We start from the raw sequence: 57,671 nt of genomic DNA, 5'->3' as shown, positions 1-57,671 counted from the left end.
TTTCTTGGTTCACTAGGACACTTGAATCCTGCTGTGACAATTCCCTTTGCAGTATTTGGATTATTCCCATGGAGTAATGTTATCCCTTACCTATTAGGCCAATTTTTAGGTGCATTTGTTGGTGCAGTATTAGTAATTATTCAATTTTATCCACAATTTAAAGCGACTCCAAATGAAGAAGAAGGAAATAATGTTGGTATTTTTGCCACTCGTCCAGCAATAAATAGCCCAATTTTTAGCTTTCTCTCAGAAGTGATTGCGACCTTTGCATTTATTTTCGTGCTCTTAAATCTTGGTAACTTTACTCAAGGATTAAAGCCATTTATTGTAGGAATGGTTATTGCAGTTGTTGGTACATGTCTTGGAACAACAACTGGCTTTGCCTTGAATCCAGCCCGTGATTGGTCACCACGGTTAGCGTATACCATTTTGCCAATTCCTAATAAGGGAGCTTCAGAATGGTGGTACGCATGGGTTCCAATGTGTGGCCCAATTGTTGGAGGCCTTCTTGCGTGTGCTTTACAAACGGCGCTAGTTTAGTAAATCCAGAAAAAGGGAGGCTAATTAATATAGCCTCTTTATTTAGTTTAAATAAAATATGAAATACCTTGTAGGAGAAAATTGATGAGAAAAGAATTTTTTAAAAGTAGTAATGAACAATTAACAAAGTTTGCCGAGATTGTTAATGGAGATAAACCCTTACGTGAAGTTACGAGTGATGAAAAGCTAAAGGTCGGCGTGGATTTAGGGACTTCTTCAATTGTCTTAACAGTGCTAGATTCTAAAGATAAGATTGTATACGGAGCATATGAATATGATCATGCAGTTCAGGATGGTATTGTAGTTAATTTCATAGAATCAGTTAATATTTTAAGACGCTTAAAAGAAAAGGCTGAAAAAGTATTAGGACGTGAACTTAAAACGGCATGTGGTGCTATCCCACCGAAGACAGGAGAGAGGAGTGCCAAAGTGGTTGCCAATGTTATCGAAGAGACAGGTCTGCTTTGTACAGGTGTTGAAGATGAACCGACAGCCGCTGCAAAATTCTTAAGATTGTCTAATGGTACAGTCGTAGATATTGGAGGAGGAACAACTGGGATCAGCATTTTTAAAGACAATAAACTTATTCACGTTATTGATGAGGCAACGGGCGGATTTCATATGACGCTTGTTCTTGGAGGAAGATATAAAATAAAAAATGATGAAGCAGAAAAATTAAAGCGTAATAAGGAGAAAGAATCCGAAGTATATGCTGTTGTTAAACCTGTGGTTGAAAAGATGGCAGCAATTGTTCAGAATATGGGAGCCGAAATTATTGATCCAGTTATAGTTGTAGGAGGTGCAACTAATTTTACTGAATTCACAAAAACTTTTAGTAAAGATTTAAAACGTAAAGTTTATAAACCACTTTATCCTCAATTTGTAACGCCATTAGGAATTGCAATGTTTGATAATTAAAATAAATAAGAGGCTGGGCATACCTCAACCTCTTTACAGTTTTAAGTGTAAACTGCCAAATCGCAGTAGATGTTTATATCCTCGCAGGAGTAGGCCTAAAAACTCGCAAACGAGTTTAGGCCTACTCTTTTAATTTTAAATAATTTTTTCAGTATAAATCCATTGAATTACTGAACGATCAAATACATTAATTTCACTAGCTGGAATAATAGGTTGAGAACAATCTACTGTGTAAACCCAGCCTGCTTTATTACTAATATCATTCAGATCATTTATTGAATAAATATATGGATATCCATTTAAATCACGGGCCTTAAAGGAAATATCATTTTTACTGAAAAAATCTTTTGAAATTTCGTAAACGGATTTATTTGAGCGCCATTGTAAATCTCTTGGAATAGTATAGATTTTCTTTATTGCAGAATTATATTTTCGATACTTTGATGGTGTCATTCCTACTTTTTGCTTGAAAATTTTAGTAAAGTAACTTGTCTGTGAGAAACCAACTTGATGAGCCAATTTATTAATCGGTGTATTTGAAAAAATTAATTTTTCTTGAGCAAGTGCAATCTTTTGTAGATTTATATAGTTAATGAAATTGTCATTAAAGTAATTTTTAAAGATTCGACTTAAGTATGATGGTGAAAGATAAATCCTCTGAGAAACATTTTCTAAAGTAAGTGATTTTTCTAAATTAGAATTAATATATTTAAGCGCCATGGTTATATTTTTCTCAATATCACTTAGAGCACCATCATTTCTGTTGTTGAGAATAGGAGAATTAGCGACGTTAGCTATTGAACCGTCTTCAGAAATATTCAGTATCCCATTAAGAACTTTGATTAGTGAACTTAGCTTAGGAGCCTCAAATGGAGCAAGAACAGTTATACGGTCATTAGAACTGTCAATAAACTTTTTGCAAGAAATTTCAATATATTTGCTACATAAATCAATAACGTCTGATTCTATGTGTGATTCATCAAGAACGAAAAAACCACTTAAAGATGAGCTTATAACTAATGGGAAAACAAAGTAATTTTTAAAATCAAGTTTTCGTAAATGTTCAAGTGAAATATTTGGATCAAAAAGAAGGGTATTACAATCAACAATTGCTCCGGTAATGCTTGTGAAAATTATATTATTATTAGTTATTTCTTGAAATGTTTTTGTTACTTTTTGAATGTCATTTAAGAATTTTGAAGAATATTCGTACATTTTAATTTCGCCTGCTTTTTACCATTTTTGAAGGATTGTTGCTATTTACCTCTATATATTAGCATACATTTACACATAAAAACGCTTTCCTGTAAATTTTGTGATACATAATAATAAATTATTGTTCTTTTTAAGTATCATACATTTTTTAAGATAATATATCATAAATCCCATGTTATAAAATTAACATGTACCGAATTGTAAGCGATTTCTTATTATCGCTATTTGTTTTTATACTTAGGAGGCATTCTTATGGGACAAGAAGCACTTGGTTTAATTGAAACCGAAGGACTCGTAGCTTCAATTGAAGCTGCTGACGCAATGGTAAAAGCTGCTAATGTTAAATTAATTGGTCAAGAAAAGATCGGTCATGGATTAGTAACAGTAATGGTTCGTGGAGATGTTGGAGCTGTTAAGGCTTCTGTTGACGCCGGAGTACAAGCTGCCGAAAACATTGGAGAAGTTGTTTCAAGTTACGTAATTCCTCGTCCTCAGTCTGAAGTTGATAAGCTCTTACCACATCATGGAGAATAATTTATAAAAAATTAAAGCCCTTATACAGACGGCTAGGTACAGGAATCTGTATTAAGAGCTTTATTGTTAAGAGCTTTTATAGTCAGGAGGAAAAATAATGAATGATTTTCTGAATTCTACTAGTACTGTTCCAGAGTTTGTTGGTGCTAGTGAAATTGGAGATACAATTGGAATGGTAATTCCGAGAGTCGATCAACAACTATTAGATAAATTACATGTTACAAAACAGTACAAGACTTTAGGTATTTTAAGTGATCGTACTGGTGCTGGTCCACAAATTATGGCAATGGATGAAGGAATTAAGGCTACTAACATGGAATGTATTGATGTTGAATGGCCACGTGATACTAAAGGTGGAGGAGGCCATGGATGTTTAATTATCATTGGTGGTGATGATCCGGCAGATGCACGCCAAGCTATTCGGGTTGCACTTGATAATCTTCATCGTACATTTGGTGATGTTTATAACGCCAAAGCAGGTCACCTTGAGTTGCAATTTACGGCTCGTGCTGCAGGGGCTGCACATCTTGGATTAGGTGCAGTTGAAGGAAAAGCATTTGGGTTGATTTGTGGTTGTCCTTCTGGAATCGGTGTTGTAATGGGAGATAAGGCTTTAAAGACTGCTGGTGTTGAACCGCTTAACTTTACTTCACCAAGCCATGGTACAAGCTTCTCTAACGAAGGTTGCCTAACTATTACCGGTGACTCAGGGGCAGTTCGTCAAGCTGTTATGGCTGGACGTGAAGTAGGATTAAAATTATTGTCACAGTTTGGTGAAGAACCAGTTAATGATTTCCCATCATACATTAAGTAGATCTAAAAGGAGGACTACTTTATTATGAAACGTCAAAAACGATTTGAAGAACTAGAAAAACGCCCAATTCATCAAGATACATTTGTTAAAGAATGGCCAGAAGAAGGTTTCGTTGCAATGATGGGGCCTAATGACCCTAAGCCTAGTGTAAAAGTTGAAAATGGCAAGATCGTAGAGATGGATGGTAAAAAGCTTGAAGATTTTGACTTGATTGACTTATACATTGCTAAGTATGGAATCAATATTGACAACGTTGAAAAAGTTATGAATATGGATTCTACTAAGATTGCACGGATGCTCGTTGATCCCAATGTATCTCGTGATGAAATTATTGAAATTACATCAGCTTTGACTCCTGCTAAAGCTGAAGAGATCATCAGTAAGCTTGATTTTGGTGAAATGATTATGGCTATCAAGAAGATGCGTCCACGTCGTAAACCTGATAACCAATGTCACGTTACTAACACTGTTGATAACCCAGTTCAAATTGCTGCAGATGCTGCAGATGCTGCTCTTCGGGGATTTCCAGAACAAGAAACCACAACAGCAGTGGCACGTTATGCACCGTTCAATGCTATTTCAATTTTAATTGGTGCACAAACAGGTCGTCCTGGTGTATTGACACAATGTTCTGTTGAAGAAGCTACTGAATTGCAATTAGGTATGCGTGGTTTTACTGCATATGCTGAAACTATTTCAGTTTACGGTACTGACCGTGTATTTACCGATGGTGACGATACTCCATGGTCTAAAGGATTCTTAGCATCATGTTATGCATCACGTGGCTTGAAGATGCGTTTTACTTCAGGTGCCGGTTCAGAAGTTCTGATGGGTTACCCAGAAGGTAAGTCAATGCTTTACCTTGAAGCTCGTTGTATTTTACTTACTAAGGCTTCAGGTGTCCAAGGACTTCAAAATGGTGCAGTAAGTTGTATTGAAATTCCTGGTGCTGTTCCTAATGGTATTCGTGAAGTTCTCGGTGAAAACTTATTATGTATGATGTGCGATATCGAATGTGCTTCTGGTTGTGACCAAGCATATTCACACTCCGATATGCGTCGGACTGAACGGTTTATTGGTCAATTTATTGCCGGTACTGACTACATCAATTCTGGTTACTCCTCAACTCCTAACTACGATAATACCTTCGCTGGTTCAAACACTGATGCTATGGACTACGATGATATGTATGTTATGGAACGTGACTTAGGTCAATATTATGGTATTCATCCTGTTAAAGAAGAAACCATTATTAAAGCTCGTAACAAAGCTGCTAAAGCCCTTCAAGCTGTATTTGAAGACCTGGGATTACCAAAGATTACTGATGAAGAAGTTGAAGCAGCAACTTATGCTAACACTCATGATGACATGCCAAAGCGTGACATGGTTGCAGATATGAAGGCTGCTCAGGATATGATGGATCGTGGAATTACTGCTATTGACATTATTAAGGCATTGTACAACCACGGATTTAAGGATGTCGCTGAAGCAATTTTGAACCTTCAAAAGCAAAAGGTTGTTGGAGATTACCTTCAAACTTCCTCTATCTTTGATAAAGATTGGAATATCACTTCTGCTGTAAATGACGGGAATGATTATCAAGGTCCAGGTACTGGATATCGTCTATATGAAGACAAGGAAGAATGGGATCGGATTAAAGACTTACCATTCGCTCTTGATCCAGAACACTTGGAACTTTAGAGAGGAGGTAGTCTGTTATGGCTGATATTGATGAAAATTTATTACGAAAAATCGTTAAAGAAGTCTTGAATGAGACTAATCAAATTGACACAAAGATTGATTTTAATAAAGACGATAATACTGCAACCGCTACTGAGGAAGTACAACAACCAAATAGTAAAGCTGTTCCAGAAAAGAAACTTGATTGGTTCCAACCAGTTGGTGAAGCTAAACCAGGATATTCAAAAGATGAAGTTGTAATTGCTGTTGGTCCGGCCTTTGCAACTGTTCTTGATAAAACGGAAACTGGTATTCCTCACAAAGAAGTCCTTCGTCAAGTTATTGCTGGGATTGAAGAAGAGGGACTTAAGGCAAGAGTAATTAAGGTATACCGGACTTCAGATGTTGCTTTTTGTGCAGTTCAAGGTGATCATCTTTCAGGATCAGGAATCGCTATCGGTATTCAATCCAAGGGTACTACGGTTATTCACCAAAAGGATCAAGACCCTCTTGGAAACCTTGAACTATTCCCACAGGCTCCAGTGCTTACTCCTGAAACTTATCGTGCAATTGGTAAGAACGCAGCTATGTATGCTAAAGGTGAATCACCAGAACCTGTTCCAGCTAAGAACGATCAACTTGCTCGTATTCACTATCAAGCTATTTCAGCAATTATGCATATTCGTGAAACTCACCAAGTTGTTGTTGGTAAGCCTGAAGAAGAAATTAAAGTTACGTTTGATTAAGGAGGCATAATGATGAGTGAAGTTGATGATTTAGTAGCAAAGATCATGGCTCAAATGGGAAATAGTTCATCTTCTGATAGCTCTACAAGTACTTCTACCACAAGTACTAATAAAGAAATGACAGCCGATGATTATCCACTTTATCAAAAGCATCGTAATTTAGTAAAAACACCAAAAGGACATAATCTTGATGATATTAATTTACAAAAAGTGGTAAATAATCAAGTTGATCCTAAAGAACTACGGATTACACCAGAAGCTTTGAAGCTCCAAGGTGAAATTGCTGCAAGTGCTGGACGGCCAGCTATTCAAAAGAACCTTCAACGGGCCGCAGAATTGACACGCGTACCAGACGAACGAGTTCTTGAAATGTATGATGCATTACGTCCGTTCCGTTCAACTAAGCAAGAACTTTTGGAGATTGCTAAAGAATTACGGGATAAATATAATGCTAACGTTTGTGCCGCATGGTTTGAAGAAGCTGCTGATTATTACGAAAGTCGAAAGAAGCTAAAGGGCGATAATTAAGCTTTTTAGTCAGAGTAGGGAGTTTTATATATGTCAACTGAAAAAGTAATTGGTGTTGATATTGGGAATTCTTCCACTGAAGTTGCATTGGCAGATGTAAGCGACAGTGGGCAAGTTCACTTTATTAACTCCGGTATTGCTCCTACTACTGGGATTAAAGGTACTAAACAAAATCTAGTCGGAATTAGGGATTCGATTACTCAAGTTCTGAATAAGTCTAATCTAACAATCGATGATATTGATTTAATCCGAATCAATGAAGCTACGCCAGTTATTGGTGATGTTGCAATGGAAACTATTACAGAAACAGTTGTAACAGAATCAACAATGATTGGACATAATCCTGATACACCAGGTGGTATAGGAACAGGGGCCGGGATAACAGTTCGTTTACTTGACCTCTTAAAGAAAACTGATAAGAGCAAAAACTATATTGTTGTAGTTCCTAAAGATATTGATTTTGAAGATGTTGCTAAGCTTATCAATGCGTATGTTGCCTCTGGTTATAAAATTACAGCAGCAATTCTAAGGAACGATGATGGTGTTTTAGTTGATAATCGGTTAAATCATAAAATTCCGATTGTTGATGAAGTTGCCATGATTGATAAAGTGCCGCTAAACATGCTGGCGGCTGTAGAAGTGGCTGGTCCCGGGCAAGTAATTTCACAACTTTCAAACCCATATGGAATCGCTACATTATTTGGACTAACTCCAGAAGAAACTAAGAATATTGTTCCGGTTTCACGGGCCCTTATTGGGAATCGATCAGCTGTTGTTATTAAAACTCCAGCTGGGGATGTTAAAGCACGTGTAATTCCGGCAGGTAAGATCATAATTAATGGCGATACTGGAAAAGAAGAAGTTGGAGTTTCTGAAGGTGCTAACGCCATTATGAAAAAAGTTTCTAGTTTCCGCCATATTAACAATATAACTGGTGAATCTGGAACCAATGTTGGAGGAATGTTGGAAAATGTTCGTCAAACAATGGCAGACCTTACGGGAAAGAAAAATAACGAGATTGCGATTCAAGATTTACTTGCTGTTGATACTCAAGTACCGGTTGAGGTCCAAGGTGGTCTAGCTGGTGAATTTTCAAATGAGTCAGCAGTTGGAATTGCGGCGATGGTTAAATCAGATCATCTTCAAATGGAAGTTATTGCCAAGCTTATTGAAAAAGAATTTAATACTAAGGTTGAAATTGGTGGTGCTGAAGTTGAATCTGCTATTCGCGGAGCACTTACGACGCCGGGAACGGATAAACCTATTGCAATTCTTGATCTAGGAGCAGGTTCAACAGATGCTTCCATAATTAATAAAGAAGATGAGACTGTTGCAATCCATTTAGCCGGTGCTGGTGATATGGTAACAATGATTATTAATTCTGAACTGGGGTTGAATGATGTTCACCTAGCAGAAGATATTAAACGTTATCCATTAGCCAAAGTAGAAAATCTTTTCCAGATCCGGCATGAAGATGGTTCTGTTCAATTCTTTGAAGATCCATTACCGTCTTCATTATTTGCTAAAGTTGTAGTAATTAAACCAGATGGGTATGAGCCAGTAACAGGAAATCCAAGTATTGAAAAAATTAAGCTGGTTCGTCAGAGTGCAAAGAAACGAGTCTTCGTTACTAATGCATTACGAGCACTTAAGTATGTTAGTCCAACAGGAAATATTCGTGATATTCCGTTTGTTGTAATTGTCGGTGGGTCAGCCTTAGATTTTGAAATTCCACAACTTGTTACCGATGAATTAGCATACTTCAATTTAGTTGCTGGTCGTGGAAACGTTCGTGGAATTGAAGGACCACGAAATGCCGTTGCAACTGGATTGATTTTAAGATATAGCGAAGAAAGAAGGAAGCGTTATGAACAACGATGATTCACAACGTCCCTCGATTGTCGTTGGACTAGAAAATGGAACAACTATTCCAGATAGTGCTAAGCCACTTTTCTATGGAATTGAAGAAGAACAGATTCCAGTCTCGGTTCGCAAAATTAATGTAGATGGTACTGTTGAAAGAGCGTATCAATCAGCTCTTGCGTCACGACTATCTGTCGGAATTGCTTTTGAAGGAGATCATTTTATTGTTCACTATAAGAACTTAAAAGAAGAGCATCCTTTATTCGATATGACAGTTGATGATAGAAAGCAATTACGGATTTTAGGAGCAAATGCAGCGAGATTAGTAAAAGGAATTCCTTTTAAGGAAATAGCAAACAGGTGATTTAACTATGAAGTCTTTGGGCTATGTAGAATGTAATGGATTATCTGGCGCTATTGTTGCTGCTGACCGGATGCTAAAGACTGCAGATGTTGAACTTAGTAGTATTCAAAATACAAAAGGTAATGGATGGGTCACCTTACAAGTTTCTGGTGAACTTTCAGCAATAACAGTTGCAGTTCAAGCTGTAAAAGACTATTTACCTGATGTATATGTAACATCAACGGTAATTGGTCGTCCATCAACAGGGTTGAACTCCTTGGGTAAAACAGATTTATTGCAATCAAATCCAGAAAAGAAGCAAAATAATGAGCTTACTGAGAAGAAAACGGTTGCTGAACTATCCTCATCTAAAAAAGAGGAAGTAGAAAAGAATGAAAATCCTGATAAATCTAGTGTTCAAGCTGAGCAATCATTAGATGAGAAAGATGAAGTTGAAGATCCAGGATCATCTAATGATAAACAAGATATCAACTCTGATGAAAATGAAGTCACATGCAATATGTGCGGAGATCCGAAGTGTCCACGGAAATTAGGAGAGCCGCATAAGAAGTGTATCCATTACAACGAATTAAAGAAAAAGTAGGAGGAAATAACTATGAATAACGCTTTAGGAATGATTGAAACACGAGGATTAGTTGCATCTATTGAAGCTGCTGATCAAATGGTAAAGGCTGCAAATGTAACATTAACTGGTCAAGAAAAGATTGGTAGTGGATTGGTAACTGTTATGATTCGTGGTGATGTTGGTGCTGTAAAGGCTGCTGTTGATGCTGGTGTACAAGCTGCTGAAGGTGTCGGCGAAGTTGTATCGTCTTACGTAATTCCTCGTCCACATGAAGAAGTTGAAAAGATTTTACCAGGTGGATCAGACTCAGACGCTGAATAGAAAATTTTAATAAAAAGGAAGATTACGTATGGATGAAGAACAATTAAGAACACTTATTCGGACAATTGTTAGAGAAACACTTAATCCTAACCTAGTTCCAATTGGCGTTTCAAACCACCATGTACATTTGACGGAAGAAGATTTTCAAAAGTTATTCCCTGGTCAGAAAATTGAAATGCTAAAGAAACTTCGTCAACATGCGGATTTCGCTGCAAAGCAAACAGTTGACCTGATCGGACCTAAGGGCACCATTGAACATGTCCGGCTAATGGGACCTTTCCGTTCACACTCACAAGTGGAAATTGCCCGTTCAGAAAACTTTACACTAGGAATCGATGCACCGATTAGAATGTCGGGTGATCTTGATGGTACTCCTTCAATTAAGGTTCGCTCACCATATGCAGAAATTGAAATCCAAGGTGTAATTGTTGCAAAACGACACATCCACATGAGCTTAGAGGACGCTAAGCGTTTTGGCGTAAAGCTCGGTGATTCAATGCAGGTTGAAGTAGATGGCGATGGTGGACGTAAAACTATTTTTGATGATGTAGTTGCCCGTCCTCGTAAAGACTTTGTTCTGGAAATGCACATTGATACTGATGAAGCCAATGCTGCTAATGTCGGACTAGGCAATAATTCTTTCGGAAAAGTTATTATCAAGAAGAAAAACTAACTTTTTAAGAAACTACCAAGGGGGTGAATAGATGGATAACCTAGTACAGCAGGTTATGCAACGGTTAGAAGAACGGAAGCATACAAGTGTAGAAGTTACTTTTAATCATCAAGTTGCCCCGCCTAGTGAACAGATTTTTTTGAAAAACGGGAAAGTTATCCTAAAAAATGTTTCGATTGAGTTAATAACGGACTTATATTCAATGGAAAAGACTAATGCTTGGATTAAATGGGTATTAGAAGGAATTAGCTATGATGTTAAGTTTTACTTTTTAGTTAATGAACAGATGGTTAATTTTATTCCACGGATGATGATTTTGGACTGGCCGATCTTGTTTGTTGTGAATAACGAATCGCCAGTGATTGCCAGTTATAATCGGGTTATTACCAGAGAAGAGATCGCTGCTAAACCAGATAAATCGATTCTTGTTAGATATCAAAAGCAACGTATTACAGATGAGGCAGTTGATATCTGTAACTATAAAAAAATTAAAATAAAGATTAGGACTGAAGAAAATTGTATATGGCGAGAGTAGTAGGTAGTGTTGTCGCAACCCAAAAGGATCCATCCTTGGTTGGAAAAAAGCTGATGATAGTTCAACAGATTAATTCAGACCAACAACCAGTTCGATTTGAACAAGTTGCCGCTGATACAGTAAATGCTGGAATTGGCGATAATGTATTAATAGTTCGTGGTGCTGGTGCAAGGCGTGCTGATAAAGAGCGTGATGAAGACCAAGTAAGAGACGTTAATGACTGTACGATTGTTGGAATAATTGACCGTTTTGATAAGTAGTGTGCATTGGAGGCATCGAAATGGCTATTTACACAAAAGGTGGTGACAAGGGAGAAACAAGTTTATTCGATGGAACAAGGGTACCTAAGGATTCATTACGAGTTGAAACTTATGGAACCTTTGATGAATTAAACGCTAATATTAGTTTGGCAGATAAGTTTTGTGAAAGTAAACGTAATAAGAAACTTTTACAAGAGATCGAATATAAAATGTTTTTCCTTCAAGGTGAGATAGCGACAGAGAAACGGCAGTATTTTACTGATAAAAGTAAGATTATTACCGATGAAGATACTCGAAAACTTGAAGAGGTTATTGATAAATATACATCGGAACTGCCACCTGTTCATAGTTTTATTTTACCTGGTTCAAGTACTGCGGGTGCACAACTTCATGTTTGTCGAACAATCTGTCGTCGAGCAGAGCGACTATTTGTACGACTATCAAAAGATATAAAATTTCGTCCAGAGCTCGAAAGATATATTAACCGTTTATCGGACTTCTTATATATTGTAGCGCGTGATGAAGACTATGAAGATTTATTAAATAGTGTAACTGATGACGTATTAAAAATTTATAAACGTTATCAAAAAGAAAAGGATGTGCGTTAAGAATGAATGAGGAACAAATTAGTAAGATTGTTGAAAGCGTGATCAATAATAATGCTTCTAAAAATCTATTTGATCGGCACAAAATGGAAAAGGTAATCGATGCGGCTGTAGCTCGTGCCAATGAATTGGGTGTTGGTGTAACAATTGCTATTATGAAGGCTGATCAGGTATTACAGATGAGCTATCATATGCCAAATGCTAACTTAGTAAGCTGTACTTTAGCTCCTAAGAAGGCATGGTCAGCATTGGCAATGAAGGAGCCTACTAAGGATATTAGCAAGGATATTCAACCAGGTGCTGGATTGTACCAGATGGAAACAATGCTTGATGGTAAGTTAGCATCTTTTGCAGGTGGTATTCCATTGAAGATTAACGATGAAATTATCGGTTCAATCGGTGTTAGTGGTGGATTGGTTGAAGAAGATCAATCAATTTGTGAAGCTGCTGTTGCAGAATTTTTGAAGGAGAGTAAGTAGATATGCAGATTAATGATATTGAAAGTGCTGTACGCAAAATCCTTGCTGAAGAACTAGATAATGCCAGCTCTTCGAGTGCAAATGCTGCAGTTACTACTGATGATGGTCATCGCGGGATTTTCACTAATGTCAATGACGCAATTGCTGCTGCCAAGGCTGCTCAAGAAGTATATCGTGATAAGCCAATTGCTGTTCGTCAACAAGTAATTGATGCCATTAAGGAAGGGTTCCGTCCATATATTGAAAAGATGGCTAAGGATATTAAAGAAGAAACAGGAATGGGAACTGTAGAGGCCAAAATTGCTAAGTTAAATAATGCCTTATACAACACTCCTGGGCCTGAGATCCTTGAGCCGGTTGTAGAAAACGGTGACGGTGGAATGGTTATGTATGAACGACTACCATATGGTGTTATTGGTGCGGTTGGTCCAAGTACAAATCCTTCAGAGACTGTAATCGCTAATGCAATTATGATGCTTGCTGGTGGTAATACTCTTTACTTTGGTGCTCACCCTGGGGCAAAGAATATTACTCGTTGGACAATTGAAAAGATGAATGACTTTATTGCCGATGCAACAGGTCTTCATAATTTGGTTGTAAGCATTGAAACACCAACAATTGAATCAGTTCAGCAAATGATGAAGCATCCTGACATTGCAATGTTAGCAGTAACTGGTGGTCCAGCGGTTGTTCATCAAGCAATGACCAGTGGTAAGAAAGCGGTTGGTGCTGGCCCTGGTAATCCTCCTGCAATGGTTGATGCTACTGCTGATATTGATTTAGCTGCTCATAATATCATTAAGTCTGCTTCATTTGATAATGATATTTTATGTACTGCTGAAAAGGAAGTAGTTGCAGAAAGCAACATTAAAGATGAATTAATCCGTAAGATGCAAGATGAAGGTGCCTTTGTAGTTAATCGTGAACAAGCCGATAAATTAGCTGATATGTGTATCCAAGAAAATGGTACTCCTGATCGTAAATTTGTTGGTAAGGACGCAACTTACATCTTAGACCAAGCTAATATTCCTTACACCGGTCATCCTGTTGAAATTATTTGTGAACTTCCTAAGGAACACCCATTGGTAATGACCGAAATGCTAATGCCAATCTTACCAGTTGTTTCTTGCCCAACATTTGATGATGTTTTGAAGACTGCTGTTGAAGTTGAAAAGGGTAACCATCACACAGCTACTATTCACTCTAACAACCTTAAGCACATTAACAATGCTGCGCACAGAATGCAGTGTTCAATTTTCGTTGTCAATGGTCCATCCTATGTTGGTACTGGTGTTGCTGATAATGGTGCTCACTCAGGTGCTTCAGCATTAACAATTGCTACACCAACTGGTGAAGGAACATGTACTGCACGAACATTTACTCGTCGAGTTCGTTTGAATTCACCACAAGGATTTTCAGTACGTAACTGGTATTAATGGGAGGCATAATTCCAATGGAAAAATATAGTATGCCAACCCGGATTTATTCGGGAACAGATAGTTTGAAAGAACTAGAGACACTTAATAATGAACGGATTTTACTAGTTTGTGATTCTTTCTTACCTGGTAGTGATACCTTAAAAGAAATCGAGAGTCACATTAATAATAGTAATAAGTGTGAAATTTTTTCTGATGTTGTCCCTGATCCACCACTAGATAAGATTATGGAAGGGGTTCAACAGTTCCTTAAGCTTAAGCCAACAATTGTGATTGGTATTGGTGGTGGGTCAGCCATGGATACTGGTAAAGGAATTCGTTTCTTTGGTGAGAAGTTGGGTAAGTGCAAGATCAACGAATACATTGCTATCCCAACAACAAGTGGTACTGGTTCTGAAGTTACAAATACTGCGGTTATTTCTGATACAAAAGAACATCGTAAAATTCCTATTTTGGAAGATTATTTAACACCTGATTGTGCTTTGCTAGATCCTAAACTAGTTATGACTGCTCCTAAGAGTGTAACTGCATATTCGGGAATGGATGTTTTAACCCATGCACTTGAATCCTTGGTTGCTAAGGATTCAAACTTATTCACAGTTGCATTATCAGAAGAAGCAATTGATGCAATTACTAAACATTTAGTTGAATGTTATCGTCACGGCGATAATGTAGATGCTCGTAAGATTGTTCACGAAGCATCAAATATTGCCGGAACAGCATTTAATATTGCTGGATTAGGAATTTGCCACTCGATTGCACACCAATTAGGAGCTAATTTCCATGTTCCACATGGTTTAGCTAATACAATGCTATTACCATATGTTGTTGCATATAATGCTGAACACAGTGAAGAAGCATTGCATAAGTTTGCAATTGCTGCTAAGAAAGCCGGGATTGCTGCTCCTGGAGTAGGTGATCGTCTTGCGGTAAAGCGACTAATTGCCAAAATTCGGGAAATGGCACGTCAAATGAATTGTCCAATGACTCTTCAAGCGTTTGGCGTTGATCCTGCTAAAGCTGAAGAATTAGCTGATACTATTGTTGCAAATGCAAAGAAAGATGCAACGTTCCCTGGTAATCCAGTAGTTCCTTCAGATGATGATTTAAAGATGGTTTACGAAGCAATAATTCGTTAATTTAGTTTATTTGGAGTGATTTGATGTCAAAAAAAATACTTGCAATTAATTCTGGTAGTTCATCAATTAAGTTTAAGCTTTACTTGATGCCGGAAGAGAAACTATTAATTAGTGGTTCTGCTGAAAATCTTGGTTCTTCGACAAGTCAGCTTTCATATAAAACTGACACAACGAGTGAAACTAGACAAATTCCGCTGAAAAATCACTCAGAGGCAATTGATCAGATTATTGATATTTTAATGTCCAGTGGCGTCGTTAAGGATAAATCTGAAATTTACGGTGTAGGACACCGAATTTCACATGGTGGGAGCTACTATACTCATGCAGTAGCAGTCACTCCAGAAGTAGAAAAACGAATTGATGAATTAAAAGTACTATCTCCATTGCATAATCCTAATGGTCTAGCAGGAATTAAAGCATTTGAAAAATTCCTTCCTAATGCAAAAGAAGTTGTGACTTTTGATAACTCATTTCATCATACTATTCCGAAAAAAGCTTATATGTATGCTTTGCCATATAAATTTTATGAGAAATACCAAATCAGGCGTTATGGTTTTCACGCCCCTTCTCATCAATATGTTTCTGAAAAAGCCCGAGAACTTTTTGGAAAAGAAAAAACTCGCCGGATGATTACATGTCATCTAGGAAATGGTTCAAGCATCTCAGCAATTTTGGATGGTAAATCTGTTAATTCTTCAATGGGATTTACGCCATTAGCTGGTGTTGTAATGGGAACGCGATGTGGAGACATTGATCCAGAAATTATTCCCTTTCTTGAAGAAGAACTCAATATTGATTCACATGAAATGCGCCGAATAATGAATGAAAATTCTGGATTAAAGGGACTTTCGGGTATCTCAAATGATGAACGAGAAATTGAAAGTGCAGCAAAAAATGGTAACGAACGTGCACAATTAGCCTTAGATGTATTCGTACATTCAATTCAACAATATATCGGTGCCTACACAACTGATCTTGATGGATTAGATACATTGGTATTTACAGCCGGAATTGGTGAACATGCGCCATATATTCGAAGTCAAATTTGTAAGAATCTTGACTTTCTTGGAGTCAAAATTGATGAAGAGAAGAACAAGAATAATGAATTAAGTATTGAAACTGCGGATAGTAAGGTTAAAGTAGCAGTTATTCCAACTAATGAAGAAATTATCATTGCTCGTGATGTAATGAAGGTAACTCAACAATAAGATGGGGATGGTGTTATGACTAGGCAAGATATCAAACGGACAATTCAGGAATATGTTCCTGGAAAACAAGTGACATTGGCTCATATTGTAGCCAATCCCACACCTGATATCTATGAAAAGTTAGGGATTCAAACCCCTAAAAATGCACTAGGAATATTAACAATAACGCCTAGTGAAGCCTCGATTATTGCTGGTGATATTGCAACAAAATCTAGCAACGTAACGTTAGGGTTTATCGATCGTTTTAGTGGTTCGGTTGTAATTGTGGGAGAAGTTTCCGAAGTTGAGTCTGCCTTACGCCACGTTGTTGAGAAACTGCAAATGTTACTAGGATTCGATGTTCCTGAAATTACACGAACATAGTATTAGAAGTGTATTCATTTACTTTAACGTGTAGTAGGTGAATACACTTTTTAGAAAGGAGGGAGATGCAATTTGGCGAATCATCAACGAATCCTAACATTTGAAAATGGTTTTAATTTTCGAGATCTTGGTGGTTATAGAACTATTGATGGCAAGAGTTTGAAATGGAATAATCTTGTTCGTTCTGCGCATCTCTCCTATTTTACGCATGCTGAGCAAAGAAAGCTTTATGGATATGGTATTAGAACAATTATTGATTTTCGTTCAACTTCCGAAGTGGCTTTGTATCCCGACCGATTAACATCATTAATGAATTATATCCGGATTCCAGTCTTTGAGAATGATCTTACTGAAAGTAATATCAGTATTACCGAAGCACGAAAAAACTTTTCAAAGGATCCACAAGCGGGTTTTAATCGCATGATGGAAGTATATTGTCAATTTGTTACTGACGAGAAAGCACAAGAAGCATTTCACAATTTTATTAAAAAATTATGTCTACATTCAGCACAGGGTGGCGTTTTATTTCATTGTTCTGCTGGGAAAGACCGTACTGGTTTGGGAGCAATTTATTTATTAAATCTTCTACAAGTTCCAGCGAATATAATTTATCAAGATTATATTTTAACTAATAAAGCATCAACACAAAGGATAAAGGAACGATTGCGCTATGCTGTGAAGAATGACTTGGGTGATAACTATCTTCACTCAATTTACGATCTTTCAACAGCAAATAGGTGTTATTATAATCAGGCAATCTCTCTTATTAATAATAAATATGGTGGAATAACTTCCTACTTGAAAGATGTATTACAAATTAGCAATTCAATGGTTGAACAACTAAGATACTTATATTTAACAAAGTGAATTTAGGCTTAGTAAAATTTAAAAGTCATTGATATAATAATGGCTAAAAAAGAGGCTAAAATTGAATAGCCTCTTTATATACATAATTATTATGGGTGGATGGTACTAATGACAACTTTTTTTTAATTCGTCACGGGGAAACCTATGCTAATCGATTGAACTATATTCAGGGTACACTAAATGATGGGTTAACAAGTTTAACCAAACGGGGAATGCTGGAGGCAACAAATTATCAAAAATTATTTGATAATAATCAAATTGATTATGTCTACACAAGTCCATTAAGACGAGCTGTGAAAACTGGTGAGATCATTTGTGCGACGACTAATATTAAGCTCCGAGTAGATGAACGTTTAGCAGAAATATCTTATGGTAAATGGAATGGAGCAGATATTAGTAAATTAAAACAACAGTATTCGAGATATTTTGATGTTGAAACGAATGACGTACGCCCACATTCAATTTTGATAAATCAAGGCGAGGCATTTGAACATGCTCGTACGCGAATATGGTCGTTTTTATTGGATGTATCTCACAAATATCCACAAAAAAATATTTTAATAATTACCCATGGTTGGATAATAAAGAACATCATTTCATTATGTTTGGAAAATATTGATGGGACGGCATTCAAAAATCCCAATAATTTAAGCATTAGCAAGATTCAATTGAACCCAGCCTTAAAGCAACAACGAATATGTTATTATAATCGACCATTTGTAGGGACGATGGTGTTATGAGTCTTATTGCAATTCTGTTAATATTTACGGGACTTAATATTGATACATTTATTGCATTATTATTTCTTTTAAGAAACTACAATTATCGGTTACCAATTCTTGGCTTTGGAACAGCAACGCTTATTTTATGGATCCTGGGAGTAGTTTTAGGGAAAGGACTAGCTTTTCTTTTTCCTGATTGGATTACGGGATTTATGGGTATTGTTCTGATTTTTATAGCGCTCTTTGAACAAGATGATGAAAAAAAGACAACTAATCCAGGTTTTTTCTCATTATTTCTATTTTGCCTAAGTCTTGGTGGAGATAATCTTGCTGTTTATATTCCTTGGGTGGTTAACCTTAGCTGGAGTCAGATTGTATACGTAGGAGTAATTTTTGAAATTTGTTCTGTCTTATTAATTCTATTAGGAAAACTATTTGTTTCCGTAAAACCTGTGGCACACTTACTGGAAAAATATGGCAATTATGGAAGTAAAATTGTTTATGTTTTAGCGGGTTTATATATTATTTGGAATAGTCATTTAATTAGTCACCTTATTAGAATCTTTAATTAAGTTCAGCAACTAGTTTATCAATGTTAATATTTTCAACTGCCGAAACAGAAATTACCTTTTTTACACCAGCGCTTAACAGAAGGTTCTTGGAATATTCAATATCGGCGGGATCTTTTACAAGGTCAATCTTTGTAATTACCCCTAAAGTAGGTTTAGAAAACATTGAACAGAAGCCGGCTGGGAAAACAAGTCGTTTGTCAACAGCGCTTTGTAATAAGACAACAATATCAGCATCCATTGAGGTTACACGCAACGTACTCATCATATTGTGGTGCTCCATGTATTCACCTGGTGTATCAATAATATTGGACGAGAATTCAATTGCTTGTGTTTTATTATATTTGATTTGTTGATTTTCTAACCGTTGCGTAAGGGTTGTTTTGCCACATGCGATTGCTCCAATAAACATAGTTCGTTTCATAATTAAATACCTCCACCAACTCTACAAAAATGTACTATTCATCTGTATTATAATAAAAGCGGTTACACATAGCCATAGATATTAAAAAGATTAGTGAGGAATTATAAATGCTAACAGCACACGTAGTTTATGCCACAATGACTGGTAATAATGAAGAAGTAGCAAATATTGTATGTGATAGTCTAACCAATTTAAATGTTAAAGTTACGGAGTCTGAAATATCGCAAACCGATGTAGCGGATTTTATGAAGGCCGACATTTTAGTTGTTTGTGCTTATACGTATGATGAAGGAGCAATGCCAGAAGAGGGGCTTGATTTTTATGATGATTTACAATCAACAGATTTAACTGACAAAGTCTATGGTGTTGCAGGTTCTGGCGATAAATTTTATGGTGAGTATTTTAATACTACTGTTGATCATTTTGATGATGCCTTTAAAAAAGCTGGTGCTACGCCAGGTGCTGCGAAAGTAAAGATTGATCTTGAACCGTATGAAGAAGATATAGAACGTTTGAACAAGTTTGCGGAAGAACTAGTAAAAACCGCCTCGAAGTAACTGCAGAGAAGGGATGATAAAATGGCAAAGGTTGGTGTATTGGTCGGTAGTTTAAGTACTAATTCCTATAGTAGAAAGGTTGCAGAGTATTTTACTTCATTGCCAAGTACCTTACAATTTGTGGAACTAAAGTATTCTATGTTGCCATTTTATAATCCTGACTTTGAGCATCAAGATACGCCGATTGAATGGCAAGCTTTTCGTAAAGCAGTTGATAGTATGGATGCATTACTAATAGTGACACAGGAATATAATTATTCGTTACCCGGGGGATTAAAGAATGCATTAGATGTTCTCTCGGTTCCTTCACCGAATCAGCATTTAATAGGAAAACCTGTTTTAGCAATTACTGATTCAGCTGGAGAAAAAGGCGGAATAATAGCTAATGCCCATCTTCATCAAGTACTCCGTTATCTGGGAATGAAAGTAATGAATTGTACGATTGCAATTGGTAATGTTCAATCTGTTTTTAAAAACGGTGATAATCATGATCCCAAATTAGCTAAAAGATTACGTGAGGATATTGAAGATTTTGAACGATTTATCAATGAAAGTAGCTTATCGCATCAATCATGTGTTGATATGACTTATAAGTTTAGCTATCAACCTGGAGAATTAGCTTTACTAAATGATAAAGGCGAGAAAATTGCTACAATTGAGTTAAGAAATTTAAAAAATAAGGTTATTGCAATTGAAGAAGTTCAAGTTAATGAAAATTATCGTGGTCAAGGATTAGCCAATGAGATTATGACCTTGCTAATGTGGCTAGTAGAAGGAGCTGACAGTAAGGTGAAAGCTAACTGTCCATTTGCCAAAAGTTATCTTGAAACTCGTCCACAATTTAATAATATTGTTGAGGAATAAAAAGAACCGAGATTTTTTTATCTCGGTTCTTTTTAATGGAAAACATCTTTACTGTTTCGATATAGCATATCTGGTTGTTGTTCTAAGTAGTTAGCATACCGAGCTGCTGCAAAAAAGTAATCTGAAAGACGATTAATAAAGATTAGCACGTCTTGATTGATTTGGGTCTCCTGCATTAATTGAACAATTTGACGTTCAGCACGTCGCGTAATGGTTCGTGCCACATGAAAGGCAGATGCTAGCTGCGTTCCACCAGGAAGAATAAATTTCTTTACTGCCGGAACAGCTTGAGTATAATTATCAATTTTTTCTTCTAGCCAAGCTGTTGGTTGTTCTTGTTTAAATTTAAAAGAATGGCGTTCATCCTCTGCTGGCGTTGCTAAATCATGCCCGCAATCAAATAATAACTGTTGGATTTCTTCTAATTCATCAGCTAAAGCTTGAGTATGTGAATTAATTAACGACTTTGTATAGCCTACCCAAGAATTTAATTCATCAACTTCGCCATATGCTTCGACCTGTGGATCACTTTTATAGAGAATCTGCTTGCCAATAATTCTAGTTTGCCCCTTGTCGCCATTTTTTGTATAAATCTTCACTGTTTATCTGTCCTCTCGATTATTTTGTTTTATTCTATCCTAAAATGAGCAATTGTAATAACGCTTTCATAATAATCTATTAAATAATACTAATTTTTTTAAAATTAAACAAAAAAATAACTATTACAAGAGCTGAATACTAATTTAAAAGGAAAATTATAAAAAAATACAAATAATATAACAAAAAAATGCCAAAACATGGACTGCAAGAAAAGATTGGTAATGTTTTTTTAACTTATTCAAACACTAATGATGCTTATTCATCTTATATGTTGTTAAGTATTGAACTATTAAGTTGAAAATCGTAATTTTATAGGTGAAAAAAGTTAGAAAACGGTTTCTTTAAATTGGTAGGTGATTTTTTGGAAAATAGTATCCATCATGGTGGGAATATTGAGCAAGCTGCTACGCAACTAAATATTCCTGTTGAAGAGGTTAAAGATTTTAGTGCAAATATTAATCCTCTGGGTTTTCCATCAGATTTATGGAATGTGTTGGTCCAATCTTTTGCTAATATTGAAGTTTATCCCAACCCAGAGTATCCGGGATTGAAAGCAGCAATTGCTAATCATTTTAATGTTAATAATGATGATGTATTTGTCGGTAATGGGGCATCGGAAGTATTAGATGAGACGATTCGAGCTGAAAAAGCGACGGATGCATTAGTTTTAGCGCCTACATTTGGTGAATATGAACGGCTATTTAATCGTATCGGAATAAATGTTCATCATTATCAATTACACGAAGAAAATAATTTTTTATGTGATATTCCAACTATGATTGAACAACTAAAAACGCATCATGAAATTACAATTGTTTGCATAACAAGCCCTAATAATCCGACAGGTCAAATAATAGCGCTAAAGGATCTTCGTAAATTAGTTAACTTTTGTAATCAACATCACCGTCTTTTGATCTTAGATGAAGCTTTTATCGACTTGACCGTTAATGAACAAGAAAGCTTTATTAATAAGCTTGAACCTAAGGACAATGTTTATATTATTCGAGCAGCTACTAAATTTTTTGCAATTCCAGGTTTAAGGCTAGGGTATTGCATTACCAAAAATGAAAAATTAAAAAAGTTACTTAAAGTTCAAGAAAATACTTGGTCAGTAAACGGTATTGCAGACGTTTTCGGTCAGAATATGTTTAGAGCGAAGAAATATATTAAATTAACGCATGACTGGTTAAACATTCAGCAACCAGCGTTATATCAGGCATTACAAGAAATATCTGAAATAAAAGTTTTTCCAAGTACTACTAACTTCTTTTTATTTAAAAGTAATGATTTGGCATTAAGAGAAAAAATGATTAGGCACCATATTCTGATTCGCCAATGTGATGATTACGTTGGGCTGGGACCACAGTATTACCGAGTGGCTGTTAAGGGACCACAGGATAACGTTTTATTAGTCAAGACATTAAAGCAAGTGTTAGGGCGTGAGTCGTGATGAAAAAATTTCTAATTGCTGGTGTAACAAGTGGATCTGGAAAAACTACTGTTGTTTTAGGTATTTTAAAAGCTTTAAATGAAAAATATAACATTCAGTCGTATAAGGTTGGACCGGATTATGTCGATACAAAATTTCATACAAGAATAACTAACCGTCCAACACGGAACCTTGATAACTATCTCGTACCTGATCCTCAAGTTTTGAACTATCTTTTTACCGCTGATACGGAAAATATTGATTTAGGAATCGTTGAAGGTGTGATGGGACTGTATGATGGCTTAGGAACGAATAAAGATGCTTATTCAACAGCTAGTATTGCTAAACAATTAAATATCCCAGTTATTTTAGTTATTAATGCTAGAGCAACATCAACATCAGCGGCTGCAATTTTAAAGGGTTTAATAGGTTTTGATGAAAAAGTACCGATAAAGGGAGTAATCGTTAACAACGTGATGAGTGAAAATCATTACAAGCTAGTTGCTGGGGCAATTCACCGTTATCTCAATCTTCCTGTTTTAGGATATTTGCCCCATGACGCAACAATAAGTTTACCTTCCCGGCAACTAGGACTTGTTCCTGATGATGAGTTACCAGACGTTGACAGAAAAATAGCAAAAATTGCTGAAAGCGTAAAGAAACATGTTGACCTAGATAAGCTGTTATCACTGGCCGCACCAACCCCTAAAATATTTGCAGATCCATTTGATATTCAGCGGGTAAACCTTCGTCTAGGAATTGCTAAGGATGAAGCATTCAATTTTTACTATGCTGACAATTTACGATTGCTGAAAAAAGCAGGTGTGAAGCTAGTTCCATTCAGTCCCATTAATGACCAGCATTTACCGAAGGTGGATGCTTTATATTTCGGTGGCGGTTATCCCGAAGAATTTGCTTCGGAATTGGCAGCAAACCAACCTTTAAAACGAGAAATTCGTGAATTTTCATTAGCAGATAAGCCAATTTATGCAGAATGTGGCGGGTTAATGTATCTCGGCAAGGTATTAAAGCAAGGAGAAGATGAATTTCCTATGGTCGGGATCTTTAATGGTGTAAGTGAGATGACACCACGGCTTAAAAAATTTGGCTATTGTGAGGCCTATCCGCAGATAAATTGTTTATTAGGAAATAAAGATCAAAAAATAGTTGGTCATGAATTCCATCATTCTACGTTTAAACAATTAGATCAACAATTAAAACCAGTTCTAATAATGAAGAAAGTTCGTGATGATCAAGTCGTTGACACCTGGTTAGGCGGATATCAGGTTAGAAGGACATTTGCAAGTTATTTACATGTTCATTTTTATCAAGACGCCAAGTTGTTTACTCAATTTCTAAGTAATTTAGGAGCTGATTCCCAATGAACATTTTCATTATGATTTTGCTTGCATTTTTCCTGGACCTCTTACTTGGAGACCCCCACTCATGGCCCCATCCAGTTAAATCGATTGGGTGCTTAATTGCATGGCTAACAAAATGTTTCAATCATCCCAACTACTCATCAAGAAAGAAAAAGTGGCTTGGGGCATTAACCTGGTTAATAACGGTAGGTGGCTCAGGACTAATTACGTATGTTGGCATGAAAATTGCATCAATTAATTACTATTTGTACATGGTCGTTGGAACTTACCTGAGTTATACCTGTATTTCCGCTCGTCAACTAGCGATTGAAGCAGAAAAAATTATGAAGAGCCTTAAGCAAAATAACTTAAAGAAAGCTCGTCACCAAGTGGGAATGATTGTTGGACGTGATACTAATCAATTAAGTGCTGAAGAGGTAACAAAAGCAACGATTGAAACGGTTGCTGAAAATACTAGTGATGGTGTAATCGCGCCACTGTTCTTTCTGGCAATTGGTGGTCCGGTTTTAGGAATAATGTATAAAGCCGTAAATACTTTAGATTCAATGATTGGTTATCAGAATGAAAAATACCGCGCTTTTGGGAAAGTGTCTGCCCAAATTGATGATATTGCAAATTATATTCCAGCACGAATCACATGGTTATTACTGATTATTAGTAGCTGGTTATTACGTGATGATACTCGGGAGGCAATTGCTGTAGGTGAACGTGATTGCGAGAAACATTTAAGTCCTAATAGTGCTTTTAGTGAAGCGGTTGTTGCAGGCGCCTTACATTTGCAATTAGGTGGTCCCCATTATTATTTTGGCGAATTAGTAAAAAAACCGTACATCGGTAATGATCATCTTGTAATTGCTGCCAATTGGCATTTAAAAAGAACGATTACAATGTTGTACCTTACATCATTCTTGGGATTATGTGGATTTGAACTTATACGATTCTTAATAGTTTGGAAGTGAAGAAAATGGAAAAAGAAAGCTATATTACAGTACCTCATAAAATAACGGACAGAAGTTTTCAAATCATTCAAGAAGAGATCGAAAAAATTGATCCGCATTATAAATTTGATAGTCCATTACAAGAAGCAGTAATCAAAAGGGCAATTCATACGACGGCAGATTTTGATTATTTGAAAAATTTGAAATTTACGCATGATGTATTAAATAAATTAAAACATGTCCTATTAAATCACGGGGTTATCTATACCGATACCACAATGGCCTTATCAGGAATTAACAAACGGCGCCTTGATAAATTAGGTGTTGATTATCATTGCTTAATCCGGGATCCACGGGTAATTCAATTAGCCCAAGAAAAGGGAATTACCCGTTCAATGGCGGCTGTTGAAATTGCTGCTAACGATCCACGAGAAAAGATATTTATTGTTGGAAATGCACCAACTGCTCTTTGTAAAATCATTGAACTCGTTAATGATGGACAACTTAAAGTGGCTGCTGTAATTGGTGTTCCAGTTGGCTTTGTTGAAGCTGCTGAGAGTAAGCAAGCTTTGTATGAATCAGATATACCCGCAATTGCTGCTCTAGGGCGAAAAGGGGGGAGTAATCTTGCTGCAGCCCTTATTAATGCGGTGATGTATAACATGGATATTAAGAATTTAGGTGATGAGTATGGCCGCCACACCAAATAATAACGCTGAGGATAATTTTGTTTATTACAATGGGCGAAAATTACGAAAGGGTTTTACAACCGGCACCACTGCTACTGCGGCAACTGTAGCTGCTATCAGGACTTTGTTGAATCAAGAACCACAAGAAACAGTTACTGTTCATGCTGCTAATGGAAAGATTGCGATCTTTGATGTCGAGCAAACTGACTTTGATAAAAAAACAGCCAGTTGCGCCATAAAAAAAGATGGTGGTGATGATCAAGATGCAACAGATGGAGCGCTTATCTTTGCCACAGTCAGTTTACGTTCCGATAATGAAATTCATTTAGACGGTGGAAAAGGAGTCGGGCGCGTAACTAAAGAAGGACTAGCAAATAAACCGGGGACGCCAGCGATTAACCCTACACCACGGCGCGTGATTAAAGAAGCGGCCCGAAAAGAGTTAGGGCCTGATCTTGGTGTAAACATTGTTATTTCTGTACCAGAGGGCGAAAAAATAGCCAAATTAACCTACAATCCGCGACTTGGAATTGTTGGTGGAATTTCTATTCTAGGAACCAGTGGAGTTGTTACTCCAATGTCTGAATCAAGTTGGAAGCACTCAATTTCAATTGAAATGAACATTCACCGTAAACGAGGTGATAAAGCAATTGTTTTAGTACCAGGAAATTATGGTGAAGACTTTGCTACAGATGAGCTAGGAATTGTTGATGGTAAGATTGTCCAAATGAGTAACTTTGTTGGTTATGTTCTTCATGAAACACAACGCTTAAAGTTCAATAAAGTCTTAATCGTTGGTGATCTTGGCAAAATGATCAAAGTTGCTGCAGGAATCTTTTCAACGCATAGCAAAGATGCTGATGCACGAGCAGAGGTTATGGTTGCAAATCTGGCATTAATGGGTGGCGTACCGACTGAATTTCTGCGAAAAATTAATAACTGCTTAACTACTATTTCTATGATTAAACTTATTAATCAAGCTGGCTATCAGGATGTTTATCAAATTATTGTTGACAAAATTAAAAAACGGACAGAAAAACTTTTAGCCCATCGGGAACCACACATTGAAATTGATGCAGTGATTTTTTCACGAGAAACTGGCTTTTTAGCGGCAAGTAAACCCGTACAAGAGATTAAGGATGAGTGGCAATGATAGTGGTATTAGGAATTGGCCCTGGTAATGAAAATTATCGTTTGCAGGGGATGACAAAATATTTGTCTAAAGCCGATGTTGTGATTGGTTCAAAACGGCAACTAATGACAATTCCTGCAGTTCCTGCTAGTAAGAAAATGGCTTTACCAAGGTTAGCAGCCTTGAAGACTTATTTTGAAGAACATCCAGGCCAAAATAATGTGTTATTAGCATCAGGAGACCCACTGTTATATGGGATTGGGACCTGGATAACGTCTAACATCCATAATCAAAAACTAAAAATTGTTCCCGGAATTAGTTCTATTCAGTACATGTTTCACCAGTTGAAATTGTCAATGAATGATTGCTATTTAACAAGTAGTCACGGGCGAAACCCTGATTTCGACTTTTTATTACAACATTCTAAAGTCGGCATGGTTACTGATCAGCAACTGGGACCATTTGAAATTGGGCAAGAGATTAGGAAACGGGGATTGCACCGCAAAATTTATGTTGGGGAACGACTAAGCTATCCAGATGAAAAAATAACGCAATATGATGAAACAACGGTTGAGCAACGAAAATATGAGATGAATGTGGTGGTTATTACAAATGCGTGATGATGAATTTTTAAGAAATAAGGTTCCAATGACAAAATCAGAAGTTCGAGCAATCAGTATTGATAAATTGGAACTTAGTGATAAAAATACTTTTCTTGATGTTGGGGCTGGAACAGGAAGTGTCAGTATTCAAGCGGCTCGCGAATTTCCAAATTTAAATGTAACAGCAATTGAAATGAACACTGCGGGAATTGACATTATCGAACAAAATATTAATAAGTTTAACTTACATAATATCAACTTAATCAAGGGAATCGCTCCTCAAGATATTCCTAATCAGAAATATGATGCAATTTTTGTTGGTGGTAGCGGAGCACAATTAGATGGAATTATTAAGTTTGCTAGCACACATTTAACAGTTAACGGAACAATAGTCCTGAACTTTATTTTGTTTGAAAACGCAATGCAAGTCGAAAAGTTGTTAACAGCAGCAGGCTTCAAGAAAATTGAAATGGTTGAGGTTGGTATATTGCGTTGGCACCAATTAGGGAAAGGGCATTTCTTTAAACCAAATAATCCAACAATTATCGTTAATGCTAAAAAATAGAAAGGATTGATTAATTATGGCAATTGTTAGTTTTGTAGGAGCTGGTCCGGGTGAAACAGACCTTATTACGTTAAAGGGATACAAGTTATTGGCGGCAGCTGATGTTGTAATCTATGCTGGATCGCTAATTAATAAAGATCTATTGAATTACTGTAAAGTAGATGCTGAAAAATATGATAGCGCCAAAATGACGCTAGACGATATTGTGGACCGGATGGAAGAAGCAGTAAAAGATGGAAAATCAGTTGTCCGGTTACAAACAGGTGATTTCTCAATTTATGGTTCGATTCGCGAGCAAATTGAAGAAATGAAAAAACGTGGTATTAAGTACCAATGCGTTCCTGGTGTTAGTTCATTCCTCGGTGCCGCGTCAAGCATGGGCGTAGAATATACGGTTCCCGAAGTAGCGCAAAGTGTAATTATTACGCGTATGGCAGGACGGACACCTGTGCCAGAGAAAGAATCCTTAAAGTCTTTAGCACAACATCAAACTTCAATGGTGATTTTCTTGTCTGTTCAAGGCATTAAGAAAGTTGTTTCGCAATTAGAAGAGGGAGGATACCCGGAAGACACACCAGCAGCCGTTATCTATAAAGCAACTTGGCCAGATGAAAAGATCGTTAGAGGAACATTAAGTGATATCGCTGAAAAAGTTCATGATACTGACATTCGACGGACAGCATTGATTATGGTTGGTAAGTTCTTAGGTGATGAATATAATTATTCTCATTTATATGACGCAGGTTTCAGTACAATGTTCCGGAAAAAGAGTAAGTAATTATGAAAAATCTTGCTGTGATTGCTTTAACCCAGGGTGGTGCTTCGATGGCAAGAAGTTTGCAAAGCCGGGTAAAAAAGCAGGGATATAAAGTAGACCTTGTTTTACCTCAACGCTTAGCTCAAGATGATGAAAACTATTATTCACGAGGTGCTTTTACTGCAACAATCCACCATCTTTTTAAAAAATATGATTGTATCGTTTGCATTATGGCAACGGGAATTGTAGTTCGCGCATTGGCTGATGTGATTATTGATAAAACAATTGATCCAGCAGTTATTGTAATGGACGAAAAGGCACAGCATGTTATTAGTTTACTTTCTGGACATGTCGGTGGAGCTAATGAATGGACAAGGTTGATTGCTAGATTAATGGGATCAGAACCAGTAATTACAACCGCAACTGACACAGAAAAAGTTCAGTCGTTGGATATTTTGGCTAAAAAGGTCAATGGATGGTACCCCAACTTTAAAGAAAATACAAAAGCAATCAATCGTCGCTTAGCAGAAGGAAAAGTTGTGGAGCTCTTTATTGAGCCGTACTTAACCCGATATATTAACCAGTTCAGTGGATTTAAGGTATTAACTAGGATTAAAGACCATGAACCGGGAATACCATTGATTATTGTTTCAGATCACACTGGTTTTTCTAAAAGTTCTGATGTGATTCATGTAGTCCCTCGGGTAAATATCTTAGGAATTGGGTGCAGAAAAGATATCACAACTGCAATGATGCAACAAGCATTTACAGAATTTTGCCAACAACATCAATTGTTGTGGAAATCATTCATTAAGGTAGCATCAATTGATATTAAAAGGCATGAGGGAGCAATTCAATATTTAGCAACAACCTTAGGAATTGAAGCTGAATTTTATCCAGCTGCAGAGTTACAAGAAGCTAGTCAAAATTATCCAGAATCTGCTTTTGTAAAAAAGACAGTGGGAGTTGGTAATGTTGCGTGTGCTGCTGCTGATTATGCTAGTGGAGAACGGAATGTAACACAACGGTATGCAAATCATGAAATTACACTGGCGCTTAGCCGCTTACATGAAGTTTAGGAGGAATTGAAAATGTTATATGTAGTTGGATTAGGACCTGGATCAAAAGAATTGATGACCGAAGAAGCACGAGAAGTAATCGAAAAGACACATACAATTGTCGGGTATGCAACTTATGTGCGGTTAATTGAAGATATGATTGATGGGAAAGAACTTGTTGTTACCGGGATGCGAGGCGAAATTGAACGGTGTAAAAAAGCTCTTGAGATCGCCGCAACCGGAAAAGATGTTGCAATTATTTCTAGCGGGGACGCTGGAATCTATGGGATGGCTGGTTTGATTTTGGAACTTGCCGGTAAAATGGATCAACATATTGATATTAAAGTGATTCCTGGTGTGACAGCAAGTATTGCAGCTGCTGCTCATTTAGGTGCGCCATTAATGAATGATTTTTGTCATATCAGTTTGAGCGACTTGATGACGCCGTGGGAAGTTATTACTGAACGTGTCGATGCTGCAGCTAAAGCAGATTTTGTAATTTGTCTCTATAATCCACGAAGTAAAGGTCGTCCGCATCATTTACGAAAAGCCCTCGATATTATCTTGAAATATAAATCTCCAGATACAATTGTTGGAATTGGGAAAGATGTTGCACGACCAAAAGAAATCGACAAGATAACGACGATTGCTGATCTTGATGAAACAGAAATTAATATGACCTCAATTGTTATTGTCGGTAATAAGAATACTTATGTTGAAGATGGACGGATGATTACCCCACGAGGATATACACTATGATTTTACTATTAGGTGGCACAACTGAAAGCTTAGAGGTAGCGGATAAATTAAGTGATGCAAAAGTTCCATTCATTATCTCGGTTATTAGTGATTATGGAGCTGAGTTAGCGGCGAAACATGGGGAAAATGTTATTAAAATTACCTTCACTACTGAGAATTTCTCCTCATTCTGTCGTGACCACCATATTAAACTTATTTTAGACGCAACCCATCCCTTTGCCCGGGTAATTTCAGAATTAGCAATTAATGAAGCGCAAAGCCTTAAGATTCCATATTTAAGATTTGAACGCCCAAATAGTTACAGTAAAGATGCAAATCTTAAACTGGTTAATTCACTAGAAGAAGCGTGTCAGATATTAAAGAAGGTAAAAGGAAAAATATATTTGTCAACTGGGAGTAAAACTGCCTCTGCCTATGCTGAGCAATTAGGAGTTGATCGCTTGCATGTCCGCGTTTTGCCAACAACTAAAGTAATGGAAAAACTAACTAATGCTGGTTTCATCGCTTCGCAAATTGATGCCATCCAAGGTCCGTTTTCAAGAGCCTTAAATATAGAATTATTTAAACATGCTAATGCAAAAATTGTGGTGACAAAAGAGAGTGGTCGCCAAGGTGGAGTTCAAGAAAAGATAGGTGCTTGTCAACAATTAGGAATTCCTTGCATAATTATTCGTCGACCAAAAATAAACTATCCACACATGGTTTCAAGTTTACAGGAATTGGAGAAGTACTTGGAGGAAAACAATGAATGGTAGAGTAACACTTCTAGGTGCTGGACCGGGTAATCCAGAATTATTAACGTTAATTGGCAAGCGGCGATTAAATGAAGCGGATGTTGTCTTGTATGACCGGTTAATTGATCCTTCATTATTAGCATTTACAAATAATGAGGCGGAATTGATCGATGTTGGAAAATTACCCCTACATCATAAGGTTAAGCAGTCAAAAATCAATGAAATGTTAGTTGATTATGCTAAGCAAGGCAAAAAGGTCGTTCGACTAAAAGCTGGGGATCCTTATGTCTTTGGCCGAGGTGGTGAAGAGGCACAGGTATTACAACAGTGTGATGTTAACTTTGAAGTTATTCCAGGGATTACTAGTGCAATTGCTGGGCTAGCTGCAGCAGGGATTCCCATAACTCACCGTGACTATGCTTCAAGCTTTCATATTATCACTGGTCATCATAAAAAGAATGGTCAGCAACTGGACTGGGAAAATATTGCTCACCAAGAAGGAACAATCGTCTTTTTGATGGGAATGGCACAACTCCCCAATATTTGTCAACAGTTAGTCGAACATGGTAGGTCATCGCAAACACCTGTAGCAATAATACAGTGGGCTACTCAATGGCGACAAAAGATGGTTATTGGCAATTTGGAAAATATCAATGAATTGGTTGCTCGACATCAACTTTCATCGCCAGCATTAATTGTTGTAGGTCAAGTTGTTAAATTGAGTAAGCAATTAAATATCAATAAACCATTGACCGGTGTGCATTTATTAATTCCTTTTAGTGAACATCAACGCCTTTTTAATTCATTAGAAGATTTAGGTGCAACTGCTGACTTTTACCAGCGTGCTTTAATCGAGCCATTAGAAGTGACTCTTCCTTCCGTCGATGAATACGATGCGATTATTGTGGATGATGTCCTTGCTTATCATCAATTTATTACCCTCTTAATAAAGAATGGTATTGATGTTCGACAACTTATAGGTAAAAAAATTATTACTGGTAATCATCGAGTGGCTCAGGTATTACAGAAAACAGGGATCTTAGCAATAACAGATATGCCGCAAGATATACCAGTGAAAAGAACCATTGAAATTGGTGGCAGTAAACCAACATATAGTATTGGAACTTTTCTTAGCTTATATGAAAAGAAGAAACGGTCGCTTGTGTTACCGTTTGACCTTAAAGAATTCAGTGCTGTCATTTTTCCAAGTACTGCTAGTATAAATGACTTTTTAGCTTCATTAAGCAAAGAACAGCTATCACAAGTATCAATGTTAAAAGCATTTACAATGGGGAAAAAAGTTCAACAAGCTGCAATTCAAGCTGGCTTTGGTCATGTGGTTATATGTCCACCAGACGTAAAGAAGACAGTTATTCAGGTCAAGGAGGAATTTATGCATGACTAAAAAGGCAATTTTGGCAGTAAGTTTTGGAACAACATTTCCAGAAACACGACAAAAAACAATCGGAGCTACAGAAAAAGCGATTGGGGCTGCGTTTCCAGATTATGACGTCTTTAGGGCATTTACATCTAGAATCGTTCGGCAACGAATTGAAAAAAATGAAGGAATTCGAATTGATGATGTCGATACAGCACTGTCAAAATTACGTGATCAGGGATACACAGAAGTATATGTCCAATCTTTACATGTTATTCCAGGGATTGAATATAACTTAGTATGTGATGCGGTTAATCGTTATAAAGAAAAATTTTTGAAAATTAAAGTAACAGCGCCTTTATTAGAGACGTTTGAAGATTTTCAACACTTAGTTGTATTCCTACAGAAGCAAAGTGAATATTTACCATCTGGGAAAGCCGTTTTATGGATGGGCCACGGAACAGCGCATAGTGCTTTTACAACTTATGCTTGCTTGGATCATATGTTATATGGTTCAAAAAGTTATGTAGGTGCAGTAGAAAGTTATCCAGATATTAATAACGAAATTAAGCGTCTTCGCCATGCTCATATTAATAAGGTTTATTTACAGCCATTAATGATGGTTGCAGGAAACCATGCTCATAATGATATGGCTTCGGATGATTCGAAATCTTGGAAGAGCATCTTAAAAGAGAATGGAATAACTGCCCATCCTGTATTGAAGGGATTAGGCGAATTTCCAGAAATTCAAAATATGTTTATTGCAAAGCTAAAGCCGGTTGTCGAAGAAGGTGATTAAAATGGCTAGTTTTTATGGGATTGGAGTTGGCCCTGGAGATAGTGAACTTTTAACGATAAAAGCAGTTAATACAATAAAAAAGCTTGATATTTTATATGCTCCCCAAGCTCATAAAGGTGGTAGAAGTGTAGCTGAAAATATCGCTGCACCGTATTTACCAGCGAATTTAAAAATAAAGCGACGACATTTTCCAATGATTAATGATTGGGAAAAGAAGATAAAAAGCTGGCAAGAAATTGCTGAAGAGATTGCTAAAGATGTTAAAAATGATAATAATGTTGGTTTTTTGACCCTTGGTGATCCATCTGTTTATAGCACTTTTAGTTATATTGCGGAAATGTTAGCAGAACGGATTGATATCCAGACGATTGCGGGGATCTCATCATTCAGTCAAATTGCAGCCAGCCTCTCTGTTCCCCTAATGTTAGATGAAGAAAGTCTTGAAATTATTCCAGCGACTGCTGATATTACACAATTGGAAAAAGCAATCGACCTTAACGATAATGTGGTAATTATGAAAATTGCTACTAGGTTTGCTCAGGTTTATAAGATATTGGAACAGCGAGACTTATTGAGTAAAACGATTGTTGTTGAAAATGCTTCAATGGAAAAACAAAAGAAGCAACGATTAATTGATTATTCAATTAATGACAAACTGCCTTATTTTTCTACGGCTTTATTAAAGAAGGAAAACAAAAATGTTAAAAGTAATTAAAAAATATCGTAAGTTTATTACTTTCCTTATGATTGGACTAGTTTATACCCTTGCTTATCCTGCCACAGCTCATGCAATGCATATTATGGAAGGAATGCTTCCGCCACGCTGGTGTATTTTCTGGTATGCAGTGTCACTTCCGTTCTTCATTTATGGTCTTTATCGAATGTATAAGATTGTAAATTCTGGTGTTCCTAATGCCAAGGTAATGTTGGCCCTTTGTGGTGCGTTTGTCTTTGTTTTATCTTCATTGAAATTGCCTTCAGTAACTGGTTCTTGTTCGCACCCTACTGGAGTTGGTCTAGGAACAGTATTGTTTGGCCCTGGAGTAATGTCAGTTCTTGGCGTTATTGTGTTGCTGTTCCAAGCATTGTTATTAGCACATGGAGGTATAACAACGCTTGGTGCTAATGAATTTTCAATGACAATTGTTGGCCCAATTGTTGGTTATGCAGTTTGGAAATTATGTCGAGCAATGAAAGTTAGTCGTTCAGTTTCACTATTTTTGTGTGCGATGTTTGCTGACTGGTCTACGTATGTAACTACCGCTTTTCAATTAGCAATTGTTTTCCCTGATCCGAATGGTGGAGTTGCAGCAGCGCTAATCAAATTCCTAAGTATTTACGCTATTACTCAAATTCCATTGGCAATAGCAGAAGGATTGCTTACGGTTATTGTTTATAACTTGGTAATCAGTAACGATTTATGGAAGGAGTCAGCCCTACAATGAAAAAACGAACAAAAACTAATATTATCCTAGCAATTTGTGTAATTCTTTTGGTATTGATTCCTTTTATTTTTGTTAAAGGAGAATATAGCGGGAGTGATGACCAAGGAACAGAGCAAATAAAGAAATTTGATCCAAGTTATAAAGCATGGGCGCATCCTGTCTGGACTCCACCATCGGGAGAAATCGAAAGTTTATTGTTTACTGTGCAAGGTTCACTGGGGACAGGAATTATTTGTTATTTTATTGGGGTTGCTCATGGTAAAAAGAAAGCTCAACAAAATAAAACCAAACAGACTGTAAAACAATAGTAAAGGCTGGTGACTTATTAATGTTGAGTATCGATAAATATGCTTATGAAAATCGAATTGTTAATTGGTCGCCAAAGTTAAAAGCTTTTTTATGGTTAGTAGGAATGGTTTTAGCTTTCCAGCCAATTCAATGGATTAAAGTAATTGTCCTATTTACAGTAGCAGGTATCACCATTTACGTAACTAATGTTTCATTTAAGCGTTATATTAGTTGGTTTTATGCAATTATTCCTTTTGTAGTTTTAAGTATCATTGGAATTGTTGTAACTATTTCTTCTCAACGCTCTACCCTTATTGGACCGATAAAACTTGGAAATGTTTATCTTGGATTGGCAAAAGTAATGATGCCTAAAGCTGGGCAGGTAGCATTGCAATGTATGACAGCAATTGTCTGTACGTACTGGTTTGCGTTAACAACCCCATTTATTCAAATTTTACAGGTACTAAAAGCTATGCATCTGCCACGAGTAATGATTGAAGTAACGATGCTAATGTATCGTTTCATCTTTATCTTTATTGATGCTTTTGAGCAGATTCACCGTGCTCAACGATTACGGTTCGGCTATGACTCTTTTAGTTTAATGATTCATTCATCTGGAATTTTAGCAAAAATGTTATTTGAACAAGTCATTATAAATTATCAAATGATGACTAAAGCACTCGATGCTAAGCTATATAATGGTGATTTTTATCTTTAGGAGGAGCAATAATGATTGAATTGAGGCATGTAAGCTTTAGCTATGACGATAAGCATAAAATATTGGACGATGTTTCAATGAAGCTCGGTCAAGATAATCAATCAGTTATTGGCATTATCGGTCATAATGGTGCAGGGAAATCAACGCTTTTCTTGAATTTGGTTGGTGAATTAAAACCAACAGCAGGTGAGATTTTTGTTGATGGTCACAAAGTTGAATATTCTAAAAAAGGACTTCGAAATTTACGGCGAAAAATAGGAATTGTTTTTCAAAATTCTGATCAGCAAATCTTCTACTCAATAGTGAAAGATGACGTTGCGTTTGCTTTGAGAAATTTAAAAGTTTCTAATGATGACATTAAGCAACGTGTCGAAAGGGTTTTACGTGAATTAGATATTTCAAACTTAAAGGATCAACCTATTCAATACCTTAGTGGTGGTCAGAAAAAACGGGTTGCCATTGCGGGTATTATGGTGATTGGCTCTGAATGGATCTTACTTGATGAACCAACTTCTGGTTTGGACCCAGATGGTAGGTTAAGAATGAAAAAATTGATAAAGAAGTTAATTGCCAATGGTCAAAAAATTATTCTCTCTAGTCATGATATGGACTTTATGTATGAAGTATGTGACTATTTTTACCTTTTGGGAAATAATCGGATTCTTAAAGAGGGAAATAGAGAAAACGTTTTTAATGATGAACAGTTATTAAAGGAAAATAACCTGGAACAACCGTGGCTAGTTAAGATTCACCAAAAATTAGGATTGCCTTTATATACAACGGAACAGGAATTATTTGCCGAACAAGGTAAGTAAACATATAAAAACTCAAAGGCTGAACTTTTAAAACAGCTTTTGGTACATAGATTAAGCTTAGGGGATGAAATGTCATGACAGTGCAGTCAATAATGTTTCAAGGAACGGCATCTGACGCTGGAAAAAGCTGGTTGGCCGCAGCAGCTTGTCGAATTTTGGCTAATCGTGGTCAAAAGGTTGCGCCATTTAAGTCGCAAAACATGGCCTTGAACTCATTTATTACTGAGAAAGGGGATGAAATGGGTCGGGCGCAGGTTTTTCAAGCTGAAGCAGCTAAGATTAAACCAGATGTCCGAATGAATCCAATTTTATTAAAGCCATCCACAGACAAAGATTCTCAGGTTATTGTAATGGGAAAAGTGCTGAAGAATATGGATGCTGTTAGTTATTATCAATTCAAGCGAGAACTAATTCCACAAATTATGATGGCCTATAATACATTAGCAGATGAAAATGATGTAATAGTCTTAGAGGGAGCTGGAAGTCCCGCAGAAATCAATTTAAATGAAAATGACATTGTTAATATGGGGATGGCGCGAATGGCTGATGCACCAGTAATCCTAGTTGCAGACATTGATAAGGGCGGTGTCTTTGCTTCAATTTATGGCACGATTAAATTAATGCCTCGCGAAGACCAGCAACGCATTAAAGGAATAATTATTAATAAGTTTCGAGGAGATAAGTCCCTACTAGAATCTGGGAACAAGATGATTGAGAAACTAACAGGAATTCCTGTGATTGGTGTTTTGCCAATGAGCAGTATTGATATTGATGAAGAAGATAGCGTATCGCTAATTCGGAAACCACGACAAAAAGATACGCAAAAAGACCTGGATGTAGCGGTAATTGATCTTGATAAGATTTCTAACTTTACAGATATTCATAGTTTGGAAATTCAACCAGATGTTTCGGTAAGATATGTTTTAACGGCAGAGGAACTTGGAACTCCAGACTTATTAATTATTCCAGGAAGTAAAAACACGAACGCAGATTTAGTAGCTTTGCGTAAAAATGGGCTTGCAGAGGGAATCTTACGTGCTCATAAGGACGGAAGTATGATCGTTGGTATTTGTGGGGGATATCAGATTTTAGGACAGATGCTGTATGATCCAACAGGGATTGAGTCACCAATTAAAGAACAAAAAGGTCTCGGGTTACTTGATACAGAAACAACCTTTAATGAAAAAAAGACAACAACTCAGGCAGTTGCCAAGCGAAATAATTATATTTTAAAAGGTTATGAAATCCATATGGGAACAACAAAACGTGGTCTAAACTCAACACCATTCTCAACAATTCAGGAAACAAACGGTCAACCAGAAAATCGTGAGGATGGAGCAGTTAGTACTGATGGAACAGTGATTGGTACCTATCTTCACGGAATCTTTGATAACCCTTATTGGACACGACACTTGTTAAACCAGCTTCGCGTAGCAAAGGGAATGGCACCATTGGTAGATACTACTGTTTCGATTAGTGGTTATAAAGACCAACAATATGAGAAATTAGCCCAACTATTTGCTCAGAATGTTGACATGGATAAGTTTAATCAAATCTTGCAAGACTCAACGAAAGAATAAAGGATGAATAAATTATGCAATCGCCATATCCGATTATCTTAAACTTAGCTGATAAAAATGTAGCTGTCGTCGGCGGAGGAAAAGTTGCATGTCGTAAAATAAATAAGTTATTAGCAGCTGGGATTCGCCCAACTGTAATTAGTCCTCTCCTATCACCTAACATACAACCTACCCAAATTAATTGGATACCGGATAAATACCAGCGAAAGTATGTCGAAAACATGGATATTATTATTACTTGTACTGATGATAGAGCAGTTAATGATCAGGTAAAAAAAGAGGCGACTCATTTTCAGCTAGTGAACAATACTAGTGATAAGACTAATTCAGACTTTTATAATCTAGCAACGATTAAGGCCAATGACATGTTTATTAGTGTCTCAACGATGGGAAAGTCTCCAAGTGCAGCTAAAAAAATGAAAAATGAGATTAAAGAATGGATAAAGCAAAAATTTCATAAGGAGTTTGAATAAAAATGTATTTGATGTGTGTAAGCTTAAATTATCATCAATTACCATTAGATTTACGAGAAAAGTTTTCTTTTACAAAAGAAGAAGTCCCCAAGGCAGATAAGCTATTAAATGATGAGAAGAGTATTCTGGAAAATTTGTTGATCTCAACGTGTAATCGAACAGAAGTATATGCGGTTGTAGACCAAATACATACAGGTCGTTACTATATTCGACGATTTTTAGCGGAATGGTTCCATTATACAATTGATGATTTTACAAAATTTGTTACTGTTACGACAAAGGACGCTGTTGCTGAGCATTTGTTTAAGGTGATCACTGGCCTGGACTCGTTAATTAAGGGAGAGCCGCAAATATTAGGTCAAATGAAGGATGCTTTTCAAATTGCAACAAAAGAGGGAACAACTGGCGCAATCTTAAATCACTTATTTCGCCAAGCAATTACATTTTCTAAAAGAATGCATACAAAATACCGTGTTAGTGAATTAGCACAATCATCAGGTCAAGCTGGTCTACACCAAATTAAGATGCAGTTTGGTTCACTTGAAGGTAAAACCTTAGCAGTCGTTGGGTTGGGACAGATTGGAAAACATACTGCTTATAATGCAAGCAATATGGGCTTTAGCAAGGTGCTGTTGCTTAATAGAACAGATAGCAAGGCTGAGCAGATTGCGACAGAACTTCAAGGAGTAGTTGAGGCCCGTCCATTTAACCAGCTTGCAACAGTCGTACATAATGTTGATGCAGCTATTTTTGCAGCTACAGTTAAGCAACCCTTATTTAAGGCCGATGAACAGATAAGCACAATGATTGTTGATCTTGGTGTGCCACGAAATGTAGCAATTAACAGTACAAAATTAAAATATTATGATATTGATCATGTTCATATGATTTTAAACTCCAATGATGAAAAACGACGATTAATGATTCAAAAAATTGCTAATGAAATTCCCCAAGAAGTTAATGACTTTTATATTTGGGAAAAGCAACTGCATATTGTTCCGGTAATTAGAGGATTACGTGAGCATTCGTTGAGGATTGAAGGAGAAGCTTACGATAGTTTACTTCGCAAGCTTCCTGAATTAGATTCGCATGAACGAAAAGTAATTAGTAAGCATATGAAAAGTATTGTTAATCAAATGATTAAAGGACCAATTAAAGAAATTAAAGAATTGTCAGTAACACCAGGGGCTACGGCTGATATTGACTTTTTCTGTAAAATTTTTGGCATGGATAATTTGAAAGTAGAGAATCAAAATAATGACAAATAAAGTAATTGTTGGCAGTCGGAAAAGTAAACTAGCAATGGCGCAAACAGAATTGGTAATCGCTAGTTTGGAAAAGATTTTCCCCGACATAAAATTTGAAATAAAAAACGTTATTACTGAAGGGGATCGAAACCGACATGACAGCCTTGCTAAAATCGGTGGGAAAGGCGTTTTCGTTAAAGAGATTGAAGACGAACTAAAAGATGGCACGATTGATTTTGCTGTTCATAGTCTAAAAGATGTGATGCCGATTCTTCCAGAAGAATTAGTTTTAGGAGCATTTCCTAAACGAGTATCTCCATATGATTGTTTAGTCAGCCGGAAAAATCTTTCATCGTTGAATGATCTTCCTAAAGGTGCACGAATCGGGACAAATAGTTTACGTCGCCAGGGACAACTATTAAGTATTCGACCAGACTTAAAAATTATACCTATTAGGGGTAATATAGATACTAGGTTAAGAAAAATATACACAGAAGCGCTTGACGGTATTATTTTAGCTGAGGCTGGATTAACAAGATTAAATATTGACTTAAGTAGTTATCATGTTTTGGATTTGCAAAATTATATTATGCCGGCAGTTGGTCAAGGCTGCTTAGCGATTGAATGCCGAAAAAATGACACTAGAATTCGCAAAATGCTTGATCAAATTAATGATGAAGAATCAGCTTATTGTGTGCAAATTGAGCGTGAATTTATGAGTGAATTGGGTGGAAGTTGTAATTTCCCGATTGGGGGCCATGCCTACGCGAAAAATGGTCAAATCCTATTTGATGGGTTGATCGCTTCCCCTAATGGTGAACACGTTATAAAAGAAACAAAAATACCTGCCAATAATTCTGGAGTTGGTAAAAAAGTTGCTGATCAGTTATTGGCTAAGGATAAATTTGGAATTATTGAAGGAGAATAGGGATAATGTTGCAATTTGATCGTCATCGTCGTTTACGTACTAGCACTGCCATGCGTGATTTAGTAAGAGAGACTCATCTCAATAAGGATGATCTAATTATGCCGGTCTTTGTGGATGCCACTATTAATGGACGAGAAGAAATTCCATCAATGCCAGGCATTTACCGTTACAGTTTAGATTCAATTCTTGATGAAATTACAGAAATTGTGAAGTTAGGAATTAAATCAATTATTATTTTCGGTGTTCCAGAAAGAAAAGATGAAGTTGGAACTGGCGCATGGGAAGAGAATGGAATTGTTCAACAGGCAATTCGTTTGATTAAGAAAAATTATCCAGATTTAATTGTTATCGCTGATACTTGTTTATGTGAATATACAAGTACTGGTCACTGTGGAATTCTTAAAGATGGGGTCGTTTTGAATGATGAATCATTAAAATACTTAACAGAGACAGCTGTAAGTCAAGTAAAAGCTGGAGCTGACATAATTGCACCGTCTAATGCGATGGATGGGTATGTTGCAGCAATTCGCCAAGGACTTGATAAAGCAGGGTATAAAAATACACCGATTATGTCCTATGCTGTGAAATTTGCCTCATCATTTTACGGCCCATTCCGTGATGCTGCTGATGGTTCGCCTAAAGAAGGGCCTAAAGATCGTAAAACATATCAAATGGATCCAGCTAATCGCTTAGAAGCATTGCGCGAAGTAGCTAGTGATGAAAAGGAAGGTGCTGATTTTGTGATGGTTAAACCAGCAATGGCCTTCTTGGATATTATGCGTGAAGTTCGTAATCATACTTTGCTGCCGTTAGTTGCATATAATGTTTCTGGTGAATATGCAATGATTAAAGCAGCTGCGGCTAATGGTTGGATTAATGAAGACCAAATTGTTTACGAAAGTTTGGTTGGAATGAAACGAGCTGGAGCAGACTTAATTATTACTTACTTTGCCAAGGACGTTGCTAAGAAACTTTAATTTGTTAGGTGGGTTTGTTTTGAGTAAATTAGATACAACAAAGTCAAAGATAGCTTTTAAGGAAGCACAAAAGTATATGCCAGGTGGGGTCAATAGCCCTGTCAGAGCATTTAAAAATGTTGGTGGTGATCCTTTATTCATTGACCATGGTAAGGACGAATATATTTATGACATTGATGGCAATAAGTACATTGATTATGTTCTTTCATGGGGGCCACTAATTTTAGGACATGCAGATGATCATGTAGTTGCAGAGTTAGATAAAGCAGTTGCTAAGGGAACAAGCTACGGTGCGCCAACCCTTCAAGAAACTGAATTGGCAAAAATTGTTAATAAGATTATGCCGTCAATTGAAATGATTCGAATGGTTTCATCTGGAACTGAAGCAACAATGAGTGCGATCAGATTAGCACGTGGATATACTCATCGAAAAAAAATCGTTAAATTTGTGGGTAACTATCATGGTCATAGCGATTCATTGCTAGTTGATGCTGGCTCAGGATTAGCAACGTTTGGAATTAATACTTCGCCTGGTGTTCCAGATGATCTAGCTTATGATACACTTACCGTTGCCTATAATGATGTTGCTGGTGTTAAGAAACTTTTCGCTGAACATGGTAATGAAATTGCCTGTGCGATTGTTGAACCAGTTGCCGGCAATATGGGAGTTATTCCGGGAACCCAAGAGTTCTTACAAACTTTACGTAACGTTACCAATGAACATGGTGCATTATTGATCTTTGATGAGGTTATGTCAGGGTTCAGGGCAGCTTATCATGGTGTTCAAAGTCTAGTTGATATCACGCCGGACTTAACCACTTTAGGCAAAGTAATCGGTGGTGGACTCCCAGTTGGTGCTTTTGGTGGACGTCGTGAGATTATGGAAAATATTACGCCTGCTGGAGATGTTTATCATGCCGGAACGTTGTCAGGTAATCCGTTAGCAATGACTGGTGGAATTAGCACCTTAGAACAATTAACACCAGATGATTATGTTGAAATGGATAAAAAAGTTACTGCTTTAACAGAAGGCATTAAACAGGCAGCTGACCAATATGGTGTACCAATGACAGTGCACCATGTTGGTACAATGTGGAGTTACTTTTATAACAGTGATCCAATTAATAATTTTGATGATGTTAAAGCTTGTGATCAGAAGTTATTTGAAAAGTGTTTCTGGGAATTATTAGCTCATGGTGTATATGTAGCGCCATCGCAATTTGAAACTAACTTTATCTCAACTAAACACACCGATGAGGACATTGAAAAGACAATTGCAGCATTTGATGCAGCATTTAATGCGGCAACCAAGTAAATAGAATATTTAAAGGGCTGTGGCAATGGTTGTCACAGCCCTTTTTGAAAGGATTATTAAAAATGAATAACAGCAGTTTAACCTTTGTTTTAGGAGGGGCAAAAAGTGGTAAATCCGAATTTGCAGAGCACTTGTATTCACGGAAAGAACGGATCTGTTATATTGCGACCGGAGTAGTAAAAAATCCCGATGGCGAAATGCAACTTCGAATTCAGCGTCACCAAGCTCGACGTTCAAATAAATGGATAACTCGCGAGCAGTATCAGCACGTCGATGAACTTATTAATAATAGTCAACAAGATGGTTACTTACTTGATGATGCCATTATGTTAGTTACTAATCTTTTTTATGACTTAGTTTTAGCAAAAACATCGCCGGAAAAAATCGATGATTATTTAGAAAGTGCTTCTTCACAAGAGATAGCGACAATACGGGAAAAAATACTTAGTAATTGGAAAAAGATCTTAGCTGCTGTTCGAGTAAACAATCAATCAATGGTGATTGTTAGTGATGAAGTTGGGTTAGGAGTAGTACCGGCTACAAAGCAGACACGCATATTACGGGATCTTTATGGAGAAGTTAATCAATTAATCGCTAAAGAAGCCGATAATGTTTATTTTGTTATTAGTGGAATTGCGCAGAAGTTAAAGTAGGTGAAGTTATGTTAGATTCATTGATTTTATTTGGCCAATTTTTTACAAAGTTAGATATTCCAATTCCAGTTGACGATGCTACTAATAAATTTAAAACTAGTATTCAATATATTACATTATTTAGCTTTTTATTAGGGTGTATCGAAGGAATAGTTTTTTGGGGATTTACATACTTATTTCCTATATGGTTTGCATGGATTCTTTACTGGGTTACTGATGGCTTATTAACTGGCGGATTTCATTTAGATGCACTGGCGGATACCGCAGATGGTTTCTTTTCATCACGAACATCAGATAAAATTTATGCAATCATGAAAGATAGTAGACTTGGGACAATGGGGAGCCTTGCATTACTATATTATTATGGATTAGTAATAGGATTAGGAATCATTATTAGTTCGTATTTTGATTTATTTCACATGATTTTATTGACCGTTTGTTTAACAATGTTAACTAAAACAGGTTTGTCTTTATTATTTTATAAAATGGTTTATCCCGAAAATAAACATGGGCTTTCGAATATTTGGCTAGGAATAAGCACATGGCGAATTGTTGTTGCACAAATTTTTTCTATTATAATAATAGGTTTATGTTTCTCTTGGCAGGGATTAATAAGCTATCTGGCAATTCCAATAATAGCAATTTTTTATCGACGAAAGGTCACGAAAGTATTAGGAGGAACGCCGGGAGATACTTTAGGCGCATTTGCAAGTTTGTCGCCATTAATCTTTTTGCTTATTCTTACGATATTGACGAGGTTTGACTTATGAAATTAATTTTAGCTCGTCATGGTGAAACAGAATTTAATCGTTTACGAAAATTTTATGGCACTGCCAATGTGGAAATTGATGAAAAAGGAAAAGAACAAGCAAAATTATTGGCAACAAAAGTAAATAAGTTATATCCAACACTATTTGTCGTGACTAATTTAAAACGAACAGCACAAACATTAGCACCATTAAAGGAACAGCATCCTACAGTTCCCACAATCGTATTACCAAATTTTGCCGAAAAAGGATTTGGCGATTGGGAAGGGTTAAATGCAGACGAGATAGAAGAACGCTATCCAGATGAATGGAAAAAGTGGTTAGCAGCGCCATTAACTTATAATCCTCCCACAATAGAAGCATTTAGTGATTTTAAAGAGCGAGTAAATTACGGTTTGCGATGGTTATTAGATCATACAATGGAAAATGATGTTATTTTTGTTGTCGCTCATCTAGGCTCTATTAGAATTATTTATCAAGAATTAGTTGATCCAACAGCGGACTTTTATTCGCTTAACTTTCCGGCATCTTGTTACAGCGTTATTAATCTAAAAAATGGTATTGTTCAGAATTGGTATCTTAACCAATAAAAAATATGTTTACAGCAATATAAGGAGATAATAAAATGGCAATTTTGATTACTTATCCTAAAAATAAAGTTCCGGTATATTGGCGAATAAAGTTAGAACAAAAGGATGACGTGATTTATTTTCCATTCCGAATTTTGAAAGCGGTTGATTTAACGCCAAAAAGTAAAAAAATTTTACAAAATAGTAAGGTACTGGCAATTACCAGTCTTTTTGGCGCGCGGGTATTTTGCGATCAGTTAAAAACACTAAATTCAACAGCAACTATTTTTGTTCTTAGTAAAAAAATTAAGCAAAGTTTGGAGAAGAAAGTTACTAATCCTATCCAAATTGCTCCAAGTGAGAACCGGAAATCATTATTAGAGGAATTAAAGAATAAACATGTTACGGATGTTTGTTGGCTTATTGGAGATAAAGCAGAGAAATACTATTCCGATTTTTATGGACGAAAAATTGTAGTTTATAAAAATACATGGGATAAACAGCATGAAGGAAAAGCACTTAAAATTTTTATGAAACAACATATTACAAGTGCATTAGTTACTAGTATTTCGAACTTTAATCGTATGTTTGAAATTATGACTAGAGTGGATAGTAATGAGTATCGCAATATTAATTACTATGTTTTAGGAAAAAATACCGGTAATTATATCCAAGAAAAAGGCTTAAAAGTTATATATCCAGATAGGGGAAAGTGCGTACTGGAAAATGTTTTAGATAACTTATGGCATTATGAGAGGGAAAATTAAAATGAAATTTGATGAAATAAAACTGCGACCGCTTGATGAAAAGAAAATGAGCGCAATGCAGCAGAAAATAGATAATCTTGCTAAACCCGTAAAAGGACTTGGACGCTTAGAAGAGCTTGCTGATCATGTAGCAGGAATTTATCGAACAACTGATTTTGATCTTACACCACGAAAATGCTTAGTTTTTGCGGCAGATAATGGCGTTGTCCATGAAGGTGTTTCAGCCAGTCCGCAAAAAATTACAGCAATTCAGGCAGTTAATATGATGAAGGGACATACTACGGTTGCAGCGCTAGCGAAAGCTTTTAAGTGTGACTTACAGGTTTATGACATCGGAATTAAAACAGATTTAAATTTTCCGTTGGTTAAAGTTCATAAAATTCGTCATGAAACCGAAGATATGCTCCATAAACCAGCAATGTCGATAGCAGAAGCAAGAGAATCTTTACAATATGGTTTCGACATGGGAATAAAAGCGTTTGAAGAGGGAAACCAAGTAATTGCAACAGGTGAACTAGGAATGGGGAATACTACAGCCGCCTCCGCAATAGTTGCCGCACTTTTGAATAAGTCAGCAGCAGAAGTTGTTGGACGTGGATCTAATATTTCTGATGAACGTTTAAAACATAAGATTGATGTTGTTAATAGAAGCCTTGAACGAGCAAAACTAAAAGAAAATAAATCACCAGATCCGCTTATAGTATTAAGTGAGGTCGGTGCACTTGAACTGGGTGCAATGGCTGGTGCAATGCTTTCAGCTGGTGCAATGAATAAACCTGTTCTTCTTGATGGATTCTTATCCTATTCAGCAGCATTATTAGCAAATTCAATCAAGCCAGGAGCAGTAAATTATATGATCCCTACCCATAAATCAAAAGAACAAGGGTCCCAAATCGTTCTTGATGCTCTCGGTCTAGACCCTTATATTGATATTAATATGTGTGTTGGTGAAGGGAGCGGGGCCATGATGCTTTTGCCATGGCTTGATGGAGTCAAGGTGATGCTCACAAATATGAATACATTGCAGGAAATGGACTTCAATTTTATTCCATAGACTTCCAAAAAATGCTAACAAGACAAAATAATATTATTACGGTTGCTTCGGCAAAGGATAATTAGTCAAAAAACTAAATTTTGTCATTTACTAAACATAGAATTGCTAATATTAGTAAAAAGCTAAATAAACTTAGAATCAAATTCTACTTTTTTAATTAATCATGAAAAAAAGTAGAATTTATTTGTCTGCTTTTTAATAAACTATTGAACTGTTTCCTAAGTAATTGTACTTTTAAGTTGTAGGAATTATAACGCTTTCAAAACAGGACGTAGGAGGCAATAATTTATGAAGAAGGTTAAAATTTTTAGCAGTATCTTAGTTATATTTTTGGCATTTTTTATGCTAACTGGATATACAAATAAAGATCAAAAGGGTAGTAATAATACAATAAAAGTTACCTATACTCTTAAACAAGGTAAGAAGACTGTTGCCACAAGGAAGACTACTTTAAAGAAGAACGATAAAGTAATTACTGGACTAAAAAAGAATTGGAAAGTTGAAGAAGCAAAGGGTTTTATTACTTCAATTGATGGTAGAAAAGAAAACCAAAAGAAGAGTATTTATTGGACATACACAGTAAATGGTAAAAAAGTAAATAAGTTAGCTAATCAGCAAACTCTTAAGAATAATGATAAGGTACAATTTACCCTAGATAAGGCGGAATAATATGAAAGCGCGATCGCAGGTTGTTAGTAAGCATGATCAAGTTAAAAGGATGACATTGATTGCCATGCTTGCTGCTTTAGGAACTGTTTTACGTGTATTCAAGATTATTCCAATTCCTAATGTACAGCCAGTTACTGATCTAATTATGCTTGCAACTTTAATGTTGGGAATTGGTTTTGGAATATCGTTAGCAGTAATGATAATGGTTCTATCAAATCTCTTACTAGGATTTGGCATATGGACAATCCCACAAATTTTAGCATATATAGTTTGTGTTGTTACAGTAGCAGGATTAGCTAAAGTAACACCCTTAAAGAAGCATTTCACTCTTCAGTTAATTTTAGCGACGTTTTTAGGTTTTGAATACGGGTTCATAGTTAGTTTAGGAATGTCGATATATGGGGGCTGGGCTGCTTTTATGGCGTACTGGCTAAGTGGCTTGCTATTTGATTTCTATCATGCGGTTGGTAATTTTGGTTGTTATTTTATCTTGTATAAACCCTTAACGGTTGCGTTTAAACGCTACTTGCAATAATACTAAATAAAAAAGAGACTGGAAATTCATCCAATCTCTTTTTTCATTTGTAGTGATTATATTAGCCAACTTTAACCGGTGTGTCAGCTTCTTCACCATTAATTAATTTAAGGTTATTGTCAAAGGCATTAAGAACCATGTTGCGGACAGCATGAGTAGTATAGAAAGCCGTATGTGGAGTAACAAGGACGTTTGAACGATCGATAAGGTCTTTGAGTCGCTTGTCAGGGAACTCCTTGCCACGCCAATCTTCATTAAAGATTCCAACTTCATCTTCGTAAGTGTCCATGATAAAGCCAAAGATCTTTCCGCTATCAAGTCCTTCGATTACAGCATCAGTATCAACTAATGCGCCTCGTGAACAGTTAACAATTACAACATTGTCTTTCATTTTAGCAATTGCGTCTTTATCAATCATATGGAAGTTTTCTTTAGTAGCCGGAACGTGAAGAGAAACCACATCAGCTTGAGCATATAGATCATCAAGGCTGTCAACGTAATATCCTTGCTTCTTTAATTCTGGATTTTCAAATGGGTCATATGCAATTACCTTAGCACCGAAGCCTTCCATAATTTGCATATAAACACGTCCAATATGACCAGTTCCGATAACACCAACAGTTTGGTCACGCACTTCTCGACCAATTGTTGGGGCCCAACGTAAGTCACCATTAGCAATCTTTTCATCTAAGACCTTGGTTTGGCGAAGAATTCGGGCTGTTTGAATAGCAGCATGTTCGGCAATTGCGTTTGGTGAGTAAACAGGAACATTGGTAATTTCAAAGCCAAGTTCTTTTGCCTTAGCCATATCAATGTTATCAACACCAACATTACGTAGTGACATCTTTGTAATGCCTTCGTCAGCCAGTGCTTGTAGCGTTTCTGGTGTGTAATCGAGTTGTTGGTAAACGACTACCCCGTCAGCTCCTTTAGCTTTTGCGGCAGTTTCAGGAGTTAAGAGTTCATCCGTATATTCTACTTCTACTTCGGGATGATCCTTAGCCCATTCTTTAACGTAAGGTTCTTCATCTTTTCGGATACTAAAAGCAAAAATTTTTTTTACCATAAATATCTATCTTCTTTCTGTATGTGCCAAAATTGTGTAATTGCTTTCAAATAATATTCTATCTTATACAAAAGTGTTAATCAAAGGAATTATCAGAATAAAAGCTAATTTTCAAAAAATCTGTATAATAGTTCAAGATGACTAAAAAAATAGATGAGGGAAGGATTGTTTTGATACGTATAGCACGAAAAAATTTAGCCTTATGGGCAACAATTGGTGCAGTTTTCTTTTTATTAATCCAAGTTTCGTGTGACCTATACTTACCGACAGTTACCGCCGACCTTGTTAATCGGGGAATTGTGCAAAAGGATATGGGCGTGATTTGGAATGAGGGAATTAAGATGCTGATTGTGGCTGCGATTGGACTAGTGGCAGCTGGATTAAATGTTTATTTTGCGGCGACCCAATCAATGAAAGTGGGTGAAAAGCTACGAAGCCAGATCTATCATAAGGTTTTACGTTTCTCGAATCGTGAAATGGATGAGTTTGGCGATTCATCTTTAATTACGCGGTCAACCAATGATATTGTGCAGATTCAAAATGTCATGGTGCAAATGCTACGGATGATGCTCCAATCACCTGTAATGCTTGTTGCAGCCTGTGTTCTCGCTTATGTTCGAGAACCACAACTAACTAAAGTGTTTTTTATTAGTTTGCCGATTTTAGCAATTATTGTCATGGCGGTTATGTACTTTGCGGTTCCGTTATTCAAGAGCATTCAGAAAAAAACTGATCGCATTAACTTAATCTTCCGAGAAGGCCTGACAGGGGTTCGAGTTATCCGTGCTTTTCGGCAGGAAGAGCGGGAACAAAACCGTTTCAAAAAAGCAAACGAGGACTACACGCAAACCGGAATCAAGGCCTTTACAATTGTTTCGACGTTGTTCCCAGTAGTAACGCTTATTTTAGGGATGACAAATGTTGCCATTATTTTACTGGGTGGCCATCTTGTCGCTAATATGAGCATGCAAGTAGGGGATTTAATTGCCTTTATGACATATGCCACTCAGATTATGATTAGCTTTATGATGCTTTCAATGATCTTTGTCTTTGTTCCACGAGCATCGGCATCTGCTGCTCGTGTTAATGCCGTTTTAGAGCAACCGATCAGTATTCATAATGTACCGGAAAAAGAGCGAGAAAGGGTTTCTATTAATCAACCAGCCTCCCTTGAATTTAAAAATGTTGATTTTCGTTTCCACGGGGCAGAAAGATTGGCCTTGCATGACTTGAACTTTAAAGTTACTGCAGGCCAAACGTTAGCGATTATCGGAGGGACTGGTTCAGGTAAATCAGCTTTGGTTAACTTAATTCCGCGACTGTTTGATATTGAAAGCGGAGAGATTAAAGTTGATGGTGTTCCAATTAAAAAGCTAAGTCAGCATAACTTACATGAGGTTATTTCTATAACCCAACAGCAAGCAGTTCTTTTTAGCGGGACCATTCGTTCTAATCTTCAATTTGGTTATGAAGAAGCAACGGATAAAGAAATGTGGCACGCACTTGAAATTGCACAAGCGGCAGATTTCGTCCGTGAAGAAGGCGGATTAGACGCGGTTGTTGAACAAAATGGAAGTAACTTTTCTGGTGGTCAACGCCAACGATTAGCAATTGCTCGAACGATTATTAAGCCAGCGTCGATTTATATTTTTGATGACTCATTCTCAGCCTTAGATTTTGCAACTGATGCAAAACTACGGGCAACTTTGGCAAAAGATCCACAAATTCAACGTGCTGTAACGGTTATCGTAGCCCAGCGAATCTCGACGGTTGTTGATGCTGACCAAATTATTGTGCTTGATGAAGGACAGGTAGTTGGGCAGGGAACTCACCAAGAATTAAAAGCACACAATGAAACTTATCAACAAATAATCAAGTCACAAGTCGAGAAAGGGGATGTTGATCGTGCGTAGAGGACCACAAGTACCTGAACAGGCTCAACACTTTTGGCCAACCACAAAGCGATTAATTACCTATTTACGGCCATGGCGAGTTGGGGTCATTGTTTCAATTTTCTTAGCCGTTATTTCCGTTATTTTATCAATCTTAGCACCAAAAATTCTTGGGGAAGCTACTACGATCATTTATGACGGAATGCTTAAAGGGTATGCAGAAATGAAAGCTGGCGCCCATTTAAGTACCCTTCCAATTAATTTTACCCGGATTTGGCAAATTGGAATTACAGTCATTTTGCTTTATTTATTCTCTGGACTATTTAGTTTCTTACAATTACAAATTATGACACGGGTATCGCAACGTGTTGTTTACAATTTGCGTCAAGACTTTGAAGAGAAGATGAAACGAGTGCCAATTAAATATTATGATACTCATAATAATGGAGATATTATGAGCCGAACGGTTAATGATATGGATAATATTGCGGGAACCCTCCAGCAAAGTTTGATTCAAATCATCACGAGTTTGCTAACACTTGTTGGTGTTTTCGTTTTAATGCTGACGATTAGTTGGAAATTAACAATCATTGCCCTTGTTACAATTCCGCTTAGTGTTCTAGTAGTTGCATTTGTAGCGCCTACTTCACAACGGCTATTTGGTCGTCAGCAAGCCGCGTTAGGAAAAATTAATGATCAAGTAGAAGAAACATATGCCGCTCATACGATCGTGCGGACATTCAACAAAGAACAAGATGAAGAAGAAAAGTTTAATAAAGAGAACCATCAGTACTACCAAGCAGCATGGAAAGCACAATTTTTTTCTAGCTTAATGATGCCAATGATGGTCTTTATTCGGAATCTGGGGTACCTTGTTGTCGTGGTTGTTGGAGCGATTCAAGTTATTCATGGTCAGATTACACTTGGTAATGTGCAAGCATTTCTGCAATATACCAATCAGTTTTCTCAACCAATTGCCCAAATTGCTAATTTAAGTAACACCATCCAACAAACAATTGCTTCGGCAGAACGTATTTTTGCTGTTTTGGATGAACCAGAGATGAATGATAAGGTTGAAGATATTCCGCCCCTTACTGGAAAAGATATTCCGAAAGTTGAATTTAAGGATATTAAATTTAGCTATACTGATGAACCGCTTATTCAAGACTTTAATCTTAAAGCACCGCGAGATAAGATGGTTGCAATTGTTGGCCCGACCGGAGCAGGAAAAACGACCATTATTAATCTTTTAGAGCGATTTTATGATCCGCAAGGTGGCCATATCTATCTTGATGGAAAAGATACTCGTTCAATGACTCGTGATGCCTTACGTAAGCATATTGCGATTGTTCTTCAAGATACTTGGCTCTTTACCGGGACGATTTTTGAAAATATTAAGTATGGGAACGAGGATGCATCAGATGAAGAAGTCTACCATGCTGCTAAGATGGCACGTGCGGATGCCTTCATTCGTGAACTGCCTGATGGTTACCAAACCGTCTTAGACGAGTCCGCTTCTAATATTTCACAGGGACAGCGACAATTATTAACGATTGCGCGAGCATTTTTAGCGGATCCAGAAATTTTAATTCTGGATGAAGCAACTAGTTCTGTTGATACCCGAACAGAAGTCTTGATTCAAGAAGCGATGAATGCTCTACAGCAAGAACGAACTAGTTTTGTTGTTGCTCACCGTCTATCAACGATTCGGAAGGCTGACCAGATTGTGGTGGTTAATCATGGAAAGATTATCGAAACAGGTAATCATGAATCATTAATGAATAAACACGGCTTTTACGCTAATCTTTATAATAGTCAATTTGCCGGAAATAATTAAAGAAAAATGGGCTAGCTTGTGGTTTTAACCATGAACTAGTCCATTTTTTATCTGTTGTTACAAGTTTTTATCGATTTGGAACGTTAACTTAGAAAGTTCGAGTCCGTTCATTACTAACTCAGCCATTAAAGCTTTTGTTCGTTTAGCCATTTCGGCAACCATTTCATGCGTCTTTGAGCTTAAGAAAGCACTGACTTCAGAAGATGACATTCCCTTAACCTGTGGAGCAACTTCATTTACCCAGCGGTAGAGATACTCACGGGCAGCTTTGAGATAATCCAGGTCTGCCTTAGAAAATTCAGCATGGTGTGATTCGACAATCATTGAAAGCGCCCGGTACATCCAGTAAGCACTCTTTAAATCCATATTAAGTTTCTCTGGGGTTTCACGATAGCTTACATCGATATCTTCAGCATTACCAAAGAATGGAACGTATGGGGTAAAGGTAGGAATACCAAAGCTCATCCACATAATCGTTGAAGCAGCTTCCGGTAAGTCATTGCGGACCTGAAGAACGTGGGAATTTTGCGTCCGGTTTAGTGAAATTGGCCGGAACATATGCTTTTGCTGATCGGTACCTTCATGGCCTAGTGGATCATAAGGGGTTCCTTGATAGTGGCTACTGAGGATCTTCTCCACGTCCTCAAGGGTAATTCGATGGTCCGTTTGCATAATAAATGGAATATCAAAATCAAGCGGATCAAATTCAGTTTCTGGATTTAACACCTTATGCCCGTACCATTGTCGTGGAGTGTTGTAGTGTTGATCAAAAATATCAGCAGTTCCGAAAATATGGCGGAAATTCCATTCATACTTGTCTGGGTTGAGGTGGTTCTTTGAAACAAAGTCTTGAATTCCATCAGACCACATAAAATTAGCCTTGTCATTAAAATCAACTTGTTGAATGGCAATTCGATTTCCAGTAACAGCATATGCATCATCTGGAATCCGTTGTGCAACCCAGTGATGTCCAGTAACGATTTCCATATACCAAACATCATCTTTATCGCTGAAAATAACCCCGTTTCCTTCTGCGGAACCATATTTAGCGATTAATTTACCGAGGTAAGCAACCCCATCTCGTGCACTATCGATGAAAGGAAGGGTAGCAGCGACGATAAGGTCTTCATTAATTCCTGTTTCAGTATTAAGGGGATCACAGGCTAAAACTCGTGCATTAGCATAAACACTTTCTGTCGCGCTCATTCCAACATTTTTTTCGTTAAAACCACTTTCGTCAAAGACCCCTTCAGTTTTGTAGTCGACATTAGGAGTACCTTGATAACGGTAACCATCAGCAGGTCGGTCAATCACACACTTATTTAAATAAGCTTTAACTTGATTAGGATGATTGTGATATGCCGGATAAGTTACAAAACGTTGTGGTGTAAGTGGAGCGAAAGTATCATCATTCCGTGCTGCCATGGTTGAGCCATCAATTGTAGCATTACGGCCTACAAGGACGGTTGTACAAGCAGATAGATTTTTCTTCATTTTTTCAGGACCTTTCTATAATGACCTTAAATAAAACTATAGTAATAAGTTTAGTCTTCACAACTAGGGAGGTCAATTAATGATAGATTACTTTTGTTCTAAATCAGCAAAAGTTGCATGAACTAATCCAGCTAAGTCTTCAGCGTTTAGTTTAACCGATCGACCAACTTTCCCAGATGAAACATAAATTTCGCCTTGTTCTTTTGCTTCATTATCAATAAAAATCGGATATTGAAATTTTTCATAGATTCCTACAGGCGTGTTAGCACCATGAACATACCCCGTTGTCTTTAACAAGTTTTTAAGGGGAACCATGTTAACTTTTTTGTTGCCGGAAACCTTAGCTAATTTCTTTTCATCAAGGTGGGTGTCGACGGGGATGACTCCGACTAATGGACCAGTCACATTACCAGTAAGGACAAGGGTTTTATAAATAATGTGTTCATCAATGCCGGTATGGTCAACGCTCATTGAACGGACATCCCCATCTTGATGCGTCGGAAATTCTGCTTGCTCATATGGAATATTATTTTTATCTAAGATTTGTTCCACCTGCGTTTTTTTCATTTTACTTTTTTTATTCTTTTTACTCATAATAAGATCCTCCTAAATTTATCTGGGTCGCACCAATATTTCACAAAAAGATCCCAATTTAAAATAGGTCTGCTATACTTAAAGTGTATCATTAAAATTCGAATTAAATAAATCCGAGGAGTTAATTAGATGGCAGACTTAGTATATCGCTCAGTGATGCGTGATATAAAACAAAAAATTTTAGACAATGAATACCCCGGAATGCGGCTACCGGACGAACGAAGCTTAAGCGAGATTTATGAGGTAAGTCGAAGTTCAATCAAGCGGGCACTAGGTGTATTGGCGCAAGAAGGAATTATCTTCAAAAAGCGCGGTTCGGGAACCTTCATTAATCCGCTTTACCTAAAAAATCAGTCCTTATTTCATTATGAGGGGAGTAATTTAGGAGTTACGGATAGTTTCCGTGCTGATGGGAAGAAGCAAGGGATTAAGTTGCTTGATTATCAGGTTGTTCCCGCAAATAAGGATGTACAAGAAGAGTTGTTCCTCAATGATAATGACTTTGTTTACCAAATCAAACGGTTACGGCTAATTGATGACCAACCTTTTATGATTGAAACTGGTTTTATCCCGATTAAGATTACACCAACCTTATCTCCTGAAATTGTCAATGGCTCTATTTTTAATTATCTTGAGGATACGATGGGAAAACGGGTTACCAAGTCGTTTATGACTATTGGCGTCTCGCCATCAGATACACAAGACCAAGAATTATTAAAGTTGAATTCGACAGAACCGGTGGGCATAATTGATGGAATTTTCTTTTTAGATGATGGAACACCATTTGAAGTTTCAAATATGCGTATTCACTATAAATACATGAAATACAGCACTTTTGTTAGCTTAGACCAGGAAGGCTAATATTAATTTGAGTTCAATAGATTGTCATAAGTTTGTGCAATATAACCGTAGAAGGTGGCACATGGTGTTAGACTAAAGATGTTAGCCGGTTTGCAAAACTAAAGAGCGGCTTAAAATTATTAATTTTTTATAATTGGACCGTATCAATTTGTAAAAAGGTTGACTTTTTGAAAAAACAGTTTATCATTAACATTGTAAATTTAATGATTTACGTTATGTTGTTAGAAAGCACAGGACGTATTGATTTATATAGAAGGAGTGTTTATTAGATGGCAGTAGATTACGATTCCAAGAAATACTTGGAAAGTGTTGATGCTTACTGGCGTGCAGCTAACTACCTTTCAGTTGGTACATTGTACTTAATGGGTGATCCATTACTTCGCCAACCATTAAAGGCAGAAGATGTTAAGCCTAAGCCAATTGGTCACTGGGGTACTATTGTTCCTCAAAACTTCATTTACGCACACTTGAACCGTGTAATTAAGAAGTATGACCTTGATATGTTCTACATCGAAGGTTCAGGTCACGGTGGCCAAGTTATGGTTAACAACTCATACTTGGATGGTTCATACACTGAAATTTATCCTGAATATACTCAAGACACTAAGGGAATGGCTAAGTTATTCAAGCACTTCTCATTCCCAGGCGGTACTGCATCACACGCTGCACCTGAAACACCAGGTTCAATCCACGAAGGTGGGGAACTTGGTTACTCACTTTCACACGGTGTTGGTGCTATCTTAGATAACCCAGAAGTTATTGCCGCTGTTGAAATCGGTGATGGTGAAGCTGAAACTGGTCCATTAATGGCATCATGGTTCTCAGACAAGTTCATCAACCCAATCAAGGATGGTGCGGTATTACCAATCATCCAAGTTAACGGATTCAAGATTTCTAACCCTACTATCCTTTCACGGATGAGCGACGAAGAACTTACTAAGTACTTCGAAGGTATGGGTTGGAAGCCATACTTTGTTTCAGCTTACAAAGAAGCTGACCGTGATGGTGAATTCAAGGGTTACAAGCCTCACATGGAAGTTCACGAAGAAATGGCTAAGACTTTAGACAAGGTTGTTGAAGAAATCAAGGCCATTCAAAAGAACGCTCGTGAAAACAATGATAACTCATTACCACAATGGCCAATGATTATCTTCCGTGCACCTAAGGGTTGGACTGGTCCTAAGACTGACCTTGATGGTAACCCAATTGAAAACTCATTCCGTGCACACCAAATTCCAGTTCCAGTATCCCAAGATGACATGGAACACAAGGACATCCTTGTTGACTGGTTGAAGTCATACAAGCCAGAAGAATTGTTCGACGAAGATGGTCACCCAGTTGCTCTTGTTGAAGAGAACACACCAGAAGGTAACCGTCGTATGGCTATGAACCCTATCACTAATGGTGGTATCGATCCTAAGCCACTTGTATTGCCAAACTACCGTGATTTTGCTATTGATGTTCAAAATCCTGGTTCTGTTGTAAAGCAAGACATGCTTGAATGGGGTAAGTACCT

General features: G+C 36.9%; 66 protein-coding genes (2 of these 66 cut by a window edge). 60 read left to right on the top strand and 6 right to left on the bottom strand.

Going from position 1 to position 57,671, the window contains the following annotated elements; genetic code table 11:
• Together LMB57_RS02265 and eutJ are read left to right on the top strand one after the other, a co-directional pair.
• Positions 1-540, top strand: the 3' portion of a protein-coding gene (locus LMB57_RS02265; protein WP_229271450.1) for an MIP/aquaporin family protein. 168 nt of this gene lie to the left of the window's left edge; only the last 540 of its 708 coding nucleotides appear in the window; the start codon falls outside the window, past its left edge; it ends in the stop codon at positions 538-540.
• Positions 541-624: 84 nt separating this feature from the next.
• Entirely contained in the window at positions 625-1,458 is an 834-nt protein-coding gene (gene eutJ / locus LMB57_RS02260) for an ethanolamine utilization protein EutJ (protein ID WP_229271449.1), read from the top strand.
• A gap of 135 nt (positions 1,459-1,593) precedes the next feature.
• Here the strand turns inward: eutJ and LMB57_RS02255 are convergent, their stop codons facing one another.
• Positions 1,594-2,673, bottom strand: a complete 1,080-nt coding sequence (locus LMB57_RS02255; protein WP_229271448.1) for a helix-turn-helix domain-containing protein — start codon at positions 2,671-2,673, stop codon at positions 1,594-1,596.
• Positions 2,674-2,925: 252 nt separating this feature from the next.
• Here LMB57_RS02255 and LMB57_RS02250 point away from each other — a divergent pair, with 252 nt between their 5' ends.
• From LMB57_RS02250 to LMB57_RS02150, 21 genes are all read left to right on the top strand, one after another.
• Positions 2,926-3,207 (top strand): BMC domain-containing protein, encoded by a 282-nt coding sequence (locus LMB57_RS02250; protein WP_003669201.1) that lies wholly within the window; start codon positions 2,926-2,928, stop codon positions 3,205-3,207.
• Positions 3,208-3,304: 97 nt separating this feature from the next.
• Positions 3,305-4,021 (top strand): propanediol utilization microcompartment protein PduB, encoded by a 717-nt coding sequence (pduB, locus tag LMB57_RS02245; protein WP_003669200.1) that lies wholly within the window; start codon positions 3,305-3,307, stop codon positions 4,019-4,021.
• 24 nt (positions 4,022-4,045) lie between these two features.
• Entirely contained in the window at positions 4,046-5,722 is a 1,677-nt protein-coding gene (locus tag LMB57_RS02240; protein ID WP_229271447.1) for a propanediol/glycerol family dehydratase large subunit, read from the top strand.
• 17 nt (positions 5,723-5,739) lie between these two features.
• The gene (locus LMB57_RS02235) at positions 5,740-6,447 is read left to right on the top strand and encodes a propanediol/glycerol family dehydratase medium subunit (protein WP_229271446.1); all 708 of its coding nucleotides are present in this window, start codon (positions 5,740-5,742) and stop codon (positions 6,445-6,447) included.
• A gap of 12 nt (positions 6,448-6,459) precedes the next feature.
• Positions 6,460-6,975: a diol dehydratase small subunit gene (locus LMB57_RS02230; RefSeq protein WP_229271445.1), complete on the top strand. Its 516-nt coding sequence runs from the start codon at positions 6,460-6,462 to the stop codon at positions 6,973-6,975.
• A 30-nt stretch (positions 6,976-7,005) separates the two neighbouring features.
• Positions 7,006-8,856: a diol dehydratase reactivase subunit alpha gene (locus LMB57_RS02225; RefSeq protein WP_229271444.1), complete on the top strand. Its 1,851-nt coding sequence runs from the start codon at positions 7,006-7,008 to the stop codon at positions 8,854-8,856.
• Complete coding sequence (locus LMB57_RS02220; RefSeq protein WP_229271443.1) at positions 8,843-9,202, top strand: glycerol dehydratase reactivase beta/small subunit family protein; 360 nt, start codon at positions 8,843-8,845, stop codon at positions 9,200-9,202. Before LMB57_RS02225 ends, LMB57_RS02220 begins: the two co-directional genes overlap by 14 nt.
• Positions 9,203-9,209: 7 nt before the next feature.
• Positions 9,210-9,785 (top strand): BMC domain-containing protein, encoded by a 576-nt coding sequence (locus tag LMB57_RS02215; protein ID WP_229271442.1) that lies wholly within the window; start codon positions 9,210-9,212, stop codon positions 9,783-9,785.
• 12 nt (positions 9,786-9,797) lie between these two features.
• Entirely contained in the window at positions 9,798-10,088 is a 291-nt protein-coding gene (locus LMB57_RS02210; RefSeq protein WP_003669187.1) for a BMC domain-containing protein, read from the top strand.
• A gap of 28 nt (positions 10,089-10,116) precedes the next feature.
• Positions 10,117-10,761 carry a phosphate propanoyltransferase gene (locus LMB57_RS02205; protein ID WP_229271441.1) on the top strand — a complete coding sequence of 215 codons (645 nt, stop codon included), beginning with the start codon at positions 10,117-10,119 and terminating at the stop codon, positions 10,759-10,761.
• A 31-nt stretch (positions 10,762-10,792) separates the two neighbouring features.
• On the top strand, positions 10,793-11,296 hold the full coding sequence (gene pduM, locus LMB57_RS02200; RefSeq protein ID WP_229271440.1) for a PduM family microcompartment protein: 504 nt from the start codon (positions 10,793-10,795) through the stop codon (positions 11,294-11,296).
• Positions 11,284-11,556 carry a EutN/CcmL family microcompartment protein gene (locus LMB57_RS02195; RefSeq protein WP_003669182.1) on the top strand — a complete coding sequence of 91 codons (273 nt, stop codon included), beginning with the start codon at positions 11,284-11,286 and terminating at the stop codon, positions 11,554-11,556. The genes pduM and LMB57_RS02195 overlap by 13 nt, the downstream gene beginning before the upstream one ends.
• 20 nt (positions 11,557-11,576) lie before the next feature.
• Positions 11,577-12,164: a cob(I)yrinic acid a,c-diamide adenosyltransferase gene (locus LMB57_RS02190; protein ID WP_229271439.1), complete on the top strand. Its 588-nt coding sequence runs from the start codon at positions 11,577-11,579 to the stop codon at positions 12,162-12,164.
• Positions 12,165-12,166: 2 nt separating this feature from the next.
• On the top strand, positions 12,167-12,640 hold the full coding sequence (locus LMB57_RS02185) for a GlcG/HbpS family heme-binding protein (RefSeq protein ID WP_102816762.1): 474 nt from the start codon (positions 12,167-12,169) through the stop codon (positions 12,638-12,640).
• Positions 12,641-12,642: 2 nt separating this feature from the next.
• Positions 12,643-14,076 carry a CoA-acylating propionaldehyde dehydrogenase PduP gene (gene pduP / locus LMB57_RS02180; protein WP_229271438.1) on the top strand — a complete coding sequence of 478 codons (1,434 nt, stop codon included), beginning with the start codon at positions 12,643-12,645 and terminating at the stop codon, positions 14,074-14,076.
• A 17-nt stretch (positions 14,077-14,093) separates the two neighbouring features.
• Positions 14,094-15,215 (top strand): 1-propanol dehydrogenase PduQ, encoded by a 1,122-nt coding sequence (locus LMB57_RS02175; protein ID WP_229271437.1) that lies wholly within the window; start codon positions 14,094-14,096, stop codon positions 15,213-15,215.
• Positions 15,216-15,238: 23 nt separating this feature from the next.
• Positions 15,239-16,423, top strand: a complete 1,185-nt coding sequence (locus tag LMB57_RS02170; RefSeq protein ID WP_229271436.1) for an acetate/propionate family kinase — start codon at positions 15,239-15,241, stop codon at positions 16,421-16,423.
• Positions 16,424-16,438: 15 nt separating this feature from the next.
• Positions 16,439-16,786 carry a BMC domain-containing protein gene (locus LMB57_RS02165; protein WP_229271435.1) on the top strand — a complete coding sequence of 116 codons (348 nt, stop codon included), beginning with the start codon at positions 16,439-16,441 and terminating at the stop codon, positions 16,784-16,786.
• 72 nt (positions 16,787-16,858) lie between these two features.
• Positions 16,859-17,653: a tyrosine-protein phosphatase gene (locus LMB57_RS02160; protein ID WP_229271434.1), complete on the top strand. Its 795-nt coding sequence runs from the start codon at positions 16,859-16,861 to the stop codon at positions 17,651-17,653.
• 95 nt (positions 17,654-17,748) lie between these two features.
• Entirely contained in the window at positions 17,749-18,393 is a 645-nt protein-coding gene (locus LMB57_RS02155; protein ID WP_229278221.1) for a histidine phosphatase family protein, read from the top strand.
• The gene (locus LMB57_RS02150; RefSeq protein ID WP_229271432.1) at positions 18,390-18,947 is read left to right on the top strand and encodes a cadmium resistance transporter; all 558 of its coding nucleotides are present in this window, start codon (positions 18,390-18,392) and stop codon (positions 18,945-18,947) included. The genes LMB57_RS02155 and LMB57_RS02150 overlap by 4 nt, the downstream gene beginning before the upstream one ends.
• On the opposite strand, the gene LMB57_RS02145 is transcribed toward LMB57_RS02150, so the two are convergent.
• Positions 18,940-19,368 carry a EutP/PduV family microcompartment system protein gene (locus tag LMB57_RS02145; protein WP_229271431.1) on the bottom strand — a complete coding sequence of 143 codons (429 nt, stop codon included), beginning with the start codon at positions 19,366-19,368 and terminating at the stop codon, positions 18,940-18,942. The genes LMB57_RS02150 and LMB57_RS02145 overlap by 8 nt on opposite strands.
• A 107-nt stretch (positions 19,369-19,475) precedes the next feature.
• Between LMB57_RS02145 and LMB57_RS02140 the strand changes: the two genes are divergently transcribed.
• A complete protein-coding gene (locus tag LMB57_RS02140; protein WP_229271430.1) occupies positions 19,476-19,925 on the top strand; it encodes a flavodoxin in 450 nt (149 codons plus the stop codon).
• Positions 19,926-19,946: 21 nt separating this feature from the next.
• Positions 19,947-20,789 carry a GNAT family N-acetyltransferase gene (locus LMB57_RS02135; RefSeq protein WP_229271429.1) on the top strand — a complete coding sequence of 281 codons (843 nt, stop codon included), beginning with the start codon at positions 19,947-19,949 and terminating at the stop codon, positions 20,787-20,789.
• A 32-nt stretch (positions 20,790-20,821) separates the two neighbouring features.
• On the opposite strand, the gene LMB57_RS02130 is transcribed toward LMB57_RS02135, so the two are convergent.
• Positions 20,822-21,388, bottom strand: coding sequence for a cob(I)yrinic acid a,c-diamide adenosyltransferase (locus tag LMB57_RS02130; protein WP_229271428.1), 567 nt, complete (start codon positions 21,386-21,388; stop codon positions 20,822-20,824).
• A 362-nt stretch (positions 21,389-21,750) separates the two neighbouring features.
• Between LMB57_RS02130 and cobD the strand changes: the two genes are divergently transcribed.
• The 31 genes from cobD to LMB57_RS01975 all read left to right on the top strand — a co-directional run bounded on the left by cobD (position 21,751) and on the right by LMB57_RS01975 (position 48,411).
• Positions 21,751-22,839, top strand: coding sequence for a threonine-phosphate decarboxylase CobD (cobD, locus tag LMB57_RS02125; protein ID WP_229271427.1), 1,089 nt, complete (start codon positions 21,751-21,753; stop codon positions 22,837-22,839).
• A complete protein-coding gene (locus LMB57_RS02120) occupies positions 22,839-24,203 on the top strand; it encodes a cobyrinic acid a,c-diamide synthase CobB (RefSeq protein ID WP_229271426.1) in 1,365 nt (454 codons plus the stop codon). Before cobD ends, LMB57_RS02120 begins: the two co-directional genes overlap by 1 nt.
• On the top strand, positions 24,200-25,159 hold the full coding sequence (gene cbiB / locus LMB57_RS02115; RefSeq protein WP_229271425.1) for an adenosylcobinamide-phosphate synthase CbiB: 960 nt from the start codon (positions 24,200-24,202) through the stop codon (positions 25,157-25,159). Before LMB57_RS02120 ends, cbiB begins: the two co-directional genes overlap by 4 nt.
• A gap of 5 nt (positions 25,160-25,164) precedes the next feature.
• Entirely contained in the window at positions 25,165-25,848 is a 684-nt protein-coding gene (locus LMB57_RS02110; RefSeq protein ID WP_229271424.1) for a cobalt-precorrin-8 methylmutase, read from the top strand.
• Positions 25,829-26,980: a cobalt-precorrin-5B (C(1))-methyltransferase CbiD gene (gene cbiD / locus LMB57_RS02105; protein WP_229271423.1), complete on the top strand. Its 1,152-nt coding sequence runs from the start codon at positions 25,829-25,831 to the stop codon at positions 26,978-26,980. The genes LMB57_RS02110 and cbiD overlap by 20 nt, the downstream gene beginning before the upstream one ends.
• Positions 26,977-27,579 (top strand): cobalt-precorrin-7 (C(5))-methyltransferase, encoded by a 603-nt coding sequence (locus LMB57_RS02100; protein WP_229271422.1) that lies wholly within the window; start codon positions 26,977-26,979, stop codon positions 27,577-27,579. The genes cbiD and LMB57_RS02100 overlap by 4 nt, the downstream gene beginning before the upstream one ends.
• Positions 27,572-28,126: a decarboxylating cobalt-precorrin-6B (C(15))-methyltransferase gene (locus tag LMB57_RS02095; RefSeq protein WP_229271421.1), complete on the top strand. Its 555-nt coding sequence runs from the start codon at positions 27,572-27,574 to the stop codon at positions 28,124-28,126. The genes LMB57_RS02100 and LMB57_RS02095 overlap by 8 nt, the downstream gene beginning before the upstream one ends.
• Positions 28,127-28,142: 16 nt before the next feature.
• Complete coding sequence (locus LMB57_RS02090) at positions 28,143-28,904, top strand: cobalt-precorrin-4 methyltransferase (RefSeq protein WP_229271420.1); 762 nt, start codon at positions 28,143-28,145, stop codon at positions 28,902-28,904.
• 2 nt (positions 28,905-28,906) lie between these two features.
• Positions 28,907-29,962 carry a cobalt-precorrin 5A hydrolase gene (locus tag LMB57_RS02085; RefSeq protein WP_229271419.1) on the top strand — a complete coding sequence of 352 codons (1,056 nt, stop codon included), beginning with the start codon at positions 28,907-28,909 and terminating at the stop codon, positions 29,960-29,962.
• Positions 29,963-29,974: 12 nt separating this feature from the next.
• The gene (gene cobJ / locus LMB57_RS02080) at positions 29,975-30,700 is read left to right on the top strand and encodes a precorrin-3B C(17)-methyltransferase (RefSeq protein WP_229271418.1); all 726 of its coding nucleotides are present in this window, start codon (positions 29,975-29,977) and stop codon (positions 30,698-30,700) included.
• A complete protein-coding gene (gene cobK / locus LMB57_RS02075) occupies positions 30,697-31,455 on the top strand; it encodes a precorrin-6A reductase (protein WP_229271417.1) in 759 nt (252 codons plus the stop codon). The genes cobJ and cobK overlap by 4 nt, the downstream gene beginning before the upstream one ends.
• Positions 31,445-32,839 (top strand): uroporphyrinogen-III C-methyltransferase, encoded by a 1,395-nt coding sequence (cobA, locus tag LMB57_RS02070; protein WP_229271416.1) that lies wholly within the window; start codon positions 31,445-31,447, stop codon positions 32,837-32,839. The genes cobK and cobA overlap by 11 nt, the downstream gene beginning before the upstream one ends.
• Positions 32,832-33,611 (top strand): sirohydrochlorin cobaltochelatase, encoded by a 780-nt coding sequence (locus LMB57_RS02065; RefSeq protein ID WP_229271415.1) that lies wholly within the window; start codon positions 32,832-32,834, stop codon positions 33,609-33,611. Before cobA ends, LMB57_RS02065 begins: the two co-directional genes overlap by 8 nt.
• Before the next feature lies 1 nt (position 33,612).
• Positions 33,613-34,326, top strand: a complete 714-nt coding sequence (locus LMB57_RS02060; RefSeq protein WP_229271414.1) for a cobalt-factor II C(20)-methyltransferase — start codon at positions 33,613-33,615, stop codon at positions 34,324-34,326.
• A complete protein-coding gene (locus tag LMB57_RS02055; RefSeq protein WP_003669133.1) occupies positions 34,310-35,056 on the top strand; it encodes an energy-coupling factor ABC transporter permease in 747 nt (248 codons plus the stop codon). Before LMB57_RS02060 ends, LMB57_RS02055 begins: the two co-directional genes overlap by 17 nt.
• Complete coding sequence (locus LMB57_RS02050) at positions 35,053-35,364, top strand: energy-coupling factor ABC transporter substrate-binding protein (RefSeq protein WP_229271413.1); 312 nt, start codon at positions 35,053-35,055, stop codon at positions 35,362-35,364. The genes LMB57_RS02055 and LMB57_RS02050 overlap by 4 nt, the downstream gene beginning before the upstream one ends.
• Before the next feature lie 20 nt (positions 35,365-35,384).
• Positions 35,385-36,062, top strand: coding sequence for a cobalt ECF transporter T component CbiQ (cbiQ, locus tag LMB57_RS02045; protein WP_003669129.1), 678 nt, complete (start codon positions 35,385-35,387; stop codon positions 36,060-36,062).
• 11 nt (positions 36,063-36,073) lie between these two features.
• Positions 36,074-36,877 carry an energy-coupling factor ABC transporter ATP-binding protein gene (locus tag LMB57_RS02040; RefSeq protein WP_229271412.1) on the top strand — a complete coding sequence of 268 codons (804 nt, stop codon included), beginning with the start codon at positions 36,074-36,076 and terminating at the stop codon, positions 36,875-36,877.
• A gap of 74 nt (positions 36,878-36,951) precedes the next feature.
• Complete coding sequence (locus LMB57_RS02035) at positions 36,952-38,457, top strand: cobyric acid synthase (protein WP_229271411.1); 1,506 nt, start codon at positions 36,952-36,954, stop codon at positions 38,455-38,457.
• Between the two features lie 14 nt (positions 38,458-38,471).
• Positions 38,472-38,930, top strand: a complete 459-nt coding sequence (locus LMB57_RS02030) for a precorrin-2 dehydrogenase/sirohydrochlorin ferrochelatase family protein (RefSeq protein WP_229271410.1) — start codon at positions 38,472-38,474, stop codon at positions 38,928-38,930.
• Positions 38,931-38,932: 2 nt separating this feature from the next.
• A complete protein-coding gene (hemA, locus tag LMB57_RS02025) occupies positions 38,933-40,198 on the top strand; it encodes a glutamyl-tRNA reductase (RefSeq protein ID WP_229271409.1) in 1,266 nt (421 codons plus the stop codon).
• On the top strand, positions 40,188-41,105 hold the full coding sequence (gene hemC / locus LMB57_RS02020) for a hydroxymethylbilane synthase (RefSeq protein ID WP_229271408.1): 918 nt from the start codon (positions 40,188-40,190) through the stop codon (positions 41,103-41,105). Before hemA ends, hemC begins: the two co-directional genes overlap by 11 nt.
• Before the next feature lie 5 nt (positions 41,106-41,110).
• Positions 41,111-42,082 (top strand): porphobilinogen synthase, encoded by a 972-nt coding sequence (gene hemB, locus LMB57_RS02015; protein ID WP_229271407.1) that lies wholly within the window; start codon positions 41,111-41,113, stop codon positions 42,080-42,082.
• Complete coding sequence (hemL, locus tag LMB57_RS02010) at positions 42,066-43,397, top strand: glutamate-1-semialdehyde 2,1-aminomutase (RefSeq protein ID WP_229271406.1); 1,332 nt, start codon at positions 42,066-42,068, stop codon at positions 43,395-43,397. The genes hemB and hemL overlap by 17 nt, the downstream gene beginning before the upstream one ends.
• A 62-nt stretch (positions 43,398-43,459) precedes the next feature.
• Positions 43,460-44,050 (top strand): bifunctional adenosylcobinamide kinase/adenosylcobinamide-phosphate guanylyltransferase, encoded by a 591-nt coding sequence (locus tag LMB57_RS02005; RefSeq protein ID WP_229271405.1) that lies wholly within the window; start codon positions 43,460-43,462, stop codon positions 44,048-44,050.
• A gap of 8 nt (positions 44,051-44,058) precedes the next feature.
• Complete coding sequence (locus tag LMB57_RS02000; RefSeq protein WP_229271404.1) at positions 44,059-44,820, top strand: adenosylcobinamide-GDP ribazoletransferase; 762 nt, start codon at positions 44,059-44,061, stop codon at positions 44,818-44,820.
• Positions 44,817-45,407 (top strand): histidine phosphatase family protein, encoded by a 591-nt coding sequence (locus tag LMB57_RS01995; RefSeq protein WP_229271403.1) that lies wholly within the window; start codon positions 44,817-44,819, stop codon positions 45,405-45,407. Before LMB57_RS02000 ends, LMB57_RS01995 begins: the two co-directional genes overlap by 4 nt.
• A 35-nt stretch (positions 45,408-45,442) precedes the next feature.
• Positions 45,443-46,153, top strand: a complete 711-nt coding sequence (locus tag LMB57_RS01990) for a uroporphyrinogen-III synthase (RefSeq protein WP_229271402.1) — start codon at positions 45,443-45,445, stop codon at positions 46,151-46,153.
• A gap of 1 nt (position 46,154) precedes the next feature.
• The gene (gene cobT, locus LMB57_RS01985; protein ID WP_229271401.1) at positions 46,155-47,207 is read left to right on the top strand and encodes a nicotinate-nucleotide--dimethylbenzimidazole phosphoribosyltransferase; all 1,053 of its coding nucleotides are present in this window, start codon (positions 46,155-46,157) and stop codon (positions 47,205-47,207) included.
• 288 nt (positions 47,208-47,495) lie between these two features.
• The gene (locus LMB57_RS01980) at positions 47,496-47,876 is read left to right on the top strand and encodes a DUF4430 domain-containing protein (protein WP_229271400.1); all 381 of its coding nucleotides are present in this window, start codon (positions 47,496-47,498) and stop codon (positions 47,874-47,876) included.
• Position 47,877: 1 nt separating this feature from the next.
• Positions 47,878-48,411, top strand: a complete 534-nt coding sequence (locus LMB57_RS01975) for an ECF transporter S component (protein WP_229271399.1) — start codon at positions 47,878-47,880, stop codon at positions 48,409-48,411.
• A gap of 61 nt (positions 48,412-48,472) precedes the next feature.
• Here the strand turns inward: LMB57_RS01975 and LMB57_RS01970 are convergent, their stop codons facing one another.
• On the bottom strand, positions 48,473-49,477 hold the full coding sequence (locus LMB57_RS01970) for a D-2-hydroxyacid dehydrogenase (protein WP_153702825.1): 1,005 nt from the start codon (positions 49,475-49,477) through the stop codon (positions 48,473-48,475).
• A 170-nt stretch (positions 49,478-49,647) separates the two neighbouring features.
• Here LMB57_RS01970 and LMB57_RS01965 point away from each other — a divergent pair, with 170 nt between their 5' ends.
• Positions 49,648-51,390, top strand: a complete 1,743-nt coding sequence (locus LMB57_RS01965) for an ABC transporter ATP-binding protein (RefSeq protein ID WP_229271398.1) — start codon at positions 49,648-49,650, stop codon at positions 51,388-51,390.
• On the top strand, positions 51,374-53,206 hold the full coding sequence (locus LMB57_RS01960; protein WP_229271397.1) for an ABC transporter ATP-binding protein: 1,833 nt from the start codon (positions 51,374-51,376) through the stop codon (positions 53,204-53,206). Before LMB57_RS01965 ends, LMB57_RS01960 begins: the two co-directional genes overlap by 17 nt.
• 57 nt (positions 53,207-53,263) lie before the next feature.
• Here the strand turns inward: LMB57_RS01960 and LMB57_RS01955 are convergent, their stop codons facing one another.
• Both LMB57_RS01955 and ybaK read right to left on the bottom strand, forming a co-directional pair.
• Positions 53,264-54,700: a C69 family dipeptidase gene (locus LMB57_RS01955; protein WP_229271396.1), complete on the bottom strand. Its 1,437-nt coding sequence runs from the start codon at positions 54,698-54,700 to the stop codon at positions 53,264-53,266.
• Positions 54,701-54,787: 87 nt separating this feature from the next.
• On the bottom strand, positions 54,788-55,294 hold the full coding sequence (gene ybaK / locus LMB57_RS01950; RefSeq protein ID WP_102815901.1) for a Cys-tRNA(Pro) deacylase: 507 nt from the start codon (positions 55,292-55,294) through the stop codon (positions 54,788-54,790).
• 129 nt (positions 55,295-55,423) lie between these two features.
• On the opposite strand from ybaK, the gene LMB57_RS01945 reads away from it, so the two are divergent.
• Positions 55,424-56,155 (top strand): GntR family transcriptional regulator, encoded by a 732-nt coding sequence (locus tag LMB57_RS01945; protein WP_229271395.1) that lies wholly within the window; start codon positions 55,424-55,426, stop codon positions 56,153-56,155.
• 269 nt (positions 56,156-56,424) lie between these two features.
• Positions 56,425-57,671 carry the 5' portion of a phosphoketolase family protein gene (locus LMB57_RS01940; protein ID WP_132140003.1) on the top strand. The gene runs 1,165 nt beyond the window's last position, so the window shows 1,247 of its 2,412 coding nt (coding positions 1-1,247); it begins with the start codon at positions 56,425-56,427; its stop codon lies off the right edge, out of view.

Origin of the sequence: Limosilactobacillus secundus (assembly GCF_020784695.1) — a bacterium.
Taxonomy (GTDB): Bacteria; Bacillota; Bacilli; order Lactobacillales; family Lactobacillaceae; genus Limosilactobacillus; species Limosilactobacillus reuteri_F.
Note: the sequence above shows the minus strand (reverse complement) of the source record. Positions and strands in the feature narration are given on the sequence as shown.

Coding starts and splice junctions, on each gene's coding strand:
- LMB57_RS01980 (WP_229271400.1), top strand. CDS start 47,496: ATGAAGAAGGTTAAAATTTTTAGCAGTATCTTAGTTATATTTTTGGCA.
- LMB57_RS02215 (WP_229271442.1), top strand. CDS start 9,210: ATGAAGTCTTTGGGCTATGTAGAATGTAATGGATTATCTGGCGCTATT.
- LMB57_RS02165 (WP_229271435.1), top strand. CDS start 16,439: ATGACTAGGCAAGATATCAAACGGACAATTCAGGAATATGTTCCTGGA.
- pduP (WP_229271438.1), top strand. CDS start 12,643: ATGCAGATTAATGATATTGAAAGTGCTGTACGCAAAATCCTTGCTGAA.
- pduM (WP_229271440.1), top strand. CDS start 10,793: ATGGATAACCTAGTACAGCAGGTTATGCAACGGTTAGAAGAACGGAAG.
- LMB57_RS02135 (WP_229271429.1), top strand. CDS start 19,947: ATGGCAAAGGTTGGTGTATTGGTCGGTAGTTTAAGTACTAATTCCTAT.
- LMB57_RS02035 (WP_229271411.1), top strand. CDS start 36,952: ATGACAGTGCAGTCAATAATGTTTCAAGGAACGGCATCTGACGCTGGA.
- LMB57_RS01975 (WP_229271399.1), top strand. CDS start 47,878: ATGAAAGCGCGATCGCAGGTTGTTAGTAAGCATGATCAAGTTAAAAGG.
- LMB57_RS02250 (WP_003669201.1), top strand. CDS start 2,926: ATGGGACAAGAAGCACTTGGTTTAATTGAAACCGAAGGACTCGTAGCT.
- LMB57_RS02185 (WP_102816762.1), top strand. CDS start 12,167: ATGAATGAGGAACAAATTAGTAAGATTGTTGAAAGCGTGATCAATAAT.
- cobK (WP_229271417.1), top strand. CDS start 30,697: ATGATTTTACTATTAGGTGGCACAACTGAAAGCTTAGAGGTAGCGGAT.
- LMB57_RS02255 (WP_229271448.1), bottom strand. CDS start 2,673: ATGTACGAATATTCTTCAAAATTCTTAAATGACATTCAAAAAGTAACA.
- LMB57_RS02140 (WP_229271430.1), top strand. CDS start 19,476: ATGCTAACAGCACACGTAGTTTATGCCACAATGACTGGTAATAATGAA.
- LMB57_RS02240 (WP_229271447.1), top strand. CDS start 4,046: ATGAAACGTCAAAAACGATTTGAAGAACTAGAAAAACGCCCAATTCAT.
- hemB (WP_229271407.1), top strand. CDS start 41,111: ATGTTGCAATTTGATCGTCATCGTCGTTTACGTACTAGCACTGCCATG.
- LMB57_RS02170 (WP_229271436.1), top strand. CDS start 15,239: ATGTCAAAAAAAATACTTGCAATTAATTCTGGTAGTTCATCAATTAAG.
- LMB57_RS02095 (WP_229271421.1), top strand. CDS start 27,572: ATGCGTGATGATGAATTTTTAAGAAATAAGGTTCCAATGACAAAATCA.
- LMB57_RS02065 (WP_229271415.1), top strand. CDS start 32,832: ATGACTAAAAAGGCAATTTTGGCAGTAAGTTTTGGAACAACATTTCCA.
- LMB57_RS02000 (WP_229271404.1), top strand. CDS start 44,059: ATGTTAGATTCATTGATTTTATTTGGCCAATTTTTTACAAAGTTAGAT.
- cbiQ (WP_003669129.1), top strand. CDS start 35,385: ATGTTGAGTATCGATAAATATGCTTATGAAAATCGAATTGTTAATTGG.
- LMB57_RS02210 (WP_003669187.1), top strand. CDS start 9,798: ATGAATAACGCTTTAGGAATGATTGAAACACGAGGATTAGTTGCATCT.
- LMB57_RS02205 (WP_229271441.1), top strand. CDS start 10,117: ATGGATGAAGAACAATTAAGAACACTTATTCGGACAATTGTTAGAGAA.
- LMB57_RS02090 (WP_229271420.1), top strand. CDS start 28,143: ATGGCAATTGTTAGTTTTGTAGGAGCTGGTCCGGGTGAAACAGACCTT.
- cbiB (WP_229271425.1), top strand. CDS start 24,200: ATGAACATTTTCATTATGATTTTGCTTGCATTTTTCCTGGACCTCTTA.
- pduB (WP_003669200.1), top strand. CDS start 3,305: ATGAATGATTTTCTGAATTCTACTAGTACTGTTCCAGAGTTTGTTGGT.
- LMB57_RS02005 (WP_229271405.1), top strand. CDS start 43,460: ATGAATAACAGCAGTTTAACCTTTGTTTTAGGAGGGGCAAAAAGTGGT.
- LMB57_RS02220 (WP_229271443.1), top strand. CDS start 8,843: ATGAACAACGATGATTCACAACGTCCCTCGATTGTCGTTGGACTAGAA.
- LMB57_RS01960 (WP_229271397.1), top strand. CDS start 51,374: ATGTTGATCGTGCGTAGAGGACCACAAGTACCTGAACAGGCTCAACAC.
- LMB57_RS02120 (WP_229271426.1), top strand. CDS start 22,839: ATGAAAAAATTTCTAATTGCTGGTGTAACAAGTGGATCTGGAAAAACT.
- cobJ (WP_229271418.1), top strand. CDS start 29,975: ATGTTATATGTAGTTGGATTAGGACCTGGATCAAAAGAATTGATGACC.
- cobA (WP_229271416.1), top strand. CDS start 31,445: ATGAATGGTAGAGTAACACTTCTAGGTGCTGGACCGGGTAATCCAGAA.
- LMB57_RS02195 (WP_003669182.1), top strand. CDS start 11,284: ATGGCGAGAGTAGTAGGTAGTGTTGTCGCAACCCAAAAGGATCCATCC.
- LMB57_RS02235 (WP_229271446.1), top strand. CDS start 5,740: ATGGCTGATATTGATGAAAATTTATTACGAAAAATCGTTAAAGAAGTC.
- LMB57_RS01955 (WP_229271396.1), bottom strand. CDS start 54,700: ATGAAGAAAAATCTATCTGCTTGTACAACCGTCCTTGTAGGCCGTAAT.
- LMB57_RS02190 (WP_229271439.1), top strand. CDS start 11,577: ATGGCTATTTACACAAAAGGTGGTGACAAGGGAGAAACAAGTTTATTC.
- LMB57_RS02030 (WP_229271410.1), top strand. CDS start 38,472: ATGCAATCGCCATATCCGATTATCTTAAACTTAGCTGATAAAAATGTA.
- hemA (WP_229271409.1), top strand. CDS start 38,933: ATGTATTTGATGTGTGTAAGCTTAAATTATCATCAATTACCATTAGAT.
- cbiD (WP_229271423.1), top strand. CDS start 25,829: ATGGCCGCCACACCAAATAATAACGCTGAGGATAATTTTGTTTATTAC.
- LMB57_RS02145 (WP_229271431.1), bottom strand. CDS start 19,368: ATGAAACGAACTATGTTTATTGGAGCAATCGCATGTGGCAAAACAACC.
- LMB57_RS02100 (WP_229271422.1), top strand. CDS start 26,977: ATGATAGTGGTATTAGGAATTGGCCCTGGTAATGAAAATTATCGTTTG.
- LMB57_RS02225 (WP_229271444.1), top strand. CDS start 7,006: ATGTCAACTGAAAAAGTAATTGGTGTTGATATTGGGAATTCTTCCACT.
- LMB57_RS02110 (WP_229271424.1), top strand. CDS start 25,165: ATGGAAAAAGAAAGCTATATTACAGTACCTCATAAAATAACGGACAGA.
- LMB57_RS02060 (WP_229271414.1), top strand. CDS start 33,613: ATGGCTAGTTTTTATGGGATTGGAGTTGGCCCTGGAGATAGTGAACTT.
- hemC (WP_229271408.1), top strand. CDS start 40,188: ATGACAAATAAAGTAATTGTTGGCAGTCGGAAAAGTAAACTAGCAATG.
- ybaK (WP_102815901.1), bottom strand. CDS start 55,294: ATGAGTAAAAAGAATAAAAAAAGTAAAATGAAAAAAACGCAGGTGGAA.
- LMB57_RS02050 (WP_229271413.1), top strand. CDS start 35,053: ATGAAAAAACGAACAAAAACTAATATTATCCTAGCAATTTGTGTAATT.
- LMB57_RS02055 (WP_003669133.1), top strand. CDS start 34,310: ATGTTAAAAGTAATTAAAAAATATCGTAAGTTTATTACTTTCCTTATG.
- LMB57_RS02175 (WP_229271437.1), top strand. CDS start 14,094: ATGGAAAAATATAGTATGCCAACCCGGATTTATTCGGGAACAGATAGT.
- cobT (WP_229271401.1), top strand. CDS start 46,155: ATGAAATTTGATGAAATAAAACTGCGACCGCTTGATGAAAAGAAAATG.
- LMB57_RS01995 (WP_229271403.1), top strand. CDS start 44,817: ATGAAATTAATTTTAGCTCGTCATGGTGAAACAGAATTTAATCGTTTA.
- LMB57_RS01990 (WP_229271402.1), top strand. CDS start 45,443: ATGGCAATTTTGATTACTTATCCTAAAAATAAAGTTCCGGTATATTGG.
- LMB57_RS02150 (WP_229271432.1), top strand. CDS start 18,390: ATGAGTCTTATTGCAATTCTGTTAATATTTACGGGACTTAATATTGAT.
- LMB57_RS01945 (WP_229271395.1), top strand. CDS start 55,424: ATGGCAGACTTAGTATATCGCTCAGTGATGCGTGATATAAAACAAAAA.
- LMB57_RS02040 (WP_229271412.1), top strand. CDS start 36,074: ATGATTGAATTGAGGCATGTAAGCTTTAGCTATGACGATAAGCATAAA.
- eutJ (WP_229271449.1), top strand. CDS start 625: ATGAGAAAAGAATTTTTTAAAAGTAGTAATGAACAATTAACAAAGTTT.
- LMB57_RS01970 (WP_153702825.1), bottom strand. CDS start 49,477: ATGGTAAAAAAAATTTTTGCTTTTAGTATCCGAAAAGATGAAGAACCT.
- LMB57_RS02230 (WP_229271445.1), top strand. CDS start 6,460: ATGAGTGAAGTTGATGATTTAGTAGCAAAGATCATGGCTCAAATGGGA.
- LMB57_RS02085 (WP_229271419.1), top strand. CDS start 28,907: ATGAAAAATCTTGCTGTGATTGCTTTAACCCAGGGTGGTGCTTCGATG.